The sequence below is a fragment of the Ferruginivarius sediminum genome (assembly GCF_003344765.1).
GTDB classification, from domain to species: domain Bacteria; phylum Pseudomonadota; class Alphaproteobacteria; order Kiloniellales; family Rhodovibrionaceae; genus Ferruginivarius; species Ferruginivarius sediminum.
Window position 1 is genome coordinate 1 of the sequence record NZ_QPMH01000028.1, and the last position, 43355, is coordinate 43355.

Genomic DNA, 43355 nt, shown 5'->3' on the forward strand with positions numbered 1-43355 from the left:
CCATGGTCCGTCTCCACTGTGCTTGTGGCTCGGCACCCGCCGGTGCAACCCACGTATCTCAGCACACCTGGAGGCGGGCCACCCGCCCCCGTGACGGACATGTCGTCTAGTGTCAAGCGCCCGACGTCGCGGTTTGGCTTGCTAAGGCGGGGGCGATGCATTAGCCCGTTTGCGGAAATGGTCTGGGACGGCGGAAATCGTGCACGATATGGATCATAGCGCATTCTTCGAGCGGGAGTTCGCCGAGCATCAGGAGGTCGCCGCCGCGACGCGCGCGCAGCTTGCGGCGCCATTCGCGCGCCTCGTCGAGTTGACGGCGCAGGCGATACGCGATGGCGGCAAGGTCATGTTCTTCGGCAACGGGGGTAGCGCCGGCGACGCCCAGCATCTGGCGACCGAATTGACGGTGCGCTACACCCGCGATCGCGCGCCCATCGCGGCCATCGCGCTTACGACCGATACCTCCAGCCTGACGGCCATCGGCAACGACCTGGGCTTCGAGCGGCTTTTCGCCCGCCAGGTCCAGGCGCTCGGCCGGCCGGGCGACGTGGCCATCGGCATCTCGACGTCCGGGCGCAGCGCCAACGTCACCGCCGGTCTGAAGGCCGCGCGCGACGGCGGCATGCACGCCGCGGCGCTGGGCGGCGGGGACGGCGGCGACCTGGTCGGGCTGGCCGATCCGCTGCTGATCGTGCCCTCGCGCACGACCGCGCGGATTCAGGAAATGCACATCACCCTGGGGCAGATGTTGTGCGGCGCGCTGGAGCGCACGCTGGGCCTCGTCCCCAAGGACACGTGAATCGAGGATCGGGAAACCCATGACGCCGCCGATGGACAACGCCGATCTTGCCGGCAAGCTGGACACGCTGAACGGCGCGCCGGTCCTGGTGGTGGGCGACGTGATGCTGGACCGCTTCGTCTCCGGCGCCGTCGAGCGCATTTCGCCGGAGGCGCCGATCCCGATCCTGCGGGTGGAGCGGGAAACCACCATGCTGGGCGGGGCGGGCAACGTGCTGCGCAATCTGGCCGCCGTGGGCGCGCGCGGCACGCTCGTTGGCGTCGTCGGCGACGACATGGCCGGGGCGGAGGTGCGGCGCCTGGTGGCGGACGCCGGCGCGGATACGGACCGGCTTGCCGTTGTCGCCGGGCGGCCGACCAGCGTGAAGGTCCGCTACCTTGCGGGCGGACAGCAGCTTCTGCGCAGCGACCATGAGCACAATGGCGCGGTGGCGGAGGCAACGCACGCTGCGCTGCTGGAGAGCGTGCGGGCACGATTGCCGGACGCGCGTGCGGTGGTGCTCTCCGACTACGGCAAGGGGGTGTTGACCCCCGAATTCGTGCGCGGCGTCATCGGGCTGGCGCGCGCCGCCGGCGTGCCCGTCGTGGTCGATCCCAAGGGCCGGGACTACAGTGTCTATGCCGAGGCCAGTGTCGTTACCCCGAACCGCCGCGAACTGGCCGAGGCTTCCGACCTCGCCACCGGCACGGATGACGAGGTTTCCGCCGCGACGCGGCACATCATCACCACCTGCGGCATTGACGCCGTGCTGGCGACGCGCAGCGAGCAGGGCATGACGCTGGCCGTCGCCGACGCCGAGCCGGTCCACCTGTCGGCCCTGGCGCGCGAGGTCTATGACGTCTCGGGCGCGGGCGACACCGTGGTCGCGGTCCTGGCCGCCGCGCTGGCCGGCGCCCTCGACCTGCTGGACGCGGCCCGCCTGGCCAACGTCGCGGCGGGTATCGTGGTGGGCAAGGTCGGCACCGCCGTCGCCCGGCCGGACGAGTTGCTGCGCGCGCTGCACGCCGCCCGGCTGATGGAGGCGGAGAGCAAGGTAGCGGACGCGGAGGCCGCGCTGGAGCGTGTCGGCGCCTGGCGCCGTGCCGGCCTGAAGGTCGGCTTCACCAACGGCTGCTTCGACCTGCTGCATCCGGGGCATGTCTCGCTGATGCAGCAGGCGCGGGCTGCCTGCGACCGGCTGGTGGTGGGACTGAACGCGGACAGCTCTGTGCAGCGCCTGAAGGGCCCCGACCGTCCGGTGCAGGACGAGGCCGCGCGTGCCGCCGTGCTGGCGTCGCTGGCAAGCGTCGACATGGTGGTGATCTTCGCCGAGGACACGCCGATGCGGCTGATCGAGACGATCCGCCCCGACGTCCTGGTGAAGGGCGCGGATTACACGCGCGATACCGTCGTCGGCGCCGGTTTCGTGGAGTCGTACGGTGGCGAGATCCGGCTGGCCGACCTTTCGCCGGGCCATTCGACAAGCGAAACCATCAAGCGGCTACGGCAGTGACGGCGCTCGGGCTTCTCGTCTATTCGCTTGCCTGGATCAGCTTCGGCGCCGTGCATTCCCTGCTTGCCCATCCGCCGGTGCAGCAGGCGATGGGCCGGCTGTTCGGCAGCCGCACGCGGCTGGCCTACAACCTGATCGCCACCGTGCACATCGCCGCCGTCCTGGCGCTCGGCATCTGGCTATTGGGCGGGGCCGCCGACTTTGCGCTGCCGGCGTGGCTGCGCGTGGCGATGTGGCTACTGGCCGGTTGCGGTGTCGCCGGACTGGTTGTCGGGCTTCGCGAATACGACATGAGCCGCTTTTCGGGCACATGGCAGGCGCGCCACGGCACGCCGCCCGGCGCGGGGGACGAGGACGAGCCCCTTGTCACCGCCGGGTTGCACCGCTACGTCCGGCATCCGCTCTACACGGCGGGGATGATGCTGCTGTGGGGCCTGGCGCAAAGTCCGCTGGGGCTGGCAACGGCGGTGTGGGGCACGCTTTACTTCGTCATCGGGACGTTGTTCGAGGAGCGCAAGCTCCTCGCCCGCTACGGCGGGGACTACCGCGAGTATCGCCGCAAGGTGCCGGCCTTCGTTCCGTGGAAAGGCCGGGCGCTTTAGCCAATTTGGGCACGTTTTATATTCGGTTTATATTATGTGTACTGTCGTCGGTGCTCAATCGTGCCAGCACCTTCCTGTATATATTAAATAGACATGCATCCAGGAAGTTCGTTCAATGTCTTTCCAATATTCTATGTGCAAAGTATTAGAATGTGAAAATTTAAGGGTTGCAAGAATGGCATAGCTGTAAAACAGGGATAGATACCTCTTGATCCGATCCATCCGGTGTAGTGCAATCCCTCTAACGATTGAGGTAGTGCAGTGACGTACATCATGCGGTTTTTTGCTGTCTTGCTGTGCAGTCTTGCGGTTTTTTCGGGGTGGATGCCGCCGGCCAATGCCGATTCAAAGGCTTTGGAAGCCTACCCCACGCCGCGGATCGTCACGGGACAGGCAAGCGCCGCAAGCGGATGCGTGGTGAATATCAGGGGGGGGCGAGGTTCATTTGCTGCCCCTGAAATGTCTGGACGACGAAAGCAGGCTGGCCATCGTCATTCGCGGGCATCTGAAAGACATGGTCTCCAATGGCAAGGCGACATGTGTCCTGTTGGCTCGCGATATGGCGGGGCGACGATACGGTCAGTGCATGTTGGAAGGTCAGGACATAGCCGCCAAGATGATCGAGGCGGGGTGGGGCATCGTCATCCCGAGGTCCGCGGACACGGCAGCCTTTCATCAGCTTCTTGAAGCATACGACACTCTCGAACGGCATGCGCGCGCCGCTGGCTATGGCATATGGGCAAGGTCCGGGCAGTGAGTATATGGCGCGAGAATAGGCCGGTCGGGACATCTCTTCGGAACGTCTGATTAACCTTCCGGAACAGCCGTCGAAACTTGGCGCGCCGTCCCGGATTGGAGCTTTTAGCTGATCAGCGCTTCTGGATCGGTCAGCCGCGTCAGGCGTTGCCCCGCGACCTGTGCGAAGCGCAGCAGCATGGCCCGGCGCCGCGCCGCGTTCAGCTTGGCGAGTGGGGCAGGGCGCAGGATTTCGGCGTGGTAGGCGTCGGTTACCATCAGGCCGCAGTCGCTTGGCAGGATGTCGCGCGGAAAATCGGCCGGTACGGCGAAATAGAAACGGTCGCAGTAATCCAGGTACTCCCACCACTTGCCGTCGCTCCGGTAATCGGCCAGCGACGACTTCACCTCGACGATGGCGAGCTCACCAGCGCCGTCGAGGGCGACGACGTCGGCGCGCCGGCCGTTCTTCAAGGTGAACTCGCAAAGGGTGGAAAGCCCGCGCGCGGCGAAGGCCCGGCATACGCCGCGCGCCAATTGCACCCCCGGCGCGTCCGCGATCGTGCCTGTTCCGGTCATCCGATCCAGCCTCCCGAAGATGGATCATAACGTGAACATAACGGGCTGCAAGCCGAAATGGGCGGCGCCAAAGTTCTATCCGGTTCGATCCACCACGATCAGCCCGCGCGCCAAAAGGTCCTGCAGGGCGTTGTTCAGATCGGTGTCGATCCGCGCGGGCGGAACGTCGGGAAAGGCATCGTGGAAGACGGCGCGGACGTCCTCTTGCGTGTGCGGGGCCTCCAGCAACTTCCAGATGGCGGTGCCGATGCGGTCCAGGTAGACGATGTCGTCGCTGTCGGGTGCGACGAGGAAGATATCGTCGTCCACGGGCGTCTCCCGCACGTCCGGATTGCGGCGCAAGCAGGCGGCAGGGGATATCCGGTTCGCGTAAGTGTCCTCGCTCATCCGAATGTCTCCCGTATCAAGTCGGCGGCAGCGACGCTGTCGTGGAAGCGAAGGGCGTGGCAATCGGCGTGTTGTGCCAGCGCCACCACGGACCTCAGCTTTTGGTCGGAAGCCAGGTGGGGGGCATAGCAGTTCGCCAGCAACCGGCGCACGGCAATCGAGCGCGAAAGCGGCGCGAGGGAGGCGGGCGCGTCCGATGCGCTGGTATCCTCTGCGGGCAGACGCTCCAGCAGCACCAAAGACGTCACGGGAAAGTGCCTGCCGAACGGCGCCAGCTCGCCGTCGCGCGGGTGGAGATAGGCAACATCCGCGATCCGGGCCGCCTCCACATCCTCGATGTATCCTGCTGCCGCCTCGGCAATGCGGGGTGGCAGCGGCAGGCGGACCTTGGGCGCAAGCCCCAGGCTTGCCGCGGTCGGTCGGTCGCCGTCTCCGTCTCCGTCCCCGTCCTCGACCAGGATGACATCGTCGCCCAGCATGCAGGCCTCGCCGGAAGCCAGAAGCAGGGACAGCGTGGACTTGCCCGCGTGTGTCGGGCCGACGAGTAGTATGGCGGAATCCGGACTTGCCCCCGGCACCAGAACGCCGGCGGCATGCACCGTCAACCGCGCTGTGCTCTTCGCCAGCGCCGCCGTGATGACGCGGTTGACCAGCGAGAACGCCGCATCCTGCGCGGATTCGAGCATCTCCCGGTCGGCGCCCAGGCAGAACGCGGTTCCGCGCCGCTCGACCGCGATATCGGCGCCCTTCCGCCGGGGCACGATATCGACGGGCCAGCGCGGCAGCAGCAACCGCACATACCCGGCCAGCGCGCCCGCGCCGGCAACACGCAGGCTTCCCCCGGGAATCGCGAACAGCAGGTCGTCCTGCGTGGTCATCAACCTCGCCGTTGCCAACGCTTTAAGAGACTCTTAGTATATCAAATGTAACCTCGGCTTGCATATCGGGGTGGGGTGTTGCCGATACCGGTTGCTCCGGATGCGCCTGATCGGACATTCGTCTCGCCCCTTGGAAGCCGTGGAATCGTGCGGATATCATGTCGGCATTTTACGGAAATTCGTGATTTAATCGATGCTATATGCTAATATTTTACCTCTTCGGGTAAGGGGGATGCGACCATGAGTGCCGACGACAAAGCCTCGCAGCCGCCGGGCCAGGGAATCGATGGCCGCCGTCGCGCTGCTCTTGCGAAGCTGGGCCTTGGTGCCGCCGTTGCGTACACGACGCCCGTGATTCTGGGGCTGGAATCGGACGCGCGTGCCGCCGGGAACGGTAACAGCGGCCCGCCGCCCTATGGACAAGGCAGCGGGCATGGCCCCTGTTCCAATCCAAGCCAGGGCGCGCCGACCGGTGGCAGTTCGGGACAGGGACGCGGGTGCGACGTGGCCAGTGGCCGCCCCTGATCGTCTCTCTTCTTGCTCAGAATTCCGGACGGCCATCGCGCCCTTATCCGTAAAGTTGTATGCGGCGGCATAATTTCGCGTTAAGCGGAAAACTGCGAAATACACGTCGTTTTTTACACTTTGTTCACCTCATACCGCCCAACGTTGTATGCACTGCTAAGTACCGCGCAGGTCAGGCGCGGGCCGTTGGCGGTAAGGCACGTGCGACGCAGTGTATGGGGTGAATATGACGCGGGTCTCCGGGTATCGCGAAGCAGAGGCAGCCGAAAGCAAGCTTGACAATAACGAAGGCGAGGCACCGGGCGATGCAACCGGCGTGCCCGCGCAGCGCGGCAAGCATGGACGCTTCGGCATCAAGGTGCGCCTCTTCGCGGCATTCGGCGGTGTGGCGGTCCTGACGGTGGCCGCCGGCGCGGTGGCCTGGCTGTCCTATGCATATGCCGAGCGGACCTTCGGCGATGTCGCGCAGAAGGGGGTGCCGGCGATGTCTGCCGCCGTCGGCCTGCAGGCGGAAAGTGGCTGGCTGTCCGCCGCCGCGCCGAAGCTGGCCGGGGCCGAAAGCGAGACCAAGCGTCAGGAGATCATGGCGGAACTCGACGCGCATGCGGCCACCATGGCGGCCCGCGTCGAGGACTTGCAGGCGCTCGACGTCAGCGAACAGGCAACGGCCGCCATCCGCGAGTCGGCGGACAAGCTGCGCGGGAACATGAACCGCCTCGATGCGGCGGTCGGCAAACAACTGAAGGCCAAGGCGCGGGTCGACGAAAGCATCGGCAAGCTGGACGAAGCGCACGCCGCGCTTCTGGATGAGTTGAAGCCGATGATCGACTCGGCAAACACGGCCTTGATCACGGGTACGCTCAAGGTCAGCGACGAGAGCGCGGAAGCCTTGAACGACCTGCTGGAACGCCGCGTGGGCGACCTGCGTAAGCTTCTGTCCATGCGCGCCGACGTGAACCGCATCATGGCGCTGCTGACAGAGGCGCAGCACGTGGATATCGTCCCCCGCCTTGGCGCGATCGAGATGAACATGGAAGAGCCTGTCGCCCGGATGCGCGAGGCGATGAAGGTCGTCCCGGAGAGCCAGGCCGGCAACCAGGTTCGCACGCCCGGTGAGCTGCTGATCTCCTATGCCGCGAGCGACAACACCGTCATGGACATGCGCCGGGCCGCGCTGAACGGTGAGGAAGGCGCGGAAAAGGAACTCGACCGGGCCATGGGCAGTGCGGGCAGCATGCACGAAACGCTGCTGACGGCGCTCGCTCCGATGATCGAAAAGGTGAGCGACGAACTGGTCGAGGGCGCGGAGGATCTCGCCGATGAGAATGGCGAGCGTATCCTGGCCCTGATGGACACCGAGATGGCGACGCTGCGGACATACCTGGAGGTCCAGTCACTCGCCAACCACGCTGCCGGACTGATCGCGACCGCGGCGAACGCCGACAACAACGACCGCCTCGATGTCATGCAGCGCCAGTTCGAGGAAGACGTTCGGAAGATCTATGCGAAGCTTGCCACGTTGGGTGGCGGCACGGCCGTCGAGCTGGATAGCCGTATTGCCGTGCTGGCGGACCTGGGGCAGGGAGATGAGACGGTCTTCTCCCTGCGCGCCGCGCAGCTTGCCGCGGCGCAGGAGGCCGAGGACATCCTGGCGGATACGCGCGGCGTCGCCGCTTCCCTGGCGAATAGCGTGCGCGGCGTCGTCGGCCAGACGCGCCAGCGCATGGAGGCGGGCACCGACAGCGTCGCTTCGGCTTTCGCGCAGGGCAAGATCTGGCTTGGCGCGATCGTGGCAGCCAGCCTGCTGGTCGCGGGGCTCGTGGCTTGGCTCTATGTCGCGCGGAGCCTGGGCCGGCGCCTGGACCGCCTGACGCACGCCACGCAGGCGGTTGCGGACGGCGATATGGATGCCGAGATCGACACCGCTGGCAGCGACGAGATCGCCCGCATGGCCTCCGCCCTCCTGGTGTTCCGCGACGGGCTGGCGGAGGCGGAAGCGGCCAATCGGCGCGCGTCGCAGGAGCGCCAGCGCGCCCAGGAAGCCCGCCGCGAGGACATGCTGAAACTGGCCGAAAGCTTCGAATCCACGGTCAGCGCCGCGGTCGACAAAGTCTCCACGGCCGCTTCCGGGATGCACGAAACCGCCGAGGGCATGGCCGCGACCGCCCAGCAGACCAGCCGGCAAAGCAAGGCCGCGGCGAGCGCCACGGAATCGGCCAGCGCCAACGTGCAGACCGTGGCGAGCGCATCGGAAGAACTGGCGGGATCGATCTCCGAAGTCAGCCGGCAGGTCGGGCAGTCCAGCAAGATGGCCGCCGAGGCGACCGAACGCGCGCAGCACACCGACGAGACGGTGCGTGGCCTGCAGCAGGCGGCGCAGAAGATCGGCGACGTCGTGAAACTTATCCAGGACATCGCCGAGCAGACCAACCTGCTGGCGCTGAACGCCACTATCGAGGCGGCGCGCGCGGGCGAGGCCGGCAAGGGCTTTGCCGTCGTGGCCAGCGAGGTGAAGCAGCTTGCCAACCAAACGGCGCAGGCGACGGAGGAAATCTCGGAGCAGATCGGTGGCGTTCAGGCCGCGACGGACGAGGCCGCGGCGGCGATCGGCGGAATCGTGCAAACCATCAACGAGATCAACGAGATCTCGGGCACCATTGCCGCTGCCGTCGAACAGCAGACCGCCGCGACCGAGGAGATCGCCCAGAACGCGCAGCGCGCCGCCTCGGGTGCGCAGGACGTGGGACAGAACATCGCGGGCGTCGATCAGGCCGCCGGCGAAACCGGGCAGGCCGCGCAGGAGGTTCTTGCCTCCGCCGGCGAACTGGGGAAGCTCTCCACAACGCTACGCCAGGAGGTCGACGGCTTCCTCGCGCACGTTCGGGCCGCTTAAAAGGATGTAGGCGACGCGCCGGCGTTCAGTCCCCGGCGCAGAGGGCCGCTGTTGTTTTGTCGGGGGCCATGTCCTTGTCGAAGCCGAACGGTTCGACCGTGGACCAATGCTCGGGGGTGTCGACGAACGCCTTGAGACGCTTGTTGAACGCCTCCAACAAGTCGCTGTCCGCATGCCGCACCGCGAAGGCCCCATAGCCGACCTTCTTGCCGCCGTTCGCCTCTGGATAGAACTGCGGCGTCGACTCCATTTCGCTCAGGTTCCGCTGTTCCAGCAAGGTCCGCACGGTGAGTGCGGTCATCGCCACGGCGTCGACCTCGCCCCGCTGCAGCGCACGCAGCGCCGCGTCGTAATCGGCGTAGAGCAGCGCGCGGTCGCCGGGAATGCCCGCCTCGTAGGCATAGTTGTACTCGACCGTTCCGGCCATGATCCCGACCTTGGCTTGATGATTCGCCGCCACCGTCTCGAAATTCCTCAGGCCTTTCGGGTTGCCCTTCTTCACGGCGAAAGCCTCGCCGATCCTGTAGGTGGGAGCCGTGAACGCCACCTGCTCGCAGCGATCCGGCGTCACGTACATGCCTGCCGCGATCATGTCGATGTTGCCGGCGTTCAACTCTGGGATCAGTTCGCCGAAATTGACCACGACGGGCTCAAGCTCGATCTCCGGGTCGATATCGGCAAAGATTTTGCGCGCGATTTCGGGGGCCTCGCCCGTGAGGCGGCCGTTTTCGTCCACGTAGCCGTAGGGCCTCTCGTTCGCGACGCCGACCCGGACCTTGTTCTCTTCCTTGATCCGCTCCAGCGTCGTCTCGGCCGCGCCCGGCCACGCCGCGCAGGCGGCCGCGAGGACTATTGCAGCGCCGAAAAGCCAGCGCGCGAAAGGGTTTCGTGCAACCATAAGCTCCCCCTATCCCTGGCCATCGCGAACGGCGCTCCACATTCGGCCCGCCGCTGGGGCCCGGACTGTCCGGACCATAGAGCGTTCCAGCTTGTGACTTTCGACGCAAGCCCTGGATGTACATTCAGGGGTAGGCGCAACGCTCCCAAGTAACTTCCACGAAAGCGCGCTTTCCCGCAATGATAGAAAACCGATGCTCTTTGCCATCGCGGACAATTGAGTGGTGGATGGGCAGCGAACCCTCGACGCTGTCGGTCTCACCGCCCAGAAGCGTGAAGCGAACCGTCACCGGCTGGTCCGGATCGTACCACGCCTCGGCGCGGCCCTGGGCATCGGTGGCGGAGGCGCCTTCGGCCGAGACGGTGATGGTGCCATCGGCGAAGGCGACTGCCTGGCCGGCGCCGGTCGAAAGGGGCGTTTGCACGATGAAGCGGCGCGTCGCCGGCCCGGCATCGCATTCCGTGTTTTCGCTCGCCTTGCTGACAACGAAAGCCAGCCGGTCTGCCGACAAGCCGTCGTTTAACCGCTCGCGCACAAGCCCAAGCAGCTTCGCCGGGTCGCCGCTGGGAACCTCTTCGCGGTAGCGCTGCTGCCATGTCTGGAGCTCGTCCTGCGTTTCCTGCAGTTCCACGCGCAGATCGCGCTTCTCCTTCTCGACCTTGCTGAGGTCGGATTGCAGCGCATCCAGCTCTTCCTCAAGGCGGACAACCTCGATTCGGGCAAGTTGCGAACCCGTTTCGTAGGCAAACGCGCCGGCCGCACCGAGCGCGGCCAGGATCAGGATCCATTTGACAAGCGTCCAGCGCCTTTGCCGGCGCCGGCGAGAGCGGGTCTCCTGCAGCCCCAGAGTCATTGCGGTCCCCGGTTCGGTCTCATCGTTTCCTGGTACCCTCCCATAGGCCGCTTGGCCCGGAACCAACGGCGTGTGCATCGTCGAGCCCACCGCGCCCGCGCGCAAGGGGGCGGAATGGACGCTGGTTCAGGATTTTGGCGGTTGCGTGGCGACGGCTCGACCGCCGTGCGTTGGATAGCGTCTCGCGGCTTGAAGGGAAAAGCTGCTCGCCGTGACTTGACTGTTTCGATATCAAGGCAAAAATAAATCATCCGGAAACACAAAATGTGTTAGTTTTTGAGCGTGTGGTAGCCAGGTGGGGAAAGCGCTATGACATCCGATCGAGTGCTTCTCCGTGATGCGGCGGCCGCGCGGGCGTGCGGGCGGGAGATTTGCGAAAACCTGTTGGGGAGTTGTCCTTGACGACGACGGATGTGCTGGTCGCTGACGATCATGCGTTGTTCAGAGCCGGCCTGATCGAAATCCTGCGCCGTCGATTCGGCGATTCGCTGCGTGTCACCGAAGCGGAGAGCTTCGCGGATACTGTCGCCGTGCTGGAACATAGCGGTGAGTTCGACCTCGTGTTCTGCGATCTCGACATGCCCGACCTTGGCCGCGGGCGCAACCTCTCAAGCGTGGTATTCGCGGCCGGCCACGCCCCGGTCGTGGTTATTTCGGCGAGTTTGCACCAGAGTTCGATCCGCGGCGCCTTCGACCTTGGGGTGCGCGGCTACCTGCCCAAACGCGACAGTCTTGCCGTCCTGGACAAGTGCCTGGACGAGGTCCTGGCCGGGCGCACTTGCAGTCCCGATGTCGGCGAGGAGGTCGTCGTGCCAAGGGATTTCCGGGACCATGCCAGGCCGGAGGATACCTCGCCGTCCGTGCCCGACGTCCTGGCCAGGCTGACGAACCGGGAGCAGCGTGTGCTGGCCGGCGTTCTGCAAGGCTTGTCGAACAAGGAAATCGCGCGGCAGGCGAACGTCAGCGACGCGACCATCAAGGTCCATATGCGCTCGATCTTCGACAAGCTGAACGTCAGCAACCGCACGCAGGCCGCGATGTGGGCGGTCCAGCGAATGGATGCGCCGGCCCTGCGCGATCTCGTCTCCGGCTCGAGCGAGCGTTCTTAGGCTTTCGGAAAGCAACGGGCTGGGCGTCTGAATGGCGGACCCGGCAGGATTCGAACCTGCGACCTTCGGCTCCGGAGGCCGACGCTCTATCCGGCTGAGCTACGGGCCCGCATGCGAAGCGGGCGGACCATACGACAAAGCGATGTCGCCGACAATGGGGCTGTTGGGGATAATGTGAGCCGGGGCATTCGGGCGGTGGCCGGGTGCATCCCGCCGTCCCACGGCTTGGGCGATTGCCGGCCTGTGAGTTTCGTCACTGTCGCGCCCGCCCTTTTGCCGCATCCTTGACCTGTAGCGCGCCGGCGAAGGTGCGCGGTTCCATGGCCGACGAAGGAGCCCGGTCATGATACAGGATACGGTCAGTTTCTATTTCGGTGCCGCTTGCGTCGCGGTTTATGCCTGGGACCGTTTCAACAAGCCGCGCCCCCTACGGCATACGACAACGTGGGTGCAGTACCGATTGGCCGAGGTGGGCTATGTCATCGCCACCCTTGCGGTTTTCGCGGTCCTCGTATGGGTCATTAAAAGGCGTCCGGAGACCGTCGATTTCCTGTACCGGCTTGCAGGCAGCGACGGCGAGCCCGCTCAGGGCCTTTCCGCGCCGCTGGTGGCGGCGTTGTTCCTGACGGTGCTGCTGCCGAACATTCCGGTGCTGAAATCCATCGACCTGAAGATCAAGCTCGGTTTTCAGAAGCTCGGCGCGATACCTCGCCGTGCGCTCAGTCTGAGCTGGCGGTTGAACCGGCTCGACTTCGAAATTCCGCGCTCAGAGGAAGGCAGGGTTCGCGAATTCCTGACGCTGCGCGGCATCGACCCGGCGCCGGTCCTGCAGGCGCCCGCCGGGACGGAACTGGCTTCCTGGCGCCGCGCGGTGGCGATCTACGTCATGATACGGGCGTATTGCGATCACTTCGCCGATACACTGAAGTTCAGGGCCGACGAAGAGCTGGAGCGTATCGACGACGAATTCGACAAGACCTGCGATCTGGTGCGAATCGCCATGCAAAGCGGCGACCACCAGTCAGCCTCTTTCGACGCGCTGGCCAAGCAGATGCCCGGCCTTCAGCGCCAGCTTCATACTTTCGCCAGCCATGTCCTGCTGCTGGGCTATTCGAGCATGGCGCGGGTGGAGAGCCAGCTTGAGCGCATGGGTTTCCAGGGCGTTCGCGACGGCCACGGCTTACAGCTCGTGAACAACATCGCGGCGGTCGGCACGACGATCCTGGTATATTTCGTGATCTTCTTCGCCATCGTCGTGAAAGTCACCGAGCTTGGTTCCGGCGACGCATTTCAGCGATTTGCGACCCTCGCGATTTCCATCGCCGTGACCATAGCGCTCGCCGTTGCCGCCGCGCTCCTGCTCAAGCGGACGCCGCCGGCGGCGAACAAGGCCGCGTCGGCGCCGCGCCGAAACGTGCTGCGATGCTGGCTGGCTGGGCTGCTTGCGGTTGTGGGCTGGTTCGTCGTGCAGTTCGTACGAAAGTTCGTGGAGAGCGATGACGGCCCGCTCGCGGTTGCGGACGCCTTGCTGTCCGTCTGGGGTTGGGCATTGATCCCCTTCACCATCGCGTTCGTCATCTCGTTCCTGATCGACGATATAGACGGGCGAAGCTTCCGGGCGACCCGCCACCTGCGCCTGGTCGAAGGCGCGATCGTGTCGGCCGCCTATATCCTGGCGATGAGCCTGGCCCTGCTGGCCCTGGGCAAGATGAGCGTCGAGCCCGGCGGCACGGAGGGTCTCTTCCGGGAAGTCTCCTACATCGCCTCGCGCCTGTTTTCGGCAGGTGTCTTGGGTTTCGGCCTCGGCTACTTCGTGCCGGAGATGTACCGCGCGACACTTCGGGAGCGAGCCGAGGAGGATGCAGCACGGCAGCCGCGCGACGGTGTCGTTGCCGCATAGGGCGGCGGATCGCCCAACGAAAGCCAAGGTCTGGCGCATGAGGGTTCGATCGATGCCGAGCCTGCCTCTTCCGCCACATGGACTTGCAGGGGTTTAAAATCCGCTGTTTTTTCCCGAGATTCGCGCTTCAGGGCGCGGGCGACATCATCCCCATCGCTTTCCGGCCCCATCGCTTTCCGACCCCGGCGAAAACCGGCCCTTGCAGCCGACCAGCCGACAGTTCACGACTTCGTATTTAACACTTTCGATTTCCATCGTCGTTAAGCTTGATAGCATGGAGAAATTAGAATATTAACCATGCGTGACTCGATGAACGTTAAGAATATGTGAATCCGTTGTCGGTTGTTCGGGGATTTAATAGGTTTTGATATTCAAATATCGGCGAAATTGGATTTCAAAGTGATCCAGTGGCCTTTGGATTTTGCGGTTTTATGCCGCTCGACATTCGCGTTAACGGAAAAATAACCAAACTTATTATTCCAGCATACACCTTAAAATTGCGCTAGCTTTTTTCTTTCGCACGAATCTGATGGGGTATATCGGCCTCGCAGGGGGCTGGGAGGTCATTCGTCCTGGCGGGGGGCGTGGCGAAACAACAATACCATCGGCGTCACTGCGCAATTTGAGGGAAGCCCCATGCAGACGTACGAAGAGCTGGTCGGCGGCGAAGGCCGTCTTATCTACTACCGGGCCGAGCGTTTTCGCGCTAAGGACCTCTTTGGACTGAGTCACCCGGAGTTGACGGTCGGTGGCCACCGGCTGTCGCTGCACGATCTCAGCATGAGCGGCGTCGCCGGTTTCGACGACCGCTCCGCCGACTGGTCGCAGAGCGTCAATCGGCGCCTGCCCATGCGCCTGCTGGTGGGCAATCGGCCGCTGCACGAATCGATGTGCGAGATCCGGCGGCTGGAGCCGACGCCGTTCGGCGTGAAGATCGGCCTCAAGCTGGTCGATTCCTATCTCGATATCGCGTCCCTGGTTTCCCGGCACGAGGAAGCCCAGGTCCGGCGGGAACTGGACAGCGATCTATCGGCCGAGGTCGCGGCGGTGCCCGCCGAATACCGCCGCGTCAGCGCTGACGTCATCCACATGCTGCACAGCTATCGCGGCGCGTTGCGGCGTCTTGCCGACCACGCGCCCGGCCAGGCGGACGTCCGGCTCAACGGCATGGAGGAGGTCCTCTGGCACTGCGAGGAGCGCATCCTGCCCCGCTGGCGGGAACTATGGTTCGAGGCCAACGACCTGCTCTGGCCTGTCGTGGAGGACCCGGACGTCTACCGCGCGGTCAAGAGCTATACCGAAACCGTGCTAACGCCGGAATTCCTGATCGGCCCGATCTGGCGCCGGGGCTACGAGAAGCCGTTCGGCTACCCCGGCGACTTCAAGCTGATGCATCAGATCTACTCCCACGAGTGGCAGGGCGACACGCCTTACGGCAAGCTGGTCCATCGCCTGGGCGTCCACGTCGGCGAGTTCGTGGCCAACCGCATGGTGATGATGAAGGACGCCATCGCGGAAACCGTGGCGTCCAAGCCGCGCGGCCGGCGTGCGCACATCGCCAGCCTCGGTGCCGGTCCCGCCCAGGAAGTCGCGAGCTACCTGGATGTGCCGGCCCTGCCGCGCCCGGCGACCTTCACGCTGATGGACCAGGACCATCGCGCGCTGAGCCATGCCTACGAGCAGACCCATCCCAAGGTGCTGCGCCACGGCGGGGCGGCACAGCTACGCTGCCTGCACGTGTCGTTCATGCAGTTGCTGAAAGCGGGATCCATCCTGGACGAGCTGCCGCCGCAGGACCTGATCTACAGCGTCGGGCTCACCGATTACCTCTCGGACAAGCGGGTCACGTCGCTGATTCAGGCGCTCTACGAGCGGCTGGCCCCCGGCGGCCGGCTCGTCATCGGCAACGTCAAGCGCAGCCGGGAAGCGAGCCTCTGGCCACTGGAGTTCATCGCCGACTGGAACCTGATCTACCGGGAAGAGGCGGACATGCGCCGCCTGACGAACGGCTTGCCGGGAAGCGAGCGGGAGTTCCTGTCCGACGAGACCAACTGCGTCGTCATGGCCTACGTGAAGAAGCCGGAGCAGGGCTAACTTACGATCCCAGCACGTGCTGCGGCGGAAAGATCGGATCCGAGCGCCGCAGCACGCGCGGTTCGGGCATGTAAGCGCGGATCGTGGTGCCGACACCCAGGCGGCTTTCGACTTCCAGCCGGCCGCCATGCAGTTCGACCACCTTCTTGACGAGCGGCAGGCCCAGGCCCGCGCCGCCATGGTCGCGCGCGAAAGCCGAATTGACCTGGGTGAAGGGCTGAAAGACGCGGTCCAGGTCCTCCTCGGCGATACCCACGCCGGTGTCGCTCACCTGGAACTCCAGTTCGCCGCTGTCCGTCAAGGCCGTGGAGACCGTCACCGAGCCGCCATCGCGGGTGAACTTGATCGCGTTGGAAATCAGGTTTGTCAGAAGTTGCCGCACCAGGCGGGGGTCGGCCTTCAGGTCCACATTCTCCTGGCTGAGGCGGCCGCGCAGCCGGACGCCGCGTTCCGCCGCGTTCTGGCGCAGCAGGCGGAGGACGTCGTCGGCCAGCCCGTTCACGTCCACGACATCCTCGTTCAGGCTGAGGACGCCGGCTTCCGCACGGGAGAGGTCCAGCAGATCCTCGATGATGGCAAGCAGGTGCTTCGCACTGCCGTAGATATCCTCGGCGTAGTCGACATAACGGTTGACGTCGATCCGCCCCAGCATCTGCATCTTGATGACTTCGGAGAAGCCCATGATGGCGTTGAGCGGGGTGCGCAGCTCATGGCTCATCGTGGCAAGGAATTCGCTCTTCGCGCGGTTCGCGCTCTCCGCTTCCTCCTTCAAAGCGATAGCGCGCTGGCTGGTCGCGCGCAGTTCCTGGTTGATCAGGAACTTCTCACGGATGAACAGCTCGATCGCGTAGTTGGAGAAAAGGCCGATGCCGACGCTGCCGACCAGGAAGAACATGTTGCTAACGAACACGGTGGCAGGCACCGGATTGATCCACGCCGCCGACGCCGCATAGATCGCCACAAGCGCAACCGTGACGGAAAACGAGTAAATAAAAAACAATCTAATCGCGATAGTCGAATAAATTATTACAAGACTGAGGCCTGCGTAGTAATAATGGTTGACCGGTGCGTTGGTAATGACTGTCATTGCAATGATGCCGAGGCCCGCAATACTCATCGCCGCGGCCAGTATGATTTGGCAGTGTACCCGCAACCCTTCGGTGTTCGTGACAGCCGCAACGAGTAGGAGGAACGGGCAAACCACGCCGAAACGGATAACCAAGACTTCCGTCAGCGCCTTATTGACGACATAGAGGTCGAGTAAACCGAACGTCGCGTAAATAACAGCGCCAAGAATCAGGGCAACCTGAATCGTTTTCCGAGATCGGCGAAAGAAATCATCCCGAAAATCGCCTTCTGTCTTGGCGTCGGCAAACTGCAGGATAAGCGGTTTTATTCGTCCGCTGCATGCGGATGTCGTCTCTGCCATGGCAACTCGGCGCCGTCCTTCCCCTGGATCGGCTCACACCCCGTGACACGATCCCGCGTCGCGGTAAATATTGCCTTAACTTCTACTCACTTACAGTAGATTTTCCAAGACACAGATTTCAACAAAATAGCGATCCACACGTGTGTTTTGGACGCGGAAATACCTCCAGTGCAAGAAGCAAAGGGCGCGGCGACCGGCGATGACACGAAACAATATACTTACAGTTACCACGATCTTTGCTGTCCTATCATTTGCCGCCGCCGAAGCCGAGAGTGCCGGCTATCAGCTTCGCCAGCAGGGCGCGGCCGGCCTCGGCACGGCTCTCGCGGGCAGCAGTGCCGGGGCGCACGGCTTGAGCGATGCCTACTGGAACCCCGCCGTCTACGGACTCCAGGACAAGGCGGGGGCCGAGCTTTCGCTTGCCTATATCCAGCCCGTCAGCGAAGCGGAGGACGCGACCGGCACGACCGCCGTGGGGACGCCGATTCCCGGGGCCAGCGAGGAGGACGACGCGACCCCGGGCACCTTCGTGCCTGCTCTGTATGGCGTTCTGCCGGCGGGTGAGCGACTGCGCCTCGGCCTATCGGTCAACGCGCCCTTCGGCCTGCAAACCGACTACCGGGATGACTGGGTCGGGCGCTACCACGCACGGGAAAGCGAGGTTAAGACGATCAGCATCGCACCCGTCGCGGCGTTCCGGGTGAACGAACGCCTGACGCTCGCGGGCGGACCCATTGCCCAGTATTACGACGCGCGCCTGACCAACGCCGTCGACTTCGGCACCATCGCACGGGCGGCGGGGAACATGCTGGCCGTGCCGGGCGGAAACGACGGCGGGGTGGAACTGGAAGCGGACGACTGGGCGTTCGGTTTCACGCTCGGCGCGATCTTCGAGCCCGTGGCGGGCAGCCGCATCGGCGTGGGCTACCGTTCCGAGATCGACCACGACCTTGACGGCAACGCGGACTTCGATCTCGACGCCACCGGCGTAGGGGCCGCGCTGCAGGCGGCGACCGGCGCATTCGCCGACACCGGCGCGCGCGCCGATGTCTCGACGCCGCGTATCGTGTCGCTCGGCCTGAGCCAGGCCATTACCTCGCGCCTGACGCTGATGGCGGAGGCGCAGTGGACCGGCTGGAGCACCTTCGACACCCTGCGCGTGCGCTTCGACAACCCGGCGCAGGGCGACGACGTGACGGACGAAAGCTGGGACGATGCCTGGTTCGGGGCGGTGGGCGCCCGATACCGGGTGAGCGATGCGTGGACGCTGCGCGCGGGCGTGGCCTACGACGAGTCGCCGGTTCCCGACGGCACCCGAACGCCGCGCATTCCCGATGCCGACAGGACTTGGGTCGCCATCGGTGCCGGCTATAACCCGGCATCCTGGCTGCGGCTGGATTTCGGTTACACGCACCTCTTCATGCCGGAGGAGTCGATCGACCTCTCCGTGAACGAGCCGGGCAACACCTTCCGCGGCAACCTGGAGGGAACAACCGACACTTCGGTGGACGTCTTCGCGATCGCCGGCACGATCCGCTTTTAACAAGCGTCAATGACCGCCGCCCGCCGTCGCCGGCAGGGCAACGGCGGAGAGGACGGCGATGTAGTGCAGGACGGCGGCGGCCAGCACCATGCTGTGCCAGATCGCGTTGTGGAAGCGCAGCCCGTGGGCGGTGTGGAAGATCACGCCGATGCTGTAGAGCAGCCCGCCGGCCAGAAGCAGCGCCAGGACATCCGGCGAGAGCGTGTCGAGGAGCGGCTCGGCAATGACCACCGCGCTCCAGCCGAGGAGCAGGTAGAGGACCAGCGAGACACGCTCGTACCGTCGGGGGAACAGCAGCTTCAGCGCGACGCCGGCGGCGGCCGTCAGCCAGACGAACAGGCAGAACCCGGCCGCCCAGCCGTTCTCCAGCCGCACCAGCATGAAAGGCGTATAGGTGCCTGCGATCATCACGAAGATGGCCGCGTGATCGAGGCGGCGCAGGATCTCCTTCCGCCGGGGCGAGCGGGACATGTTGTAGGCCGCCGACAAGCTTAGCATGCCGATCAGGCCGGCGCTGTAAAGCGCCAGGCTGAGAAGGCGTAGCGGCTCGTCCCGGAACGCGGCCAGCGTCACCAGGACGAGGGCCCCGGCGATGCCCGCCGGCAGACCGATCAGGTGGACGGCGCGGTCGGCGATCTCCTCGCGGCGGGTGTAGGTCGGGAACACGGCCACGGCCTCCTTCGCCTCTCCATGATAAGCGAAGCGGCGGCGGCCTCCAATAAAACCGATGCATGCCCGATGGTGCGGCCGGCGCGGGAAGTCACTCCGCGGCAAGATCCTTCATCGTGTCCGTCGTGCCGACCGCGATGGCTTGCCGGGCTCGCCGGTCGGCGCCGGAGGGCAGGGGATTGCCCTCTCGCATCCAGTGCGCGATGTCACGCCAGACAGTGTAGGCCTGCCGGTCGCGCAGGATCATGTGCCAGCCGTCGTCGTAGAGCGCGGGCGTGATGCCGGGGCGCTCATCCACCCGCTCCCACAGCTCCAGCATCGGCTCCGCCGGAACGATCTCGTCCTTCGCGCCATAGAGCAGCAGTGTCGGCGCCGGCAGCACATCCCCCGCCTCCAGCGCCTCGCTCATCAGGTCGGTCAGACCGTACATGGCGTCGATACGCGTCGCCGTGATGACGAGCGGGTCCATGCCCATCGCATAGAGCTCGATCAGGTTGTCGGTCGCCAGGATATCCAGGCCCTCCGCCGTCATCCGCATCCAGGGAACCGTGTGGACCGTAAGCCACAGGGCCCAGCGCTGATAGAACGGCATCGTCCTTCGCCCCCAGACGGCCGGCGCGGCGAGGACGGCGCCGTCGACCCTTGGAAGAACGCCGCGCTCGGCGGCGGCCAGCACGACCGCGCCACCCATCGACGTGCCGACGACGAAGAACGGCTTGTCCGGGTGACGCTCGCGCAGCAGGACGATGGCGGTGCCGAGGTCTTCCGTAAGCGCGTCCGTGCCGGGCCACAGCCCCGCGTACCGTGTGGCGCCGAATCCCCGCTGGTCATAGGCGTAGAGCGTATAGCCCTGCGCCGCGAACCACTGGCCGGGCAGGTCGAACGCCATCGAATAGTCGTTGAAGCCGTGCACGCCCAGGACGATGGCCTTGGGCTCACCCTCACGCGCCGGCCAGATGCGCAGCGGCAGGCGCGTGCCGTCCGCCATGCGGAGTTGGTTTTCCTGTACCGCCGGTGTCGTTCCCGCCGGCGCATCCGGTCCAGGCGGCACCAGTCTCGGGGTGCAGGCGGCAAGCGCCAGCACCAGCAGGGCGCAGAGGAACCAGGGGCGGTGCATCGCCGCCCCCGTCGTCACGCCGCGGCTTCTGGCCGCGGCGGCGCGGCCGTGAGCTGCAGGAAGATATCTTCGAGGTCCGTTTCCTCGGTGGACACGTCGGTCACCGTGAGACCCGACTCGCTCACCGCCGCCAGGATTTCGGCCACCGGGCTCTGGCTGGCGCGGTAGCGGAAGACGAGGCGATGCGGATCGGGAATCTCCGGCTCGAATCGGGCCAGCGCGGCCGGCGCTGTCTCGACCTGCTCGGCGACGCTGAGGCTTATCGACTTGTTGTCCAGCCGGCGCAGCAGGGCCGACGTGGTGTCGCAGGCGATCACCTGGCCGTGGTTGATGATCGCGATCTCGTCGCAAAGCTCCTCGGCCTCTTCCAGGTAGTGCGTGGTGAGGAGAACCGTGGTGCCAAGGCGGTTCAGCTCCCGCACGTGCGTCCAGAGCTGTCGGCGCAGTTCCACGTCGACGCCCGCGGTCGGCTCGTCGAGCACCAGGATCGGCGGGTTGTGGACCATCGCCTTGGCCACCATCAGCCGCCGGCGCATGCCGCCCGAGAGCGAGCGGGTATAGGCCTCGGCCTTGTCGGCAAGGCCCATCGCGCCCAGGATCTCGTCGGTGCGCCGCTCCCTCGGCGGGACGCCATAGAGCCCGGCCTGCAGTTCAAGCAGCTCGCGCGGCGTGAAGAACGGGTCGATGTTCAGTTCCTGCGGCACGATGCCGATGGCTGCGCGCGCCTGGCGCGGGTTCCGGTCGATGTCGAAGTCCCACAGGCGCATGCTGCCGGATGTCTTGTGAACGAGGCCGGCCATGATATTGATCAGCGTCGACTTGCCGGCGCCGTTGGGGCCCAGAAGGCCGAACAGCTTGCCCCGGCCGATCGACAGATCGACATTGGTCAGCGCGCGTTTCGCCTCGGCCTTGCCGCTGGGGCGGTAGGTCTTGTTCAGGCCCTTGACCTCGACGGCCTGCTCCGGCAAGTCGGCGGCTGACGTCGCGGTGCGGGCGGATGCAGTGTTATCGCGTGGCATGGCGTAAAGATGGTTGGGCCGCGGGCCGCTTCAACCGGTTTTCGACGCGGCCTTGCGTCGTTGTGCGGCTGCCGTATCATCCGGACCACGCCGCGTCAACGCGCGTCACGAAAGGGGATATGCGGATGGAGCCGTTGGAGACAATCGAGGTCGAGGAAGACGTCGTGGGCTGCGAGGGCGGGCCGAATCCGGCGCTTGGCCATCCGCGCGTGTTCCTGAACATGGAGGGGCGCGGCCAGGTTGACTGCCCGTACTGCGGCCGGCGCTATGTCCTGAAGAAGGGCGCCAAGGCCGCCCACGCACATTGAGGCTTCCGACGCGCGTTCGCTCTCGATTCCCGGCCGGCGCGCCAACAACCTGGTGACCACCATGTCCGACGCCGCCGAGCGCGAAACCGAAGACAAGACCCCGCGGCAGCAGGACGAGGCGCCGCGCGAGCCGGTGCGCCACCTCTATCTGGTGGACGGCTCGGGCTATATCTTCCGCGCCTATCACAAGCTCCCGCCGACGATGACGCGGGCGGACGGCACGCCCACGCACGCCGCCTACGGCTTCACCAACATGCTGCTGAAGCTGTTGCGCGACATCGGCGCGCGCGATGCCATCGCGGTGATCTTCGACGCCGACGGCAAGTCGTTCCGCGCCGACATCTATCCCGAGTACAAGGCGAACCGCCCGGAATTGCCGGAGGACCTGGCCCCGCAGTTCCCCATTGTGCGCGATGCCGTGCGGGCGATGAACATCGCCTGCATCGAGGAGCCGGGCTACGAGGCCGACGACCTGATCGCCAGCTATGCCCGCCGCGCCGAGGAGGCCGGGGCGAAGGTCACCGTCATCTCTTCCGACAAGGACCTGATGCAGCTTATCCGGCCGGGCGTGGAGATGATGGACCCGATGGACGGGCGGATCATCGGGCCCGAGGATGTCGAGAAGAAGTTCGGCGTCGAGCCCGGAAAGGTCATCGACGTCCAGGCGCTGTGGGGCGACTCCGTCGATAACGTGCCCGGCGTGCCCGGCATCGGCCAGAAGATCGCCGCCGAGCTGATCCAGCAGTATGGCGATCTTGAGAACCTTCTCTCCCACGCCGAGGAGATCAAGCAGAAGAAGCGCCGCGAGAACCTGATCGAGTTCGCGGAGCAGGCCCGCATCTCGCGCGAGCTTGTGCGCCTGCACGACGATATGGAACTGGATCACTGCCTGGAAGACCTGCGCGCGCACGAGCCCGAGCCCGACAAGCTTCGCGCCTTCCTGGAGGAAAACGGCTTCAAGTCCATCGCGACCCGCCTGGGCCTGGACGACGGTGCCCAGCAGGTGGCGGCCCCCGAGACGGCGGAGGCGGCGTACGAACTGGTCCAGGACATGGACCGCCTGCGCGCCTGGATCGACGAGGCGACGCGGCAGGGCATCGTGGCCGTCGACGTGGAGACGACCTCGCTGGACGCCATGGCCGCCGAACTGGTGGGGGTCAGCATGGCAACGGCGCCAGGGCGGGCGTGCTACATCCCGCTGGCGCACAAGGGCGAGGGCGACGGCAGCCTCGATTTCGACGGCAAGGGCGGCGCGCCCGAGCAGGTTCCGTTCGAGGCGGCGCTGGATGCGCTGCGGCCGATGCTGGCCGATCCGGGCGTGCTCAAGATCGGCCAGAACATCAAGTACGACTGCGTCGTGCTGGGCCACCACGGCGTCGAGGTGACGCCGATCGACGACACAATGCTGCTGTCCTATGTGCTGGAGGCGGGCAAGCACGGCCACGGCATGGACGAGCTGGCGCGCCTGTTCCTCGACCACGAGACCATCCCCTACAAGGACGTCGCCGGCAGCGGGAAGAGCCAGGTGACCTTCGACCGGGTGCCGCTGGACAAGGCGCTGGACTATGCCGCCGAGGACGCGGACGTCACCTTCCGTTTGCATGCGCTTCTGAAACCGCGCTTGTTGCAGGAGCGCATGGTGACCGTCTACGAGACGCTGGAGCGGCCGCTGTCGCCCGTGCTCTCGCGGATGGAGCGCAATGGCATCAAGGTTGATCCCGGCGTTTTGCGGCGGATGTCGCAGGACTTCGCCCAGCGCATGGCGGAGCTGGAGGAGAAGATCTACGAGCTGGCGGGGGAGCGCTTCACCATCGGCTCGCCCAAGCAGCTTGGCGAGATCCTGTTCGAGAAGATGAGCCTGCAGGGCGGGCGCAAGGGCAAGTCCGGCGCCTATTCGACGGATGCCGACGTGCTGCAGACGCTGGCCGCGCAGGGTCACGACCTGCCGGCGCGGGTGCTGGACTGGCGCCAGATCCAGAAGCTGAAGTCGACCTATACCGACGCACTGCAGGATTACATCAACCCCCGGACGAAGCGCGTCCATACGTCATTCCAGCAGGCCGTCGCCTCCACCGGGCGGCTGTCGTCCTCGGACCCGAACCTGCAGAACATCCCCATCCGCACCGAGGAAGGCCGCAAGATCCGCCAGGCCTTCGTCGCGGAAGAGGGCAACACGCTGCTGAGCGTGGATTACAGCCAGATCGAACTGCGTCTGGCCGCGCACATGGCGGACGAAGAGAGCCTGAAGAAGGCGTTCCGCGACGATCTGGACATTCACGCCATGACCGCCAGTGAGGTTTTCGGCGTGCCGCTGGAGGGCATGGACCCGTCGGTCCGCCGTTCCGCCAAGGCGATCAACTTCGGCATCATCTACGGCATCTCGCCCTATGGCCTGGCCCAGAACCTGGGAATCGACCAGGGTGCGGCGCGCGATTACATCAAGCTGTATTTCGAGCGCTATCCCGCCATCAAGGGCTACATGGACGAGAAGAAGCGCTCGGCGGTCGACGACGGCTTTGTCGAGACGATGTTCGGCCGGCGCATCTACCTGCCGGAGATCAAGTCCAAGGTGCCGGGCCGGCGCAGCTTTTCCGAGCGTGCCGCCATCAACGCGCCGATCCAGGGCTCGGCGGCGGACATCATCAAGCGCGCGATGATCCGTGTCCTGCCGGCGTTGGAAGACGCCGGCCTGGGCGCCAGGCTGCTCCTGCAGGTCCACGACGAACTGCTGTTCGAGGTTCCCGAGGCCGAGGTCGAGGCAACGACCAGGCTGGTCCGCGAAGTCATGGAAAACGCCGCCGCCCCGGTCGTCGACCTTTCCGTCCCGCTGGTCGCCGAGGCCGGCACAGGCCGAAGCTGGGCCGAGGCGCACTAGATGTGAGCTTGATTTAGGGCGTTTTCGGACGACTGACAGGTTCCGACCTGGTCTGAAAATGCGCTAACGTCGGCGCCAGACCGGGTCTGGGGGCGGATACGCCCCTTTGCCGTTTTGCGGGCAACCAGGTTCTTTACGCGAAGAAACGACCAATCGAACTTTTCCAACAACCCTCGTCGCTCTCACGGGGCTGAGATAAAAGGGGCGCTTATGGCGCCCCAAGAAACATCCGGCCGCCGAAAATCGAAATCTAACGCGATCAGCGTACGTTCCATAACATAGTATAATAAAATAAATACTTATATGTTTTAAATAAGAAAAATATTCTCATTAATATTTTTTTAAAAATATATAATTGGATTACTTCTAAAGCCCATTCTCAGTGTCTAAAAAAATTGTTGAGAGTGGCAAAGCGAGGCAATCCCTAGAGAGACAGGCGATTGCCGATTGCGGGGGCTGAATGGTCATCGACCGCCTAGGAGGAGGGAAAGCGACAACAGAAAAGCATCAATGAAGGAGGGTGGCGTCATGGGTGATCGCAGCAGGGATATTACGGTCAAGCTGGACTTTCTCCGTCTTGACGGCGGAAGCCGGGAAACCCTGAGGGAGGTCGGCGGCTGTATCGGAGGCAATCTGGAGGGCGTGCTTTCGCGGTTTTATGAGCACGTCACGTCCTATCCCGAACTCAAGGAGTTGCTGGGTAGCGAAACCAACATCGCTGCGGTGCGCTCAGCGCAGGCGAAGCACTGGCAGGGCCTGTTCCAGGCGCAGTTCGACGAATCCTACCGCGAAGGCGTTCGCCGGATCGGAGAGGCACACTTTCGTCACGACCTGAGCCAGAGCTGGTACATGGGCGGGTACTGCTTTGTCCTGAACGAACTCGTCCGGGTGATGACCCAGCGCTACCGTTTCCGGCCCAAGCAGCTTGTTGCGGCGATTCAGGCCATCAACAAGGCGGTGTTCCTGGACATGGACCTCGCTTTGGAAGTCTATCACGACGCCATTCTGGCCGAGCGCGAGAAGCGGCAGAAGAAGCTGGAAGACCTGATACGCGACTTCGACGAAGCGGCGGAAAGCACGACGGGAGCGGCCTCACAGTCGGTCGAGGAGCTTCGCGGCATTGCCGAAAAGATGAGTGGTACCGCGCAGGAAACGAATCGGCAGGCCACGGCCGCCGCGACGGCATCGGAACAGGCGTCTTCCAACGTCCAGATGGTCTCCTCGGCGGCCGAGGAGCTTTCCGGCTCGATCAACGAGATCAGCCGTCAGGTCGCCGAATCCAGTCAGATCGCCAGCACGGCCGTCCGGGAAGCGCAAACCACGAACGAGACCATGCAGTCGCTGGCAGGCGCAGCCGAGAAGATCGGCAAGGTCGTCGACCTGATCCGCGATATTGCCGAGCAGACCAACCTCCTGGCGCTCAATGCCACAATTGAGGCCGCCCGCGCCGGCGATGCCGGCAAGGGCTTCGCCGTGGTGGCCAACGAGGTGAAGTCGCTGGCCAATCAGACATCGAAGGCGACGGAAGAGATCAGCGGCCAGGTCGGCGAGGTCCAGCGCGTCGCGCAAAGCGCCGTCGGTGCCATCGAGAGCATTGGCGGGACGATCCAGAAGATGGACGAAATCGCCGCGTCGATCGCCTCGGCGATGGAGCAGCAGCAATCGGCCACCGGCGAGATCGCCCGCAACGTTCAGGAAGGCGCCGCCGGTGCCGAGGAAGCCTCGCGCAGCACGGCGAAAGTGACAGAAGCCGCGCAAACCACGGGCTCGGCCGCCGAGCAGGTTAACGGTGCCGCCCGGCAGCTTGGCGAGCAGACGGATGCCCTGAAAGCACGGATCGACGAGTTCCTGAGTGGCGTGAAGGCAGCCTGAGCCTGCGGAGCTGAACCAGTATCGCGAACGTCAGGGGATGGGATGACGCGTACGCAGGAGATTTCGACAGAGCGGCGCAATGCGTCACGCGGTGTTCGCCTCAACTTCGCAAGCCATATCGCGCAAGGCCGCGATGTCCGGCATACGAAGGCCGCCCGGTACACGCTCAATCAGATGATCGGCTTCCAGCGCCTTGATCGTCCGGCTGGCGTGGACCGGGGTGATGCCCGTGGCCTCGGCGATATGCGTCAGCCGCAAGGGGAACTCGATCACATCTCCGACCGGTTTGATGCGGGCGAGCTTGGTGCGGAGATGGAGCAGCAGGGAGGCCACCTTCTCTTCCGCCGACTTGACGCCGAGATCGAGCATCCGCCGCTGGGCGTCGCGGCACTCGTCCTTCCACACGCATTCGACGATACGCCGCATCCTTTCGTCGTCGCGGATCCACGTCTGCAACCTCTCTGGAGCGAAGGTACACAGCGCTGCATCGGTAATCGTCTGGATCGAGCCGAAGCTCGTTTCGCCCAGCAGGGCAGGCAATGTCAGGAAATCGCCCGGAACGTAGAAATCCAGGATAAGTTTCCTTCCATCCTGCAGCACAACGGAGCGCGCGCACCAGCCTGTGTAGATAGTGTACAACTCGCGTGGATATCTGCCGCTATTGTGAATGACAGTGTTACGGCGCATCGTCCGCTGGCCCGACCGCAGCATCGCAGGCATTTCCACCCGCTCTCCAATTCTTCCGAACAGAGTGTTCGGAAACACTTCACAGTGCAGACAGGACCGCGCGCTTTCTCGATTCATCCTGTGCCTCATTGGTCACGAGGTGTCTTGAGCTTCGTCACATGCAAACGGATGTATAGATTATCAAGAGGAAAGATAAGCGGTCTTTCTTCCTGAGGAATATTAACCATAACCAAATCATTGAGGTTGCGTTTGGAAATGTGAAGTATATCAATATATTTCATTACGAAAATAAATAACCTGTGTTTATAGGTCTACTGCAAAGACTGGGGTCTATGTCGACTGAATCCCGGCAAATTCAGGAGGGAGGCGTGTCGTGCGGTGTGAGGATGCTTTCGAGGTTGCACCTATACCGGTAATAAAGATCACCTTCAGTGCGGGGCGAGGCGTAAACGTCGTTTATGCCAATGCCGCATTCCAAAGCACTGCGGGAGCCGACGCGCCGGCTCCTTCCAACTGGTACGTGAAACTCGGCGAGCTGGAACTTGCTCATGCCATGGCGGTTGGCGAGGCGTGGCAGGGCCCGATCACTCTTGTCGCCAGCGACCGCGTTCTCGCTTTCAAGGGCCGTGCGGCGAAGATCGAAGAGGGCTATGCCGTCGTCTATCTGGAATGGCCTGGAGTTGGAGATCCGGTTGAAGGCTTTTGCGCGACGACGCACGAGGCGGCGGACCGTCTGCTGATGCGCATCATGGCGGCAGCGCCGGACGGCGTCGTGATCATCGATTCGAGTTACCGGATCGTTGCGGCCAATCAAGGCATGGAAGAGATATTCGAAACGCCTGTGAACGACCTCATGGGCCGGCGGGTCGAAGACTTGATGCCACAGCGCTTTCGGGCATCGCACGCCCAGGCGGTGCAGGGATTCGCACACTCTGCGAGTGCCGCAAGGCGAATGGGTGAGCGCGGCCGGATCGTCGGACTTCGAAAATCGGGGGTGGAGTTTTCGGCCGAGGCGTCCATCGTGCGGGTGAACACGCCCGAAGGTCCGATGTTCGCGGCAATTATCCGCGATGTCAGCGAGCAGGAGGCCCAACGCCAGAAACTCGAACATAGCGAGCAGAGACTGCGCAGAAGCGAGATGCGCTTGCGCAAGGCACAGCGCATCGCATCGCTCGGCAACTGGTGCTGGGATGTGCGCACCGGCTGGTTCCTGTGGTCGGACGAAGTCCGGCGAATGTTGCGGGTGGCGCCGGCGGATCGATTCAGCCGGTTTGAAGACTTTTTGCGACGTGTCCATCCGGCGGACAGGCCGCGCGTCGAAGCGGCAATGAATGCCGCGATCAAATCGGGGACCAGTGTCGCCCTGGATTGCCGCATTGTGTGCCCGGATGACGAGCAAGGCTTCATCCGCCTGGAGGCCGAGGTGATCCGTGATGAATGCGGGAAGCCACAGCAGCTTGAAGGCATCGTTCAGGATATAACCGAACGCAAACACACCGAGGAACGGCTGCAACGTGCCAGTGAGGCGGCGGAGGCAGCGAACAGGGCGAAGTCGCGCTTTCTGGCGACCATGAGCCACGAGCTGCGGACTCCGCTCAATGCGGTGATCGGCTTCTCCGAGGTCCTGGCCGAGGAGGTTTACGGACCGATCGAGAATGATCGCTACAAGGAATACGTCCACGATATCCTCCTCAGTGGCCGCCAGCTTCTCGACCTGATCAACGACATTCTCGATCTGTCGAAGGTTGAGGCGGGCAAGATGCAGATCGAGGAGGAGGTGGTCGAACTCGCACCGCTGGCAGAGACCGCCGTGCGCTCGCTGGCGGAGCAGGCGCGCAGACGTGATATCGCCATTGAATGCGATATTCCCTCGACGACGGTGATTCTGGCCGACCGCCGGGTCTGCCGTCAGATACTCTTGAACCTCCTGTCGAACGCCGTGAAATTCAGTAGGCCGGGCGGGAAAGTCGTGGTCGATGCCGAGCAAGGCGCGGACGGCGTGCTCTGCCTGAAGGTAAGCGATCAAGGTATCGGGCTTTGCGAAGACGAATTGCCGAAGGTGACGGAGGCATTCTACAAGGCGGGCAATCAGTGCCTTTCCGAGCAAGCCGGATCGGGGCTCGGCCTATCGCTGGTGAAACTGTTCGCTGAGCTGCATGGTGGCGCGCTCGACATCGAAAGCGCGTTGGACGTGGGCACCACCGTAATGGTCTGCTTTCCCCCGGAACGCTCTCATCCCGCCTTGACCCGGATTGCCTGAACGACGACCTGGCGGCGAGCTCTCTTCCCTGCAGGGGAGACGATTTATTTGCGTTTTTCAGGAACATAGTCGCTCCCCGGCGGGGGAGCTGTCCGCGAAGCGGACTGAGGGGAAAACCCCGCCGCGGATGGTCGCGGCGGGGTTTTGTATCTTTTGAACTCAGGCTTTGCCTTAGACCACGCCCTCGATCCAGGCCTTGAGGTCCTTCTTGGGCAGGGCGCCGACCTTGGTGCCGGCGACCTGTCCGTCCTTGAACAGCATCAGTGTCGGGATGCCGCGCACGCCGTACTTCTGCGGCGTGTTCGGGTTGTCGTCGATGTTCAGCTTGGCGATCGTCACCTTGTCGTCCATCTCCTGGGAAAGCTCTTCCAGGGCGGGGGCGATCGACTTGCAGGGGCCGCACCACTCGGCCCAGAAATCGACGAGCACCGGCTTGCCGGCCTTCAGCACGTCGCTGTCGAAGTTGGAGTCGCTGGTATGGGTCATGCTCATTGCGTCGTGTTCCCTCAACAAACTAGGGGCCCCGGATACACGTGGTGGCGAGCCGGGGCCAACTTGTCCGCGAAGGTAGGCAGGGCGGCGCAAACCGTCAAGCGAGTGGCCGAAAGCCTTACGCATCGCTGATTTGCATCATGCGTGGACCGTCGGTCCACAGCAACCAGGTCTCGATGCGCCGGCCCGGATAGACCTTCTCCAGAAGCCGCCGATAACCGCGAAGCTGCCGCCGGTAGACGTCGGGCACCTCTTCCGGCGTGCGCGGCGGCGGGCGGTTGGTCTTGTAGTCGACCACGGTCACGATTTCGTCAGTGACCAGCAGGCGGTCGATCTGGCCCGTGACCGCCTCCGGCCCCTTCTCGCCGTCCAGCAGGCCGACGATGGGCACCTCGGCGGCGCTGCCGGGACCGAACAGCGCGGCGAATTCCGGGTTCTCCAGCACGGCGAGCGTCTCCTCGACGATCTGCGCCTGCTGCGCCGAATCGAGGCCATGGACGGGGCTGGCCAGAAAGCGCTCCGCCGCCGCCCGCCGCTGCGAATCCGCAAGGTCGGGCAGGGATTGCAGAAGCCGGTGGATCAGCCGGCCCCGCTGATAGGACGCACCGTTGTCGCCCTCCAGCGGGGAGCGCACCGGCGGTTCCGCATCCGGCGGCCGCGACGGCGCCAGGGGTCGCGGCGGCGCCGGCTCCGGCCGGGGCGGGCTCTGGGCCCAGTCGGGCAACGGCGTGGGCGGAAGTTCGCTTTCCTGAACCGCGGTCTTCGATTCGCTCTCGGTACGCTGCGCGGTTTCCAGGCGCAGGCCCTCGCCCTGCCAGCCGTCCGGCAGGTCGGCCGTGAAATCGAACGCCGCCGGCTCGGCGACACCGGCAAGGCCGCGCTGGATCAGCTTGTACCAGCAATGCTCCTGGCCCGAGCGCTGGGTGTTCCAGCCGCAGATGTAGAGCCGGTCCTCCGCCCGCGTCATCGCGACATAGAGCAGGCGGCGGTACTCGGGCTCCTGGTCGGCGCGGGCGGCGGCGCGCAGGCCGCCGGCGACCTCGTCGTCGAACTCCTTGCGCGGCGGCCACAGGGCCAGCCCCGTGCCGTCGTCCCACAGCAGCTTGTCGGACTGCGTGGGCACCTGCAGCGTATCGGGCAGGAACACGATGGGCGCCTGCAGGCCCTTGGCGCCGTGCACCGTCATCACGCGCACGGCGTTGCCGCCGTGCTCGGCGTCGCGCTTCACTTCCTGCTGGCCAGCCTCCAGCCAATGCAGGAAGCCTTCCAGCGAGGGAACGTGCTCGCGCTCGTAAGCAAGCGCGAGGGCAAGAAATTCATCGATGGGGTCGTTCGCTTCCGGACCGAGACGCGCCAGGATCCGCTCCCGCCCGCGCCCGGCGCCCAGAAGCTCCGCGTAAAGCTCGTAGGGCGGGGTGAAGTCGGCGCGCGCCAGCAGGTCGCCGAGGCGCGCGTGGGCGTCCTCGAAGTCCGCGTTCTCGCCCGCGCGGCTGCGCAGCGCGTCCCACAGGCGCCCTTCGCGGCCGTACGCCAGCTCGAACAGCCGCTCCTCGCTCAATCCGATCAGCGGTCCCTTCAGGACGCAGGCCAGCGTCAGGTCGTCTTCTGGCAGCAGCAGGAAGCGGCCCAGCGCGGCGAGGTCCATGACCGCAAGCTGTTCGCTCAGCACCATCCTGTCGACGCCGGCCACCGGCACCTGCCGAAGCTTCAGTTCGCGCACCAGTTCCTCGACGAACTCGTTGCGCCGGCGCACCAGCACCAGGACGTCGCCCGGCACGATCGGCCGCCCGCGTGCGTGCAGGATGCCGTCCGGCGTTTCGCCCTGCGTCCAGCGGGCGATGCGCGCGGCGATCAGCCGGGCCAGGCGCTGGCGCGGCGGGGCCTGTCCCTCGGCCTCGACCGGCGGGGCCCAGGCTTCCGGCTCTCCGGCGTCGCCCGGCTCCGCCGGCGGCCACAGCTCGACCAGCCCGGCGTGGCCCGCGCGCACGGGCTCGTGGCGCAGCGCGTCCTCGCCGAACAGCACGCCGTCGCGGGCGTCCGGCTGCGCGAACACGGCGTCGACGGCCGCCAGGACCGCGTCGGTGGAGCGGAAGGAGACGTTCAGTTCCACCGACGACCAGCCGTGCCGCGCCTGTCGCGCCCGCTCGGCGAAGTGGCGGCGCATGCGGGCGAAGGCCGCCGGCTCGGCCCGCTGGAACGAGTAGATAGATTGCTTGGCGTCGCCCACCGCGAAGACGGTGCGCGTCCCCGCGTCGCGCCCCTCCGCCGCGCCCTCGCCGGCGAAGAACTCGTCCGTCAGCGCGCCAACGACCTCCCACTGCTCGGGGTTCGTGTCCTGCGCCTCGTCGATGAGCACGTGGTCCAGCCCGCCGTCCAGCTTGAAAAGCACCCACGGCGCGATGCCGGGCCGCTGTAGCAGGTCGCGGGTGACGATGATCAGGTCGTCGTAATCCAGAAGCGCGCGGCGTCGTTTGTGCCGCTCGTAGGCGTCCAGGATGGCCGCGCCCAGGCGCAGCAGGCCGGCGGTGGCCCGCGCGACGACAGTGGCGTTGATCCGCTCGCGGACGGTGAGCAGCCGTTCGGCCTCGGCCTCCATCACCTCCAGCGCGCCGCCGACCTCGGCGGCCTGCTTGGTCAGCAAGCGGCTGCGCACCTCGCCCTTGGCGGTGAGGAACAGGCCGGCGTAGTCGTCGAAGCGGGCGCCGCGGTCGGGCGCGGGCGCGTCCAGCCAGGCCTTCAGGATATCCGCCTTGCCCTGCTCGGTCTTCGTGCCCTGGCGCATCGCCGTCTCGGCCACGCGCAGGCCCATGGCGTCGAACGCATCGTCCCGGCAGGCGCGTGCGACGACGTCGGCCGGCCGGTCGTCTTCGGCGACGTCCAGGGTTTCGCGGATGCCCGCGGCCAGAGCGTCCATGCCCCCGGCCTCGCGCAGCAGCCGGGCCAGCCGGCCGCGCTGCCGGATGAGTTCGGCCATCAGGTCGTTGAAAGTCATCTCGCTGGCCTGGGCGGTGACCTCCGACAACGCCTCGGCAAGCCGCGCGGCGTCCTCACCCCAATCGTCCCCGCTGCCGGCGCGGGCCAGCACCTCCTCCCGCGCGGCTTGCAGCATCTCGGCGGCGGAGCGTTCGTCCAGCACCTGGAAGTGCGGCGGCACGCCCGCTTCCAGCGGGAAACGCGCCAGCACCGACTGGCAGAAGGCGTGGATGGTCTGGATCTTCATGCCGCCCGGCGCGTCCAGGACGCGGGCGAAAAGCTCCCGCGCGCGCCGGCGCATGGCGTCGTCCGGGCGCTGCCCGGTCAGCTCGTGAAGGGCGCTGTCGAGATCCGTGTCGCCGGCCGTCGCCCAGCCGGCCAGGCGCGCCGCCAGGCGGTTCGACATCTCCGCCGCCGCCGCCTTGGTGAAGGTCAGGCACAGGATCTTCGCCGGCGGCGTACCGGCCAGCATCAGGCTCAGCACCCGGTCGGTCAGCACCTTGGTCTTGCCGGTCCCCGCCGAGGCCGCCACCCAGACCGAGGCCGCTGGGTCGCTGGCCCGCCGCTGCGCCTGCTGCGCCTCGCGCTTGCGGGTGTCGGCGTGCCCGGCGGACGGGTCCGTCACGTCGCCTGTGCTCATCCCTCGTCCTCGAAGGTGCCCGCCGACCACTCCTGAACGCGGGAGAGGTGGCGGTAGTCGGAATAGCGGGGCGCGAAGGCCGGGCGCGGCACGGCGCGGTAGGGCGTTTGCGGGTCCTCGAAGGCCGTCACCAATTCCTGCAACCCCGCGAAGGCCTGTTCCGCCAGTTCGCCAGGATCGCCCTTCACGGCCCGGATCTCCCCCGGTGGATTGCCGCCGGTGAGACGCCAATAGGCGATGGCGCCGACCTCCGCCGTCGGCACGTCCGCGAACGCGCCGGCCGCCGCGATGGCGGCCTCCAGGGGAAGCTGCGGCGAGAAGCCAAGGCGGACGGACTTCTCGCTGGGCACGCCGCCGGTCTTGTAGTCGATGATGGCAAGCCGGCCGTCGGCGCCGCGTTCGATGCGGTCCGCCTTGGCGGTCAGGGTGAAGGTCCGCCCGTCCGCCCCCGGAAGTTCGCGATGACCTTTGCGCTCCGCGAAGACATGCAGGCCGCCGGCGCGGCGCGCGCGCTCCTGCGCGGCCAGCCATTCGGCGATGCGCGCGAATCGCGGCCACCAGAAGGCGCGAACGCCGGGGCGCACGCCGAGGCGGTCGAAGGCCTCCCGGCCCAGGCGCAGCAGTTCCGTTTCCGGATCGTCCGGCAGCGCGTTCGGGTAGGCCCACACGAAGCGCTCCAGCACCTTGTGGATCAGCGTGCCGTGTTCCGCCGCCCCCGGATCCTGGTCCAGCGGGTCCAGCGGCCGCAGCTTCAGGATACGTTCGGCGTAAAGCGCGTAGGGATCGCGCATCCACATTTCGACCCTGGTGACGGAGAGTTTCGTGGGCCGCGCGGTCCGGGGCGGCCGTGGCTCCGGCGGGGCGATTAGGATGCTGCGTGCCGGCGTGTCGAGTTGCCGCGCCCAGTCCAGCCAGCGCTCTTCGCCGGCCGTCAGGCGTTCCAGCCCCAGCGCGTCCAGCACCGCGTCCAGGCGCAGCAGCCAGCGCGACGGTACGCTCGGCGCCCCCTCCACCCGTGTGGCGCGGGTCAGCACCACCTCGCTGGCCGAGGCCGCCTGGGCAAAGTCGTGCGCCATCAGGCCGATGCGGCGCTCCACCGGCGGCAGGCCGAAGCCGGCGCGCATCGGGCGGCTGAGCCAGGGGCCGGGGTCGCTCTCCGCCGGCCAGGTGCCCTCGTTCAGGCCGCCGAGGATCAGCAGGTCGGCGCGCTGCATCCGTGCTTCCAGCGGACCCCAGATCGCCAGCCGGGGATGCCCGCCATACCGGGGCCGCACCTCCCGCCCCGCCATCAGGCCGTCCAGCAGCGCGGGATAGCGCGTGCCGCCGATGACGGGCGCGGCGTCGGCGTTGCGGGTCAGCTCGCTGGCGAAGTCCGCCGCCGTCTCCCCCGCGTCCCCGGCCCACAGCCGGGCGGGGCCGGGCTCGCGGTCGGTGGCTGCCAGTGCCTCGGCAAAGCGCATGTGCGCCTCGACGGCGTCGGCTAGCGGGATATCGGCGGTGGCGAGCGCTGCCTCCGCCTCGGCCGCCATGTCGCGCAGGTTCTCCAGCCAGAGGCGCAACCCCGCTTCGTCGTCTTCCGGCAAGGCGTCCAGCAGGCCGGCGAAGCCCTTGCCGGGGCGCGGCCCGCGCAGGACCGCGACCTCCAGCGCCCGCACCCGCGCCCGGAAGGCGCCGGGATCCTGTCCGCCGGCCGCCAGCGGATGCTTCAACGCCGCCAGCAGCGACAGCGGCGCCAGGCCGTCCGCCAGCATCTGCGCGGTGAGGCGCAGGAACGTGCCGGGCGCCGTGTCGCGCAGGGGCATGCCGGCGGAATCGTCGACGGTGAGACCCCAGCGCTTCAACTCGCTCGCCACCCGTCGCGCCAGACCCCGGTCGGGCGTCACCAGGGCGGCGGTGCGGCCCGGCACCTCCAGCGCCTGGCGCAGCATCAGGGCGATGGCGCTCGCTTCCTCTCCGGCGCCGGGGCAGTCCAGGCGATGCAGGCCGCCAAGGCCCAGTTCCAGGCGTTGAACGTCCGACCGGCCGGAGAGGTCGCGCCAGTCCGGCGTTGCCGCCGCCGGCTTCAGCGCCAGGTTGAGAAGCTCGCTGCGCGCCGGGGGCGTACGCTCGCCGCCCTCGGCGGGCCAGTCCCGCACATCGGCGCGGTCCAGCTTCATCCGGTCCAGCAGCCGCGCCATGTTGTGCTGCGGGTGGGTCGGGTCGGCCTTGACGGCGGTCCAGGTGGCCGCGTCGGCGCCGGTGTCGAGCCCGGGCAGCACGACGCGCCCGGGGGGCAGGCCCGCGACGACGTGCAGCAGGTCCGCCGTGGCGGGGATGGAGCCGGTGGAGCCCGCCGCGACGATGGGATGGGACGGCGGCTGACTGCGCCATGCTTCCGCCCACGCCTGCATCAGGCGGCGACGGCGGGCGGCGGGGCTTATGGCGCCTTCCTCTCCCTCGATTTGCGGCCACCAGGCCGTCAGGATGTCGAGAAATTCCAGCGTGATCTGCCAATGCCGGGCGTGTTCCGCCGGGACGAGGTCGCGCAGCTTGTCGAACGACAGCCCCTCGGTCTCCACCTGATCGAGGAGGCGGGCCAGTTCCCCGGCGAGGCGGGCGGCCTGATCGACGGTGGCCCGCTCCCTTTCGGCGCTGGCTTCGCCCCAGCGGTCGATCAGCCGGGTCAGCAGAAGCTGCCGCCGCAACTCGGGCAGGGCGGGCGGGATATCGGCGTCGTAGCGGCCGCCGGCCGGGCCGGCCTCGCCACTGAGGACCAATTCCTCGGCGTCCAGGTCGCCCAGCGGCAGCATCCGGGGCAGCAGCATCGCCGCCCCGCCGGAGAGACGCAGGAACGCCTCGTGCAACGTGCGGCATGCGCGCCGTGTCGGCAGCAGGACGGTCACGCGCGAGAGCGCAAGCGGGTCGCCGCCGGCCTCGTCGTAGAGCCCGCGCGCCAGTGCATCGACGAAGGAAACGCCGGGCGGGATCGTATGGACGGCCGGCCGTGTCGAGGTCATCGCGCCTCTTCGTGTTCCGCCCGGAAGCCCAGCTCCTGCAACTCGCCCGCCGCGAACTCCAGGTCGTGCGGCGTGCCGATGTGGAACCACATGCCGTCGTGCGGCAGCGCGAACAGGCGTTCGGCCGCTTCCGCCTGGTCGTAGAGCACGTTCAGCGAAAACGGCGGATCCGGTGCGTAGCGGAACAGGCGCGGGTGCAGCATCTGGATGCCGGTGAAGGCGAAGGGCGCCACCTCGAAGCCCTGGCGCCGCCGCGCCCGGCCCATCGGATCGAGGATGAAATCGCCGGACCCCTCGTACCCCATCGCGAAGACGGTTTCGTGGACCAGCAGCAGCGCGTCCATCGCCGTGTCGTCCCAGGCGTCGGCAAGGCGCTCCAGGGCGGGGCTGTGGCCCTCCAGCCAGAAGAGGTCGCCGTTGAGGACGTAGAACGGTTCGTCGCCCAGCTCGGCAAGCGCGTTGGCGACCCCGCCGCCGGTGTCCAGCAGGTCGTCCTCGTGGCTCAAAACGATCTTCGGGATCTTCCGGCCACGCAGGTGCCGCTCTAGTTGCTCCGCCAGATGGTGGGTGTTGACGATGGCCTTCTCGACACCGGCGTCGGCCAGCCGATCGAGGATGCGGTCGATCAGGGGCTGGCCCATCAACTCGACCATGGGTTTCGGTATCTTCTCGGTGATCGGACGCATGCGCTTGCCGAAACCGGCGGCAAGCACCATCGCCGTCCGCGGGCGCCAGTCGCTCATGCCGTCGTCTCCTGTGCCGGGATGCGGCGGAAGCCGGCGGGAACCGTCTCGTCGAACCACGCCTTCACCGGACGCAGCGCCGGGTCTTCCAGCGCCGCCTCCAGAAGCCGCCACAGCCGCGGGATGTGCCGTAGATAGCCGGGCTTGCCGTCGCGATGCGCCAAGCGGGTGAAGATGCCGAGAACCTTGGCGTGACGCTGTGCCGCCATGACGGTGTAGGCCGAACGGAACGCCGCCGCGTCCAGGGCGGGGAAGGCGGCAAGGTAGCGCGCGATCATTGCCTGCTCGATCTGTGCCGGCACGTCGCGGCGCGCGTCCTGCAGCAGGCTTGCCAGATCGTACGCACAGCAACCGATCACCGCGTCCTGGAAATCCAGCAGGCCGCACGCCGACGTGCCCGCGCGCCCTTTCAGCAGCATCAGGTTGTCCGGAAAGAAATCGCGCAGCACCAGGGTCTCCGGCACCGCTTCGAGCCACCGCAGCGAGTCCGTCCAGGCCGCGGCATAGGCGGCGCGGGTGGCGGTATCCGCCCTTATGCCGACCGCTGGCAGGTACCAGTCGGTCAGTAGCTGCGCCTCGCGGTCGACCAGCAGGGCGTTGTCGTAGGCCGGCAAGGCCGCTGCCGCCGCGCGGGCGGGGGACCAGGCCGCGTGCAGCGCGATCAGGGTATCCGTTGCCAGCGTATAGAGCGCCGGCCCATCGTCGGGGCTTTCCAGAAGCACGCGGGCGAAGGTGCGGTCGCCGAAGTCCTCAAGAAGCAGCAGCCCCCTGTCCTCGTCCGCCGCCTCGATGCGCGGCGCGCTGAAGCCCATGTCGGCAAGCAGTTCGGCGACGGCGCGGAACGGGCGGACGCTTTCCACCTCTGGCGGGGCGTCCATCAGCACGGCGTTGCGCTGCGCGCCTTCCACGCGCTCGTACCGGCGGAACGAGGCGTCGCCGCTCAACGGCCGGCGCCGGGCCCGGCCCCAGCCGGCAGCCGCCAGGAAATCCGCGATATGGCTGTCGCGCTCAGTCAAGCTCTTGCAGCCCCTTCAAACGTTCCGCCCAGTCGCCGGCAGCCTGCAGAATCGCAAGCCGGCCCTCGCCATCCTCGGGGAAGGTCATCAGCAGGTCCAGATGATCCCTCGGCAGGCGGCGCCCCAGTCGTTCCGGCCATTCCACCAGAACGATCCCCTCGTCCAGGGCCTCGTCCCAGCCCAGCTCGTCGATCTCGTCCGGGTCGCCGATGCGGTAGAGGTCGAAGTGCCAAACCGTGGCTGGTTGCCGCGCGTAGGTCTGCACCAGCGTGAAGGTGGGGCTTGGCACGTCCTCGGGCATGACGCGGCCGTCCGGGCGCGGCAGGGCGTTGATGAAGGCGCGGGCCAGCGCGGTCTTGCCGCTGCCAAGCTCGCCGGTGAGCGCGATGACGTCGCCCGCCCGCGCCAGATGGGCCAGCGTCCGGCCCAGCGCGGCGGTCGCGGCCTCGTCCGCGAGGTGGATCGAGATGGCCTCGGCAAGGGGCTTGGCATCGGACATGATGGATTCGGTTGTAACGGCCTTCTCGCGGGGCGGCAACCGTGGCAGGCAGCCTTGTCAAGCAACTGCCGCCCCGCCATGTTACGACCCGCAGCGTTGCCGGGAAATCCGCCTGATTCGGGAGTGTCCATGAGCGAGACCGTGGAGAGCACGGACGTCGTGATCGTCGGCGCCGGGCCGGTGGGCCTGTTCGCCGTGTTCGAGCTGGGTATGCTGAAGATCCGCGCCCACGTCGTCGACTCGCTCGACGTGATCGGCGGGCAGTGCCAGGCACTCTATCCCGAGAAGCCAATCTACGACATTCCCGGCTATCCCCGCATCCAGGCCGGCGAGCTGGTGCGCCGGCTGGAGGAGCAGGCCGAGCCGTTTCAGCCGCGCTATCACCTTGGCCAGCGTGTGGAGAAGCTGACGCCGCGCGAGGGCGGGCGCTGGCTGGTGGAAACCTCGGCCGGCACGCGGATCGAGTGCGCTGGCGTGGTGATCGCCGCCGGTGTCGGCGCGTTTGGTCCGAACCGCCCGCCGCTTGCTGGTATCGAGGCCTACGAGGGGCGCGGCCCCGGCGTCGGGGTGCACTACATGGTCGGCCGGCGGGAGGATTTCCGCGGCAAGCGAGTGGTCATCGCCGGCGGCGGCGATTCGGCGCTGGACTGGACGCTGTCGCTGGCGGAGTTTGCAGAGAAGGTCTACGTCGTCCACCGCCGCAACAAGTTCCGCGCCGCCCCGGAAAGCGTCAGCCGGATGCGCGCGCTTGCCGAGGCGCCGGAGAGCGGGGTGGAACTGGTGATTCCCTATCAGCTTCACGGCTTGGAAGGGCGGGACGGCAACCTGGATGCCGTCATTGTCAGCACCCTGGACGGAGAGACGCGGCGCCTGCAAGCCGACGCGCTGTTGCCGTTCTTCGGCCTGTCGATGAACCTCGGTCCCATTGCAGAGTGGGGCCTGCGCCTGGAGCGGGACCTCATCACAGTCGATCCCGCGACCTGTGCCACTTCGACGGCAGGCATATACGCCATCGGCGACATCGCCACTTATCCGAACAAGCTGAAGCTGATCCTCTGTGGGTTCTCCGAGGCGGCGATGGCCGCGCACGACATCTTCTCCCGCGTCTACCCGGACGAGGTGCTGCACTGGGAATACTCCACGACCAAGGGTGTTCCGGGGTAAGGGGCGGCGCTTGGGCGGTGAGTTGGCGGTGTACGAAACGCCGTCTCATGCAAGAAGCCCCGCCGTGTGGGGCGGGGCTTCTGGACAGTATGACAGTCTCTAGGTTGCCGGCGGCTTGTCATCGCCAATTCGACAACCTGCCCTGGGCCTCAGGGTCTTAAAGCCCGATAACCGGGATACCTAGGAGATATACGTCACTCGGGCCTGCTTAGCAAGTGGCCGAACCCCAGTCCGTATAGCACTGCATTTTTCACGCCCTCTAAGTCAGTATTGGACAGAACCGGGTGCGTATATTTCCTACGGCCAATCTTGAAAGCGCTCAATCGATATAGGCCAAGGTTCATGACCATGTCGGCCTTGGCCCAACAAGGAAGGTCGTCTGGCTCGTCGGGGTGATAGTTCTTTGAAAAGCGGTAGACAAACGGCAATTCATGGCGTGGAGGCGATGTGCTAATTGGCACGACCGTAACGATCTCCGAGCGATATGGCAGCTTTGGAGAGATTACGACAACTGGGCGCGGTTTGACCATTTCCGGCACGTTGAAGCCCGAGAAATCGCACACAAAAACCTGTCCAGCGCGTGGGAAAAACTGTAATGGCATGTCGAATTGATAGATTGAATTGAAATGGATTTGTGTCCGCGAAATTTTGTAGACGTTTCCGCCTACCTCTCTGCGGTGGCGGCCGGTGGGTCGCCGGGAAGATGGGTCTCCCGCGGTATGCGCGGCAGGATGCAGGTGACGCGGGTGCCGTGATCGGGGGCGGATTCCAGCTCGACCCGGCCGCCGTGGAGCTCCACCAAGCTTTTCACCAGTGAAAGGCCAAGGCCGGCGCCCGACTTGCGTGGGTGGCCGCGGACGAACTTGTGGAACACGTGCTCCTGTTCCTCGTGCGGGATACCCATGCCGGTGTCGTTGACCGACAGGCGCACATTGTCCCCATCCTGGCGAGCCGAGAGTACCACCTTTCCGCCCTCCGGGGTGAAGTTGAAGGCGTTGGAGAGAAGGTTGAACAGCGCCTGCTTCAACCGCCGGCTGTCGCAGATCAGGGTGCAATCGCCATCGTCGCAATCCACGGCGAGTTCGATCCCCCGGTTGCGGGCGCGCTCGTGGGCAATGGTCTGCAGGTCCGTGAGCAGGGTGCGGACGTCCGTTTCCCCTTGTTCGAGTTCCAGGTAACCGGCCTCGATGGTGGCGAGATCCAGGATGTCGTTGATGAGGCCGATGAGGCGCTGCGAGGAATCGACGATGGCGCGGGCGTATTCGCCCTGGCGCGTGTTCAGCTTGCCAAAGAACTCGTTCTCCAGGATCTCCGCGAAGCCGACGATGGCGTTGAGCGGCGTGCGCAGCTCATAGGAGATGTTGGCGATGAACTCGGACTTGAGGCGGTCGGCGGTTTCCAGCGCCTCGGCGCGCTCGCGTAGCGCCCGCTCGACACGAAGCGAATCGGTGACGTCCAGATAGATGAACAGGCTTTGCCCGTCCGGCAGCGGCACCTGGGCCCAGTCCAGCTCCTTGCCGTCGGAGCGCACCATCCGCCCGCTGCGCGCGCCCGGCTCGGTTGCGCGCGCGACGATCGTCTCCTGCAAGGCGGGCCAGTCGCTCTCGTCGATATCGAAAAAGCGGCGGCCGTATTCCAGCACCTGCCGCACGTGCGGGCGGTCGCCCAGCCGGTCCAGGGGAAGCTGCCACATCTCGGAAAAGGCCTGGTTGGACAGGGCCAGACGCCCGTCGGCGCCGAACACGGCGACGGCTTCGTAGAGGTTGTCGATGGTCTCGCGCTGCACCTCGATCAGCGTGTTGAAGTTGCGCTCCAGCGTCAGGCGGTCGGTGACGTCCTCGTAGGTCATCAGCACGCCGCCGAAGGGGTGGGGCGCCATGGTGATCTTCAGGGTGCTGCCGTCCGGCCGGTGCATCAGTTCCTCCTCGGCGTCGAGGAGGTTGCGCATCCGTAGCTGGCATTCCCGTTTGTAGGCCGGGAAATCCGTCTGCTCCGGCAGGCGCCGGCGCTCGCGAAGTGCCTCGATGACATCGTTCAGGTGCGGCTCGCCGTCGAGGAGCGTCTCTTCCAGTCCCCACAGTTCGACATAGGCGCCGTTGTAGAATTTCACGCGCAGGTCGGGGCCGTAAATGACGATGGCGGTGCCAAGATTCTCCAGTACGTCGGCGTGCGCGGCGATGTGGCGGGACAGCTCGCCCTCCACTTCCTCCTCGCGCGTGCGGTCGAGGGCAAGGCCGACCAGCGTGCCGTCGCGCAGCGGAATCTCCGTCAGGTCCATAAAGCGCCGCGCACCCTCGGCAACGAGATGATGGGTTTCGCGGCATGTCTGGCCGCTGTCACGCGCCCGCTCCGCAAGCCGCCGGCCGGCTTCGCCCAGGCCGCTGCCAAGCAGTTCGGCCTCGTCGGCACGCACCTCCTGGCGCGTCCGCCCGACGGCGCGGGCGTAGGCGGCGTTGCAGTCCACCACACGCAGGCTGGCATCGCGCCGCCAGAGCGGAGCGGGAAGCCGCTCGACAAGGTCCTCCAGAACGGCGTTCCGGGCCTCGGCGGACCGGCGGGCGGTCTCGCGCTCGCTGATGTCCGAGAACCAGATGACCGGACCTTCGGGGCCGGAAACGCCGTGGGCCTGGACCCATCGGCCATCCTCCGGCAGGGAAAGAACGAGCGTGAAGGCCTCGCCGGATTCACGAAGCCGCTGGCCGGCCTCCGACAGCCGTCGGCCGCTATTTTCAGAAAAGCATCGACAGACGGCGTCGAAATCGTCGATCGCCGCGTCGCCACCGAGAAGGTCCGCCAGTGAGCGGGAACAGCATGGCTTGGCGTCGAATGCGAACCACGCGGACGGCGCCGTCTCGATCCGCTGCTCCAACTGCCGGTACGCCCGCTGAACACGGTCCAGCCCGCGTGCCGCGACTTGCCAGCGATGGCGATACCACTGCATGCCGGCCAACGCCGCGACGGCGGCCAGGGCACAAGCGACTGCCAGTATCGTTGTCGGCGTTACCGTCACAAAGGCGTTTACGTCGGGCCTCGCCGTGCGCGCCGCCGCCGTCGATCGACGGCAGCCACCGCGAGCCCGTCCCCCCGTTTTCGCAGACGCGTTCAGTCGCGCGCGTGTAACGTTAGTTTAAGTTCACCTTCCAGTCGGGACAAGCGAAGTCGCCTCCAGCTCTTTCGCCTTTGGCGAACATCCCCTGTCCGACCCGCGTTCGTTTCCGCGTTCAGTAGCGGTAGTGATCGGGCTTGAACGGCCCCTCGGCGGGCAGGCCCAGGTACTCGGCCTGCTTCGGGTTCATCTTGGTCAGCGGC

General features: G+C 66.0%; 34 protein-coding genes and 1 tRNA gene. 15 read left to right on the forward strand and 20 right to left on the reverse strand.

Annotated features, from left to right (window positions below):
• Positions 1-208 precede the first annotated feature (208 nt).
• The 4 genes from DRB17_RS18210 to DRB17_RS18225 all read left to right on the forward strand — a co-directional run bounded on the left by DRB17_RS18210 (position 209) and on the right by DRB17_RS18225 (position 3650).
• Complete coding sequence (locus DRB17_RS18210; protein ID WP_114583664.1) at positions 209-799, forward strand: SIS domain-containing protein; 591 nt, start codon at positions 209-211, stop codon at positions 797-799.
• Positions 800-830: 31 nt separating this feature from the next.
• Positions 831-2291, forward strand: a complete 1461-nt coding sequence (gene rfaE1 / locus DRB17_RS18215) for a D-glycero-beta-D-manno-heptose-7-phosphate kinase (RefSeq protein WP_114583692.1) — start codon at positions 831-833, stop codon at positions 2289-2291.
• On the forward strand, positions 2288-2893 hold the full coding sequence (locus DRB17_RS18220; RefSeq protein ID WP_241503890.1) for a methyltransferase family protein: 606 nt from the start codon (positions 2288-2290) through the stop codon (positions 2891-2893). The genes rfaE1 and DRB17_RS18220 overlap by 4 nt, the downstream gene beginning before the upstream one ends.
• 445 nt (positions 2894-3338) lie before the next feature.
• Positions 3339-3650, forward strand: a complete 312-nt coding sequence (locus tag DRB17_RS18225) for a thermonuclease family protein (RefSeq protein WP_114583665.1) — start codon at positions 3339-3341, stop codon at positions 3648-3650.
• A gap of 104 nt (positions 3651-3754) precedes the next feature.
• Here DRB17_RS18225 and DRB17_RS18230 read toward each other — a convergent pair whose 3' ends face one another.
• The 3 genes from DRB17_RS18230 to DRB17_RS18240 all read right to left on the reverse strand — a co-directional run bounded on the left by DRB17_RS18230 (position 3755) and on the right by DRB17_RS18240 (position 5472).
• Entirely contained in the window at positions 3755-4207 is a 453-nt protein-coding gene (locus DRB17_RS18230; protein WP_114583666.1) for an MmcB family DNA repair protein, read from the reverse strand.
• Positions 4208-4282: 75 nt separating this feature from the next.
• Positions 4283-4594 (reverse strand): PqqD family protein, encoded by a 312-nt coding sequence (locus tag DRB17_RS18235; RefSeq protein ID WP_114583667.1) that lies wholly within the window; start codon positions 4592-4594, stop codon positions 4283-4285.
• Positions 4591-5472, reverse strand: coding sequence for a hypothetical protein (locus tag DRB17_RS18240; RefSeq protein ID WP_114583668.1), 882 nt, complete (start codon positions 5470-5472; stop codon positions 4591-4593). The genes DRB17_RS18235 and DRB17_RS18240 overlap by 4 nt, the downstream gene beginning before the upstream one ends.
• A 240-nt stretch (positions 5473-5712) precedes the next feature.
• On the opposite strand from DRB17_RS18240, the gene DRB17_RS20045 reads away from it, so the two are divergent.
• Positions 5713-5997, forward strand: coding sequence for a hypothetical protein (locus DRB17_RS20045; RefSeq protein ID WP_147274954.1), 285 nt, complete (start codon positions 5713-5715; stop codon positions 5995-5997).
• Positions 5998-6223: 226 nt separating this feature from the next.
• Complete coding sequence (locus DRB17_RS18245; protein ID WP_114583669.1) at positions 6224-8890, forward strand: methyl-accepting chemotaxis protein; 2667 nt, start codon at positions 6224-6226, stop codon at positions 8888-8890.
• A 25-nt stretch (positions 8891-8915) separates the two neighbouring features.
• On the opposite strand, the gene ehuB is transcribed toward DRB17_RS18245, so the two are convergent.
• On the reverse strand, positions 8916-9788 hold the full coding sequence (gene ehuB, locus DRB17_RS18250) for an ectoine/hydroxyectoine ABC transporter substrate-binding protein EhuB (RefSeq protein WP_114583670.1): 873 nt from the start codon (positions 9786-9788) through the stop codon (positions 8916-8918).
• A gap of 124 nt (positions 9789-9912) precedes the next feature.
• Positions 9913-10641 carry an OmpH family outer membrane protein gene (locus DRB17_RS18255; RefSeq protein ID WP_114583671.1) on the reverse strand — a complete coding sequence of 243 codons (729 nt, stop codon included), beginning with the start codon at positions 10639-10641 and terminating at the stop codon, positions 9913-9915.
• A gap of 398 nt (positions 10642-11039) precedes the next feature.
• Here DRB17_RS18255 and DRB17_RS18260 point away from each other — a divergent pair, with 398 nt between their 5' ends.
• Entirely contained in the window at positions 11040-11750 is a 711-nt protein-coding gene (locus DRB17_RS18260) for a LuxR C-terminal-related transcriptional regulator (protein WP_161958889.1), read from the forward strand.
• 32 nt (positions 11751-11782) lie between these two features.
• Here the strand turns inward: DRB17_RS18260 and DRB17_RS18265 are convergent.
• Positions 11783-11859, reverse strand: a tRNA-Arg gene (locus DRB17_RS18265).
• A 234-nt stretch (positions 11860-12093) separates the two neighbouring features.
• On the opposite strand from DRB17_RS18265, the gene DRB17_RS18270 reads away from it, so the two are divergent.
• Together DRB17_RS18270 and DRB17_RS18275 are read left to right on the forward strand one after the other, a co-directional pair.
• Positions 12094-13650 carry a hypothetical protein gene (locus tag DRB17_RS18270; RefSeq protein ID WP_114583673.1) on the forward strand — a complete coding sequence of 519 codons (1557 nt, stop codon included), beginning with the start codon at positions 12094-12096 and terminating at the stop codon, positions 13648-13650.
• A 636-nt stretch (positions 13651-14286) separates the two neighbouring features.
• Positions 14287-15744, forward strand: a complete 1458-nt coding sequence (locus tag DRB17_RS18275; RefSeq protein WP_114583674.1) for a class I SAM-dependent methyltransferase — start codon at positions 14287-14289, stop codon at positions 15742-15744.
• A 1-nt stretch (position 15745) separates the two neighbouring features.
• On the opposite strand, the gene DRB17_RS18280 is transcribed toward DRB17_RS18275, so the two are convergent.
• Complete coding sequence (locus DRB17_RS18280) at positions 15746-17173, reverse strand: sensor histidine kinase (protein WP_114583675.1); 1428 nt, start codon at positions 17171-17173, stop codon at positions 15746-15748.
• 199 nt (positions 17174-17372) lie between these two features.
• Here DRB17_RS18280 and DRB17_RS18285 point away from each other — a divergent pair, with 199 nt between their 5' ends.
• A complete protein-coding gene (locus DRB17_RS18285) occupies positions 17373-18716 on the forward strand; it encodes an OmpP1/FadL family transporter (RefSeq protein ID WP_114583676.1) in 1344 nt (447 codons plus the stop codon).
• Positions 18717-18722: 6 nt separating this feature from the next.
• On the opposite strand, the gene trhA is transcribed toward DRB17_RS18285, so the two are convergent.
• From trhA to DRB17_RS18300, 3 genes are all read right to left on the reverse strand, one after another.
• Complete coding sequence (gene trhA / locus DRB17_RS18290; protein ID WP_114583677.1) at positions 18723-19388, reverse strand: PAQR family membrane homeostasis protein TrhA; 666 nt, start codon at positions 19386-19388, stop codon at positions 18723-18725.
• A gap of 88 nt (positions 19389-19476) precedes the next feature.
• Positions 19477-20520: an alpha/beta hydrolase gene (locus DRB17_RS18295; RefSeq protein WP_206607943.1), complete on the reverse strand. Its 1044-nt coding sequence runs from the start codon at positions 20518-20520 to the stop codon at positions 19477-19479.
• The gene (locus DRB17_RS18300) at positions 20517-21521 is read right to left on the reverse strand and encodes an ABC transporter ATP-binding protein (protein WP_114583679.1); all 1005 of its coding nucleotides are present in this window, start codon (positions 21519-21521) and stop codon (positions 20517-20519) included. The genes DRB17_RS18295 and DRB17_RS18300 overlap by 4 nt, the downstream gene beginning before the upstream one ends.
• A gap of 125 nt (positions 21522-21646) precedes the next feature.
• Between DRB17_RS18300 and DRB17_RS18305 the strand changes: the two genes are divergently transcribed.
• The 3 genes from DRB17_RS18305 to DRB17_RS18315 all read left to right on the forward strand — a co-directional run bounded on the left by DRB17_RS18305 (position 21647) and on the right by DRB17_RS18315 (position 26576).
• Entirely contained in the window at positions 21647-21829 is a 183-nt protein-coding gene (locus tag DRB17_RS18305) for a zinc-finger domain-containing protein (protein WP_114583694.1), read from the forward strand.
• Between the two features lie 61 nt (positions 21830-21890).
• Positions 21891-24704: a DNA polymerase I gene (gene polA, locus DRB17_RS18310; RefSeq protein WP_114583680.1), complete on the forward strand. Its 2814-nt coding sequence runs from the start codon at positions 21891-21893 to the stop codon at positions 24702-24704.
• Between the two features lie 528 nt (positions 24705-25232).
• The gene (locus DRB17_RS18315; RefSeq protein ID WP_161958890.1) at positions 25233-26576 is read left to right on the forward strand and encodes a globin-coupled sensor protein; all 1344 of its coding nucleotides are present in this window, start codon (positions 25233-25235) and stop codon (positions 26574-26576) included.
• An 84-nt stretch (positions 26577-26660) separates the two neighbouring features.
• Here the strand turns inward: DRB17_RS18315 and DRB17_RS18320 are convergent, their stop codons facing one another.
• Complete coding sequence (locus DRB17_RS18320) at positions 26661-27296, reverse strand: Crp/Fnr family transcriptional regulator (RefSeq protein WP_161958891.1); 636 nt, start codon at positions 27294-27296, stop codon at positions 26661-26663.
• A gap of 340 nt (positions 27297-27636) precedes the next feature.
• On the opposite strand from DRB17_RS18320, the gene DRB17_RS18325 reads away from it, so the two are divergent.
• Complete coding sequence (locus DRB17_RS18325) at positions 27637-29523, forward strand: sensor histidine kinase (RefSeq protein WP_147274955.1); 1887 nt, start codon at positions 27637-27639, stop codon at positions 29521-29523.
• Positions 29524-29694: 171 nt separating this feature from the next.
• On the opposite strand, the gene trxA is transcribed toward DRB17_RS18325, so the two are convergent.
• The 6 genes from trxA to tsaE form a co-directional block, all read right to left on the reverse strand.
• Complete coding sequence (gene trxA, locus DRB17_RS18330; protein ID WP_114583695.1) at positions 29695-30009, reverse strand: thioredoxin TrxA; 315 nt, start codon at positions 30007-30009, stop codon at positions 29695-29697.
• Between the two features lie 124 nt (positions 30010-30133).
• Positions 30134-33628, reverse strand: coding sequence for a double-strand break repair helicase AddA (addA, locus tag DRB17_RS18335; protein ID WP_114583684.1), 3495 nt, complete (start codon positions 33626-33628; stop codon positions 30134-30136).
• Positions 33625-36624 (reverse strand): double-strand break repair protein AddB, encoded by a 3000-nt coding sequence (gene addB / locus DRB17_RS18340; protein ID WP_114583685.1) that lies wholly within the window; start codon positions 36622-36624, stop codon positions 33625-33627. The genes addA and addB overlap by 4 nt, the downstream gene beginning before the upstream one ends.
• On the reverse strand, positions 36621-37367 hold the full coding sequence (locus DRB17_RS18345) for a nucleotidyltransferase family protein (protein WP_114583686.1): 747 nt from the start codon (positions 37365-37367) through the stop codon (positions 36621-36623). Before DRB17_RS18345 ends, addB begins: the two co-directional genes overlap by 4 nt.
• Positions 37364-38383, reverse strand: a complete 1020-nt coding sequence (locus tag DRB17_RS18350; protein WP_114583687.1) for an aminoglycoside phosphotransferase family protein — start codon at positions 38381-38383, stop codon at positions 37364-37366. Before DRB17_RS18350 ends, DRB17_RS18345 begins: the two co-directional genes overlap by 4 nt.
• Positions 38376-38882: a tRNA (adenosine(37)-N6)-threonylcarbamoyltransferase complex ATPase subunit type 1 TsaE gene (gene tsaE, locus DRB17_RS18355; RefSeq protein ID WP_114583688.1), complete on the reverse strand. Its 507-nt coding sequence runs from the start codon at positions 38880-38882 to the stop codon at positions 38376-38378. The genes DRB17_RS18350 and tsaE overlap by 8 nt, the downstream gene beginning before the upstream one ends.
• A 129-nt stretch (positions 38883-39011) precedes the next feature.
• On the opposite strand from tsaE, the gene DRB17_RS18360 reads away from it, so the two are divergent.
• Complete coding sequence (locus DRB17_RS18360) at positions 39012-40046, forward strand: NAD(P)/FAD-dependent oxidoreductase (protein WP_114583689.1); 1035 nt, start codon at positions 39012-39014, stop codon at positions 40044-40046.
• 194 nt (positions 40047-40240) lie between these two features.
• Here DRB17_RS18360 and DRB17_RS21025 read toward each other — a convergent pair whose 3' ends face one another.
• From DRB17_RS21025 to DRB17_RS21030, 3 genes are all read right to left on the reverse strand, one after another.
• Positions 40241-40648 (reverse strand): type II toxin-antitoxin system PemK/MazF family toxin, encoded by a 408-nt coding sequence (locus DRB17_RS21025; RefSeq protein WP_114583690.1) that lies wholly within the window; start codon positions 40646-40648, stop codon positions 40241-40243.
• 62 nt (positions 40649-40710) lie between these two features.
• Positions 40711-42987 (reverse strand): PAS-domain containing protein, encoded by a 2277-nt coding sequence (locus DRB17_RS18370; protein ID WP_147274956.1) that lies wholly within the window; start codon positions 42985-42987, stop codon positions 40711-40713.
• Positions 42988-43267: 280 nt separating this feature from the next.
• The gene (locus DRB17_RS21030; protein WP_421779231.1) at positions 43268-43342 is read right to left on the reverse strand and encodes an adenosylhomocysteinase; all 75 of its coding nucleotides are present in this window, start codon (positions 43340-43342) and stop codon (positions 43268-43270) included.
• Positions 43343-43355 lie beyond the last annotated feature (13 nt).

Coding starts and splice junctions, on each gene's coding strand:
- DRB17_RS18210 (WP_114583664.1), top strand. CDS start 209: ATGGATCATAGCGCATTCTTCGAGCGGGAGTTCGCCGAGCATCAGGAG.
- rfaE1 (WP_114583692.1), top strand. CDS start 831: ATGGACAACGCCGATCTTGCCGGCAAGCTGGACACGCTGAACGGCGCG.
- DRB17_RS18230 (WP_114583666.1), bottom strand. CDS start 4,207: ATGACCGGAACAGGCACGATCGCGGACGCGCCGGGGGTGCAATTGGCG.
- DRB17_RS18235 (WP_114583667.1), bottom strand. CDS start 4,594: ATGAGCGAGGACACTTACGCGAACCGGATATCCCCTGCCGCCTGCTTG.
- DRB17_RS18240 (WP_114583668.1), bottom strand. CDS start 5,472: ATGACCACGCAGGACGACCTGCTGTTCGCGATTCCCGGGGGAAGCCTG.
- DRB17_RS20045 (WP_147274954.1), top strand. CDS start 5,713: ATGAGTGCCGACGACAAAGCCTCGCAGCCGCCGGGCCAGGGAATCGAT.
- DRB17_RS18245 (WP_114583669.1), top strand. CDS start 6,224: ATGACGCGGGTCTCCGGGTATCGCGAAGCAGAGGCAGCCGAAAGCAAG.
- ehuB (WP_114583670.1), bottom strand. CDS start 9,788: ATGGTTGCACGAAACCCTTTCGCGCGCTGGCTTTTCGGCGCTGCAATA.
- DRB17_RS18255 (WP_114583671.1), bottom strand. CDS start 10,641: ATGACTCTGGGGCTGCAGGAGACCCGCTCTCGCCGGCGCCGGCAAAGG.
- DRB17_RS18270 (WP_114583673.1), top strand. CDS start 12,094: ATGATACAGGATACGGTCAGTTTCTATTTCGGTGCCGCTTGCGTCGCG.
- DRB17_RS18275 (WP_114583674.1), top strand. CDS start 14,287: ATGCAGACGTACGAAGAGCTGGTCGGCGGCGAAGGCCGTCTTATCTAC.
- DRB17_RS18280 (WP_114583675.1), bottom strand. CDS start 17,173: ATGGCAGAGACGACATCCGCATGCAGCGGACGAATAAAACCGCTTATC.
- DRB17_RS18285 (WP_114583676.1), top strand. CDS start 17,373: ATGACACGAAACAATATACTTACAGTTACCACGATCTTTGCTGTCCTA.
- DRB17_RS18300 (WP_114583679.1), bottom strand. CDS start 21,521: ATGCCACGCGATAACACTGCATCCGCCCGCACCGCGACGTCAGCCGCC.
- DRB17_RS18305 (WP_114583694.1), top strand. CDS start 21,647: ATGGAGCCGTTGGAGACAATCGAGGTCGAGGAAGACGTCGTGGGCTGC.
- polA (WP_114583680.1), top strand. CDS start 21,891: ATGTCCGACGCCGCCGAGCGCGAAACCGAAGACAAGACCCCGCGGCAG.
- DRB17_RS18315 (WP_161958890.1), top strand. CDS start 25,233: ATGGGTGATCGCAGCAGGGATATTACGGTCAAGCTGGACTTTCTCCGT.
- DRB17_RS18320 (WP_161958891.1), bottom strand. CDS start 27,296: ATGCCTGCGATGCTGCGGTCGGGCCAGCGGACGATGCGCCGTAACACT.
- trxA (WP_114583695.1), bottom strand. CDS start 30,009: ATGACCCATACCAGCGACTCCAACTTCGACAGCGACGTGCTGAAGGCC.
- addA (WP_114583684.1), bottom strand. CDS start 33,628: ATGAGCACAGGCGACGTGACGGACCCGTCCGCCGGGCACGCCGACACC.
- addB (WP_114583685.1), bottom strand. CDS start 36,624: ATGACCTCGACACGGCCGGCCGTCCATACGATCCCGCCCGGCGTTTCC.
- DRB17_RS18345 (WP_114583686.1), bottom strand. CDS start 37,367: ATGAGCGACTGGCGCCCGCGGACGGCGATGGTGCTTGCCGCCGGTTTC.
- tsaE (WP_114583688.1), bottom strand. CDS start 38,882: ATGTCCGATGCCAAGCCCCTTGCCGAGGCCATCTCGATCCACCTCGCG.
- DRB17_RS18360 (WP_114583689.1), top strand. CDS start 39,012: ATGAGCGAGACCGTGGAGAGCACGGACGTCGTGATCGTCGGCGCCGGG.
- DRB17_RS21025 (WP_114583690.1), bottom strand. CDS start 40,648: ATGCCATTACAGTTTTTCCCACGCGCTGGACAGGTTTTTGTGTGCGAT.
- DRB17_RS18370 (WP_147274956.1), bottom strand. CDS start 42,987: ATGCAGTGGTATCGCCATCGCTGGCAAGTCGCGGCACGCGGGCTGGAC.